The following is a 56,662-nucleotide window of genomic DNA, read 5'->3' on the forward strand; positions in this document are numbered from 1 at the left end:
ACAAACTGGCCGCGTAAGGCGATCAAACCCAAACCAAGGACTCTCCGCAAGGTGGAGGAAACTTGGGGCTCAGGTCAGCACGGCAACACATTGAAAGCTGAAATAGAAAGCGAGTGCGGTAAAACCCGAAAAGGCAAACCCGGAAACATACAAGGTCTAGCCAGGATGCTGCTGGCCGAGCCTAACCACTTAGGCATTTCGAAAGCGATCGCAGCAATTGATCAATTCATCGAAAGCTCCGCCGCGGGTTTCTCTGACGTAAAGGTCGATCTAAAGCGCGAGTTCTGGGAATCGCAAAGGCTTGTACAGCATGAAGACGCCTCCCAAGGCTACGCCGAAATCACTATGCGCCGCAGTGTAATGCGACCCAAACCCCTACCGAAGACGCTTTCTACCGTTCACAAAGCTAAGGGTCTCGAGTGCAGCAATACCATGATCATGCATTGTGACCGTGCCAGCTTTGGGAACACGATTTACGGAAGATGCAAGCTTTATGTGGCACTCAGCCGTGCCAAATCGTCGTTGGCAATAGTTCTTCCAAAAACGAACCCTAGTCCTCTTTTCAAGCTTGGGTAACTGCTAACCTTGAACGCGCCACCGAGTCGATATCAGCTTCTCGGAAACCGTAAGACAATACAGTGCGGCAAACTCTTGGGTTGCAAAACAACCATTCAATGAAACCTGTGTCGACACTTAAAAACACTACATGGTAAGGAAGGATTTGGCGATTAAGCTGAGGTCCTGGCAAGCGACTATTTACGATGGACAAAGCGGGATGTGGCAACGAACCTGGGCTTGGGAAAACTTCATGGATGCTTTGCATTGTCTTATTGTGCGGGAGTTTGTGTGATGATCGATCAAGATCGTCTGGTGACTGAGTTAAACAAAGGATGGGTCTACGCGAGTGATCCATTGGTCTTTTTTCGCGGTTACGACAGTTTTTCCGAGTTTCTCAGAACGGCCGAAAGCTTTGATCCAATCCGACTATTGAAGCACTATGAGCAGACCATCACTCACAAGACCCAGCCAAATGACCAAGTGTTGCGTTTTCAGCTTCTTAGAATGGCCCGCCAGAAGGGAGACGAAGTTGGCACTGAAGACTTCTATCGTTTCGCGGATGATTTGGTGTCGAGACGTTGCGTCACAAATTTCGACGAGAGATCTGTAAACTTTTTGGCCTACCAAGGGACTATTTCACGTGGTGACGACGTGTTTGCGGCATTGCGGAAGGATATTAGTCGGCCTAACCAAGAACTTCGAATCCGTCGAAAGCTTCTTCGGGTGTTCGACAGGTTCGACGATCAGAACAAGAAAACTTTCTTTGGAAGCCTGCTTGGAAATGATGGAAGGGGCACCAAACTCTTCGATGCTATCAGCAGTATACACCATCAAGTCATTGACAACATCGATCATTGGATGGACTACCCACAGAACCCAAACAAGACAGAGCGGAACCAGAAACTATTTGGAGACACTCTCGTATTTCGTGTGTCGAGAATTTCCTACTCAACGCACCTTCAGACAAGCTTTGCTAACCAAAGCCCAGATTTGCGCGGTTACCTTTCCAGTCATGCGGAGCTTACAGGTAGACAGGAAACTCGGTTTTGGAAGTTAGACTACTTCGATAATGGCAGGGGGATTGTTGAAAACCTTAGGCAGTTTGGGCGTTTCCCGAGCACTGAGTTCACACTCAAAGATGCAATAGAACAAAATCTTTCGATCCGCGGGGACGTTGGACCTGAGCGGAGAAAGGGAGAAGGATACTCAATTGTAATTGATGAGGCTAGGAACGTAGCCGGATATGTGTCAATCCATTCGGGTGGAGAACGGGTCTTCATTTCACCTCAAACAAACTCTCAATTGGTCAGCGAACCTACTACGGAGTTCAAGTTTGGCACCCACTTGAGCCTTATTTTTCCAGGATAATTTGAGTGAAGTTTGTTCAGATTCAAGAGGTAGGTATTGGGGAGCTGGTTCCTACTGAACCGGTTCTGAAGCGATCTCTAAAACACGCGATCAATTCTCTCTACGAAAGGCTACGCAACGAAAATGTAGACTTTGCATCCGTAAGCTCCGCATACTTTCGGCTGGATCCGTCGATCAATTGGAGTTCGCACCGCAAAGTACTCATGGAGGTAGCGTATTCACTTCGAAAGTTGGCGAGCAGCCGATTTCCAAAAGCGCAATGCTACTTACTGTTTTGTGCAGACTTTGAGCATCACCTTACAACGATGAACGGCAAAGTGCCACCTAACGAAGCCAGTTTGATCACTGATCTTCGTGAAGAAGAACTGCGAAAACTAGCCAATGAATCGGGCGCATTGTACGAAGGCAACCGGTTCCACTTCTTCAGGTTGCCGTCCGGTCAAACAGCAGACTTCTTCCTACGTACCGGCAACTGCTTGGCCAGGCGGGAATCCTTGCACATTCTGGCCTTTTGGGCGCTACCAAGTTTAGAGACAACCAATCTAATAATTTGTGACACTTGGAGCATATCCACTCTGGGCATGTACCTTGCTAGATTGGCCGAACAATACACAGGAAGACGATATGATTGCCAATACCTGTCCAAGTACCTTAGCGAAGACATTGCCTCGTCCAGCGAAGTACTAGAACTGCTCGAGCAGGCTTCAGACGGCCGCATCGCACCGATTTTCCTCGTCAGCGCTCTTTCAAGCGGCAGAAGCCTTCGCACCTATGTGGAGGCGTTCGGCACGTTGTTTGAAGATGAAAAACCTTCTGTTGTCACAGTCTATTTGCTAGGCCAAAGTTTAGCCCCCGATTTGGAAGCTAGCATTGACGTACTTGTGCTGTGTAGTCTGGCGGATATCCTCGAAGCGCGAGGTCTTCATGGCTTAGTAGATGATGTCAGTCTGGAAGAAGGGCAAAAGATCTTCACGATTGATGCGCAGACCTACTTTCCTCGATATTTTGAGCCAAAGGAACATCGGTTCACTCCGAGCAAATTCACGGCGAAGTCAAAACAGTTTTTTGAAACTTATGCTGGATACCAGATTTTTTCTGTTTGCAAAGATGGCTCTTCGAACACAAAGCTCAATTTGCGGCGACACCATGCGTTCCATGTAGACATCCTTAAGCTGGTGTCGTCTAGTGAGTTTCGGGTGAGAATTGCAAAGCTTGTCAAATCACTCGACCGTCCGACACACATCGTTCATCTGAAGAAACCTGCGGATGCAAGGTTCGCCCAAGTCGTATCTGAGTGCTTTCCTGACGATTCACCGATCGATTTGATTGAATGCTCGGGATATCGGCGTATTCCTAAGAGGCAAGACATCCTACGGGTTCTTGCGGACCCAAACGCCAACGTCTGGTTCCTCGATGCAATGTACATTAGCGGTCAAAGCACTGCTCAAGACTTCGAACAAGGGCTTCGGTCTGGACTAAGTACGCAAGGTTTGAGCGAGTATCCGTCGAGGATCTCTTTTCTGGTGGGACTTTTGCGTCCAGACCTAAGTGCAAAAATCACCAGCGACAACGGGACGATGATAAGACTCAGCTGCCCTACTAGGCACGGGGAAATCGTTGTAAACTCTGTTGAAGAGGTTTTGCTTCCAAATTGGGATCACACACAATGCCCTTGGTGCAAAGAGCGCGAATTACATACCCTCCTTTTGTCAAAGCATGCTCTGGACGGTATGTCAGGAAAGGAGAAGGCATACATTGAAGGTCGTTTGACACTCCTCGCGGAAGGCCGGCGTCAGGGATTAAGGAACAACCTTTTCTTTAAGCGATATCCTGAACACCAGTTCGAATTCAACAAAGGTTCTTTGTGGTTCGACTGGTCAGTTGTGCGAGAAAAGGGGCTATCCGAGTCGGAGGCGGACATAATGCTCGCGGTTGCATCTGCGTTACAGTATTGGCGCGATGATTACGGTTCTAAGACTCCTGCTCAATACCTGCTGGATCAGCAATCGTGTTTTGGCGTCAACGTATACAATGAGTCCTTTCTTCGCGCTGCAATATGGCGATCCTTGAAGCGGCGCGAAGTGGATACATTTCTGAACGATAGTTACCGAAAAGAGTTGTTAGTGCGAGTTTTCGACGCCGGCGGGGCCGCCGATGCGACGGACGAGTTCGTTTTGGGTTGGGAGGCCTCCAAGCTCTTGGGGCGCTATTTGCCAAGGGTCATTGGCAAGGATCGGTTTGATGCAATCGACTGGAACTACCTAAAGTGGACATGCCTAGCAATCTAACATTCCACTTGTAGTGACCAATCATGCATTTTTTTGCTTCCGCAGCGAATGTCTCCTTCGACGGGCCGCAGCGTAGCATGCTGGATGTCTCGTCAGGGTCGGCTTTGGGCCGCAATTCTCGCCCATCTCGGTATCAGAATTTTTGCAATCAGACTTCGTGATCTCAAACCACGTTCCACTCCAACAGGCTGACCGTGAGAACGAACCCATCTCGCTCCCGAAGCGACCGTTTCTGATTTACAATCTTGGGTCGACTGGCTCACTTTCCAACGCAAGCACTGCCAATGCGCACTCGTGCACCTTGGAAAGTGGAAACCCTTCAACAAACCTATGCAGCCCTTCAAAACCGAGTTTAAATTCCCGTTCTGCAAGCGAGAATTTGCGGCCCAGCCCGCGCTGCCGGAGGCGCTCAATATTCTCAGGCAGGTCATAGTCGGGACCATATATTATCCGAAGATAGTCACGTCCGCGCACTTTCATTGCAGGTTGGATCAGACCTTTGTCGCCACGCAGGATAAATGCGTTGGGTTTGAACACCAGCCCTTCCCCTCCCGAGCCAGTGTGTTTCATCCACCAGTCAATGACCGTCTCGCGATCAGCCGCATTATTCAGGTCAATGCGTTTCCAGCCGGTCGTTTGCAGGATCGGATCGGTGGCGGCCAATTTTCCCAGAGTTTCCATATGCCAGGTATGGGGCTGATCCACATAAACCATGCCTTCGCTCGCCAGGATGTGGAACGGCGCTATGCGGTAGTCCTCAATAATGTCCGCTGCCCAGCAGTACCCGTCGATTGTCTGTCCCATGAGTTCCGCGTTGGAAAACTGGGTTTCTGCACGCGCGCTCAACGCATCCAGCCCATCGATTTCCCCAGCTTTGGAAATTGCCTCGAGCAATGCCGAAGCGGATGATTTTGCCGCCGTCACCGTTGGCAGGTATTGCCGTTTGAGCAACTCCTGCGCCTTGGCAGACCAGGACATAAGTTCAGCGTCAAGAAGCACCCAGTCGGTCTGAAGTTCTTCCCACAGATCCGCTGAATGCATTGCATTTCCAATTCGCGCAACAACTGCGGCTTCTTCGGACTCGTCCTTGAAGAAGGGTCGCCCGGTACGCGTATAGTTCACGCCTGCTTTGCCGTCTTCCACGCCAAATCGGGCCTTTGCGGCGTCCGCATCCTTGGCGACCACCAACAAGGCACGCGATCCCATGTGTTTTTCTTCGACAACCAGGTCGGTCACACCCCGGCTAGCGAAATGGTCCATCGCCTGATTGGGATGTTCCAGAAAAGGGCCTTCTGGTGCCGTTGGGCATGCGGCCATCGTGGGCGGCAGATAGATCAGCCATCTGGGATCAACGGCAAAACGGCTCATGACCTCCAGCGCGGCAAGACTGTTTTCTTCGGGAATTTGCAAGGTGGATTTGAACCGTGTTTCGATTCGCATCTTGGTTGCATAATCGTCGAAATAAAGCAGACGGTCATGATCCTGTTGTGCGGACAGGGATTGGTCAGCATCCCAAGGTTTTGCGGGGATCGCATATTGCATTTTCGCAGGAACGGAAACCGTTTCTCGCTCGGGCCACCGCAATGCGGTAAGCTTGCCGCCAAAAACACATCCCGTGTCGATGCACATGGTGTGGTTCAGCCATTCGGCCTCGGCCATTGGCGTGTGGCCAAAAACGACATCCGCCTTGCCACGGTAATCGCGCGCCCATTCCAAACGCACGGGCAGGCCAAACTCATCAACCTCGCCAGTTGTCTCGCCGAACATCGCGAAATTACGTACATGACCGGAGCCGCGCCCGTGCATTTCTTCTTTCAGGCCGGCGTGGGCAATGACCAGCTTGCCATCGGCCAACCAGGCATGAGAGCGCAAATCCCAAATGAAGTCCGAGACCCGTCTGCGGAAGGTCTCCGAGGTTTTTTCAAGCTCAGCGACGGTCAGATCCAGACCATGTGCCTGTGTCACATTCCGGCCCTTCAGCCATTTGTTCAGCTTGAAGTCGTGATTGCCAATCACGCAGCGGCCAGAGCCTTCATCGCACATGCCCATGACAAGGCGCAAAGCATCCAGATTGCGCGGACCCCGGTCCGTGATATCACCGACAAAGAACGCCGTACGGCCTTCCGGATGACGGGCGCGGATCAGGTCCTCGGAACCGGTTTCGAATGGGTCTATCACATATCCGAGATTTCCAAGCAATTCGGTCAATTCATCAAAGCAGCCGTGAATGTCACCGATGATGTCAAAGGGACCATGATCAGTGCGGTTGTCCGTCCATAGGGGTTCACGCACAATCTCCAGCGCATCCACTTCCTCGGGGGATTTCATGATCTGAACTTGACGGAAGCCCTCTTTCTGCAAACCGCGCACGCCTCGTCTGAGTGACTTGGCATGATTGCGTGCCACGTGTTCCCCAAAGTCGCGGTTAGGGCGGTTTTGATTGCGTTCATGGCAAATCTTGGGGTCGATATCGAGCACCAGCGCCACAGGCAACGCATGATATTTGCGTGCCAGCTGCACGAGCTTTGCCCGATCCTCGCGTTTCACTGATGTGGCATCAATAACGGTCATCAACCGGCGCTTCAGCCGAATGGATGCCGTGTAATTGAGCAGATCGAAAGCATCGCCCGTCGCGGCAAGATCGGTTTCATCGTCCGAAACAATCGCCCGGCAGGCATCAGAAGACACAATCTCGGTTTCCAGAAAATGCTTGCGCGCAAAGCCGGACTTGCCCGAGCCGGTGGCGCCGATCAGAACAACAAGAGCAAAATCGGGGATGGAAATCTTGGTCATGCTGCACCCCCCACGAAAGCTCTGCCATTTACGATTTGCCGCAACAATTCGTCGCCTTCTGCCATCAAGTCCGACCGTTCTTCCTCTTTTGCCACGACTTCAGCCCAAGCAATCTGATCGTGAATGAAAGCATCAATCATCGGAATACGCGCGCCACGCCCTATTTCCTTGGCTGCAGATTTAAGGACCAGAAGCCGTTCAATATGTTCGATGAGTTCCCGACCCAGAGACTGTCCCTGGACCAGCGCCTGCAGGTTCATAGGTGGCTGTACCGCTGGGTTTTGCCTGATCCATGAAATCGCCAGAGCGGGCCGCAGGATGTAGAAGTATTTTTTCAAAGACACATCTGGGTTGTTCCCGACATGCTTGTCCCATTGCTTAACCGCTAGGTTGCGATAGTGATGCAGGCAGCTTTCGCCAAATGTGGTTTTGTCCGCAAATTGGATCAGACGGTCACAGACCGCATCATTCCAGCGATACCGGATCGGGCTCGACAGCCATTCCAGCATCACCGGATTGGGTTTGATCAGAAGGCCAAGCGCTTTGCGAATATCCCAGCCGTTGATGTCCCAGTCGCCTTCGATGGGCAGTTCTATGACATCGCGACCGGGCTCAATGCTGAGATACCAGTCAGGTTGGCGGGCATAGATGAACCGCACATCGTAATCGCTGTCGGGCGACGGAAATCCCCAGGCACGGCTGCCGCTTTCGATGGCAAAGAGGATACGCACACCATGATCGGCCTCCAAGGCAGTTAGCTTGGATTGAATGATCGCTTCGATATCCGGCGCTACGGATGGGACAAAAACAGGCAGGCTCATACGGCATCCTCCTGTTTGAACACAGCCATCTGCGATGGGCCGCCATGGGTGTCGTCAACCGGCCCCAACGGCGTGAAACTGACGCTATAACCATGTTCTTCAGCCACCTTATTGGCCCAGCTTTCGAATTCCGCCCGGGTCCATTCGAACCGGTGATCCGGATGGCGCAGTTTGCCGTCCTTCAGACCGTCGAACAGCACATTATATTCGCGGTTGGGTGTCGTCATCACCACCATGCGCGGACGGGCATCGGCAAAGAGCGACAAAACAAGCGCCGACAAGCGGTGTGGTTCGATATGTTCGATCACCTCGACCAGCGTTGCGGCATCAAAGCCCTGCCAACGCCGGTCCCCATAAGTCAGGCTGCCCATTTGTAGTCTGACTCGCTCAGCCATGGCGTCCCCGGCCTGATTGAGCCGCAGCTTGCGATGCGCCGCCTCCAAGGTTCTCACTGACGCATCCACGCCAACAATGCGCGCCAGCCCGCGTTCCTTGATCAGCCGCGACATCAGCTTGCCTTCACCGCATCCCAAATCAAGAACCGAAGTGACATTGTTCTGCCTAAGCACCTCTGCCACCGTATCCAACCGCAACGCATGCAAGCGCAATGGCTTTTCAAGCTGCTCTTCAGGCTTGATCTTCGGAGCTTCCTCCGGTTCTTCTTCCTGCGGCGCCGTCTCTTCGAGGCGGGTAAGGGCCATATTCATCAATGATCTACGATGCTTCAAGGCGCGCCGTGTGATGAGTTGCTTGTCCGGATGCTCGGACAACCATCCGTCACCCTTCGCTAGAAGCTTGTCGATCTCTTCTTCGCTGACATAGTAATGCTTGAAGTTGTCCAGGACGGGCATCAGCACATAAAGATGCTTGAGAATGTCCGCGAGGCGCAGTGTTGCGGCCAGACGCAGATCGACAACCTGCGCTTCGCCGATCTCTGACGGTGAGAGTATGGAATAGCCCAATGGCTCGAACAAACGTTTGACCAGGTTCAGATCACCCGACAAGGCGACAGGCACAACGCGGATTTCGAACCGGAGCGCACGGTCCGCCAGAGCCTGTCGATCCTTCGATTTCCCAGCTATCGTCTGGGCAAAGGCCCGCCCCATCGCGACCGACAGAAATGAACTTGCCGCAAAAGGGCGGTCATTCACATATTGCGCCAGTAGACCATCGCTGTGCCGGTTTTTTCCACGCACCAGGCCGACCGGATCGACATCGAGATGCATCACAGCTGTTGTCCGGTCTTGAGATTTTTCCGGATAGAAAATCGTGACCTCACCGACCGACGTATCTCGTGTATGCATGTGGTCAGGATGCTTGTGCAGCAAGAATCCAAGATCACTCGCGGCGTAATCAGCATCATCGGCTGCGGTAAGAGTAATTTCGATCTGCATAATGTGGTCAATCAAGAACGCTTTGAAGTTTAAGGCTTAAATGTCGATTTGGGCGGATACAAGGCGGCGAATTCGTTCTGTGTTCAAACTGGAGCCTAACGCCCATGAATGGGCTGCAAAGGTCGCCAGTGATTACCGGCGGCCTTTCTTCTTGTTTTTCCAGAACGGCGGCACATCTCCTGCCATGATGCAGCCGTAAGGGTCGATATAGTCTTCGATCTCGGCCAGATCATAAGATTTGATCTGGGCAACCACATTGTCGGCGTTCTTGTAGCTCGACGGCAGCTCCGACGCGTCCACGCCACCGGCGTGAAAGCGCACGTCCAGACCTTCGGTTTCCGCCTTCAGCATCTGCTCAGGCGTGACCGATCCCATCCGGCGTTTATGCTCGGAACGCGAATAGTTGCGCCCTGCACCATGCGGGCTGAAGCCCAGACCATGATCGGCGTCCTTGCCACGCACAACGAGTACGGGTTCGGACATGTTCAGCGGAATGAGCGTGAGCCCTGTCGCATCCGAGGCGTATCCATCCCAGGCAGGGGTCGCGCCCTTGCCATGGTAATAGATATCGCCCCGCTTGAAGACGAAGTTGTGCTCGTTCCAGAACCGCTCGCCCACATCACCCACGCGCGCGGCCTCGACCGTTGCTTGGTGGATGGCGTTGTGGTTGGCCTTGGTCCACTTACGGATCAGCTGCAGTGCCTCCCAATAGTCACGACCTTCCTCAGTATCTGCCGGGATCCAGGCATTCTGCTTGGCAGTCTCGGGCGACAGTTCTTTGCGGAACTTCTCGGCCACATGCATCCCATGCTTATACAAAACCGCCCCCGGTCCGCGCGACCCGTGGTGGGTCACGATCGCGGTCCGTCCGGTTTTGCGCGAGCGTCCGACAAACAGGAAGTGGTTCCCGTCTCCTTGTGTGCCCATGTGCTCCTGCGCCATGCGCAGGGATTTCGGGTTGTCCAGAAACCGATTTTCGCGAAACGCATCCATCAGCTTCATCGAGGTCGTAAACCGCTGGCCCTGAGGCCGACCGCCGGGCCCGAAATGCGTGACCGACTGGGCCGCATCCAACACAGCCTTGGGATCGGCATTGCCCAGATCGGTGATCATGACCGAACAGCAGATGTCAGCCGAGTGCATCCCCGGATGGATCGCATTACGCGCCGCTGCCACACCCCCAACCGGGATGGTGCCAACAGGCCCAGCCGGACAGGCATCGGGCATGATGGCTCCCGCCTCAATTGTCGGCGTGCGCATCAGAGCGGTCATGGTTTCGCGTACCTTGTCGACATTGTCTTCCTCGTCCGGATGATCCATGTCGATGTTTTCATGAAACGGCACTTCACCGGGCGCGCGCAGGTCCAGCGTCACCGGAGCGGGAGGAATCTCGCCCTCCAGTTCCTGCCGGATACGCACCAGTCCGAACCCTTCGGTGCGCATCTCATTCGCACGCGCCAACAGCGCCGGGAATTGCTTGCCGGGGCGATGCCCCCATTCCTTCAGGTGTTCACCGGTAATCGGGTAGTTTGTGTTTTCGCTACTCATCTATCCATCTCACTCTAACATCGGTCACGGCGACAAGGGGTTGGTGAAACATTTTCAACTGCTCTATCCAACTGAGCTACATCGCGGAATGCGATGGCGGGGCTCGAACCCGCGACCAGGTGATTATGTAGTTCCACCGGCATTCGCCGTGATATTTCGGGTCCGGAGGACAAGAGGTTCGTGAGAGGCCTTTCGGCGGTTCGTTTCAAGCGATGTACTCCCACGGGCATTCCCCCGGATGCTTTCCTTTCATTCTTTGGCTCGGCTGGCAGGGATCGAACCTGCGACATCCTGATTAACAGTCAGGCGCTCTACCGCTGAGCTACAGCCGAATATGTTCTCTTGATCGCTATTCCATACGGGAAACCGTTTTCCACTTTCCCCGGAATAGCTCTGTGGCCCCGGCGACAAAGGAGAAGAAACAACCCGGGACCCGCCCCGCATCCGAATGGGTGGATGCGTTTGCCGTCTGGGCGCCTGCAAGGAGGGGAGTTGAACCCGCTCGGTGTACCCCGGAAGGGTGCTGCAATGTAGTTCCTTCGGCATTCGCCGGGGTTTTCTTGATAGTATGGCGACAAGGGGTTGATGAAACAATTTGCCCGGTGCTCTGCATATTTGAGCTATACGCCGCATCGGCGCAACGTGGTCGCTAACCGCGCATCTCCGGGGTGGACTGTAGTTCCATCGGCATTCGCCATTTGTTTCCTTTCATTCATTTCATCTGATGTGCCCGATGGGGATCGAACCCACGACGCACCGCTTAAAAGGCGGTTGCTCTACCACTGAGCTTCGGGCGCGTGCCCCGGCGACAAGGTGTTGGTGAAACGAACCTGCTCTACCTGACTGAGCTACATCGCAACGCGATGGCGGGATTCGAACCCGCGACACGGAGATTATGATCTGTAGTTCCACCGGCATTCGCCGAGATTTTTCGCATTTAAGGCAAGCAGCGCGGTATAAGGTCCCGCCCATGCCAGAGAGCGCCCGCAAGAGTGACGGAGTCGAACCGCCAAGTTCCTCTGGTCGTGCCCCCGCACTGTCTGCGCTAAACGCGATGTTCTTTCCTTTTTTGTTTCGTTTCGGATGGGTCAGGCGGACAAGTCTGATTGTGAGACGGCGACATTACCTAAAAATGTAGTCCCACAGGCATTCCGCCTGACCCTCTTTCATATTTCGATCTTCTCGATCTCACCAACCCAGTGATCTGGGCCGGTCTGACCGTTGGCAAACGCCGCGATCTGGTCAAAGACCGCATCCGAGAACCCGCCGACATTCAACACATCTCCACGTGTCTGCGCCTGCGTGGTCCCGTATGGAGCGATGTCGATGCAGACCAGCTTGGCCTTTGGGTTGCGACGCTTGATCGCTTCCCATTCCTTCAACATCGCCGTGCCCTGTCCGCCGGCGCGGGCATCTACCCACGACTGGTTGTCAGACACGAACACCACCAGATCCGGTGCACGACCACGATCGTTCAGCCACTTCAGCGGCGCGGAACAGTTTGTTCCACCACCAGCCAGAGCGGCCAGACGCTCGGCATTGGTCAGGATCGTGTCGCGCGGCTCCAGACGTACGTCACGCACGTCGAAGTCGAACGGCAGAACCTGACAACCACGGTTCACGCGCTGGAATGACGCGGCCACAAGGGCTGCTACATCCACGTGACGCACGGCCGAGGTGGCGCCTGGGCGATACCCGGTCACAGACCAGGTCATGGACCCGGAGACGTCCGGACACACGATCACCTGACCCGCGATCTTTGGCACGTTCTGCACCGCGATTTCCATCGCATCATGCAGGGCGTCAACGATCTCGCGCGGCATCTCGCTGTTCACGTTCTGCGCCGCCACCATCAACTGGTACGGAAACGCACGTGCCTTGGCGATAGCCTCGGGGTTGCGCAGCAATGCCGCCACGTGACCCATGTTCTTTGCCACGCCGAAAACACCGTGACGCTGAAACGTATTCAGGTTCTGGCGCAACATCTGCCACGAGCCTTTACGTGCGATCCGCGCCCAGTGGGCGGAGGACAATTCCAACTGCGTCAGCATCTGGAACGGCACGTCAGGCACCGGGCCTTTGCCGGTTTCCTTGAATGCCATCCACTCCTGCACAGCCGGTGGCAGCAAAGCCACCTCGCACGGCCGCCCGACGATCCAGGCAAACAGCGCCTCCCGTTCAGCCGATACTGGTTTCGGATGCACCATCTTGATCACGTCAGCCAAAGACGGGTCGTTCCCGATATTGGCGTTCAGCAGCGCCCAGTCAGACGCGGTGTTCAGCCAGTTCTGCACCATAGCTTTAGGCGCAGAACCCAATGACTTACGACCAGTCTGGCCGGAACGGATAACCTGCACAAAGGTACGCAGCATTTTGCCGTTATCGACCACACGGCCAAAAGCCGAACGGAACAAGACCGGATCACGCCGGGCCAGAACAGCCAGCAACACGGCAGGCATATCCTTCATGTATCCCGAACGGCGGGCATAGATTGCAGCCTGCGCCAGATAACGAGGTTCAACAGACTCGGCCACGTCCAGAACATATTCCAGTTCCTCCTGCGGCGACTGATAGAACATGCCCCCGAAAGTGCCGGTTACAGCGACTTGAGCCAGAGCATGGGCATCGGAATAAGCGTAGGCCGGTGCCGCGTGGGCATTCTTTGCAGTTGCTTTCGGCGGCAACCGGCCTTTGATCGATGCAAACACGGATTTGTTCGCCATTTTTTTGTTCCTCATATTTGGTGAGGACGTTTTGGCATGATGTTCGGTTCACCTGAAAGAAAATCGAACACTCAATCAATTCATTGATATTAAAGTAAAAATATGGAGTTTGAGTTTTCGTACGCGCACATATACTATCTAATGGTATCGCTATTTATAAACTTGGATACGCAATGAAGAACGTGGTCATCGGCTTTCTCGGAACCCAGTTGGATATGGGCAAGAAAAGGCGTTGGAAACCGACACCTAGCCTTGTCAGCCATGATCACTTCAAGGTGGATCGGCTCGAGATTCTCTATGACATGCGATTCAATCGTCTAGCCAAGCAGGTTCAGCGTGAGATCGAGGAAACGTCACCTGAGACGGAAGTGTTGCTTCAGCAGCTTGACCTGAACGACCCGTGGGATTTTCAGGAGGTCTATGGCAAGCTGTTCGACTTCGCGCGGTCCTATGGGTTTGACGATGAACGCGAACGGTACCATGTGCATCTGACCACCGGGACACATGTGGCGCAGATCTGCTGGTTCCTGCTGACGGAAAGCCGCCATGTACCAGCGCGACTGATCCAGACCGGCCCACCCGGACCGGATGAGGAGGTGCCAAAGTTCGATGTCATCGACCTGGACCTGAGCCGCTATAACGCACTTCAGCAGCGCTTCGATCAGCTGTCGCGGGAACATAGCGACCAGCTGAAGGGTGGGATCGAAACACGCAATACAGAATACAACGATCTGATTGACAGGGTTGAGTTGGTCGCCAGCAATTCCGACGAACCTATCCTGCTGCTCGGCGAAACCGGCACTGGAAAGACCGAACTGGCCGAGCGAATTCATAGCCTCAAACTCGATCGACGCCGCGTCAAAGGCCGTCTGGTCCACGTGAATTGCGCAACATTGAACGGGCCAGATGCCATGGCGACGCTTTTTGGTCAGCGCCGCTCTTACCTTGGGGCGGCAGGGACTGAACGCAGCGGGTTGTTGCGCGAAGCGGATGGCGGTGTCCTGTTTCTGGATGACGTGGACGAGTTGAACACCAACATGCAGTCGGTTCTGCTGCATGCGATTGAAACCGGGCGGTTTTATCCACTGGGGTCCGACCACGAAATCTCAAGCCGGTTTCACCTGATCGCCGGGGCAAACCGAGATCTGCGTGGTCTGACGGCTTCTGGACAGTTTCGCCCTGATCTGCTGGCCCGGCTGAACACATGGAGCTTCACGTTGCCCGCGCTGCGCAATCGCACCGAGGATATCGAAGCAAATCTACTGCACGAGCTGGATCGCTGCGAAAGAGATTTGGGCACACATGTCGGTTTCAACTCCGATGCCCGCGCCCAATATCTGGCCTTCGCCAAAGACCCGGGCACCCATTGGCCGGGAAACTTCCGTGACTTCTCGGGCTCGATCCGTCGTTTGTGCACGCTTGCACCACGCGGGCGGATCACAAGGGCGATGGTCGCGACCGAAATCGAAACGCTTCAAACTGATTGGAAATCGGCCCAGTCGAATGATGATTTCAAGCTGGTTGCAGATGTGATGGGCGACGCCGTTTCTGATGTGGATCCGTTTGATCTTGTTCAGCTGGCCGAGGTGATCCGGACCTGCCGCAAGTCTTCAAGCCTAAGCGCCGCCGGGCGCGCCTTGTTTGCCGTGTCGCGCAGCAAACGAAAAACCCAGAACGATGCAGATCGGCTGCGGAAATATCTTGGAAAGTTTGGTTTGGAGTGGGGTGCAATCTAGCCAGACGGACGCGAGATATCCGGACGCCCATGCTTACTTATTCGGCGGCTATATCTTGTATGCGGCCTTCTAGCCCCGACGCATGCGCAGCCACCTTTGGGTCGGCGCTATTGGCCAAAAGCCAACCCTGAATCTGTGCAGGGCTGTGTTTTTGACCTCCTAACCGCTGTTCGAAAACCGACGCCAAATCATCTTCACCGGGGAAGAAGCGTTCAAACAGGCGGCGGGCTGTAGCCGCGTTTACCATTCCAAGTTCGGTGTGCACGTCGGCGCGGCCGGGTCGGATCAGGGCCGGGTCCAGCTTTTCCTTGTGGTTCGTTGTCATAACCAGGGCACGCCCTTCCTGAGCTGCGACGCCGTCGATGGCATTGAGCAAGCCCGAGAAGCTGACGCCCGAGCGTTTCTCGCCACCTTCGCGCTGCGTAAACACAGCGTCCACATCCTCGATTGCGATCAGCGACCCCTTGGGGCACACATCATCGCTTCACGCAGATCATCATCCGTCAGCGTGACGCGCCCGATATCCAGCGACGCGATATCCAATGACAGGTCTGACGCCAGCGCGCGAATGAGGCTCGACTTGCCCGTGCCCGGAGGGCAGTAAAACAGATACCCACGCCGCCAGGGAACACCACGTTCCGCGTACCAGTCGCTAGCTCTATAGAACCAACGCATGTCCTCCAGCACTTTCTCGATGCGATCGTCATCCACCAGCACCGTGTTGATGGAACGGCGTGGGACATCGCCGACATGATCCCACCAATCCCCCTTCAGAATATGGAGGCCAGGGCCGATGCGATCCCTGGTCTGGGAAAGTGCGCGTCCCTCGGCGATCCAGCCCAGTATCGTCTCGACCTTTCCGAAAAGAACGGTGACGTTCAGCACTTCCATTGGCCGCTGGTTGTGCGATGCGCCCACTTTTGACTTTTCATTGATGTCGCGCCCCAGACGACAGATTTTCCCTCGCCAGAAGAACCAATGCTGGCCCGGTGCGGGCGCATAGCCCTTTGTTCCCCGTGCCCATTTCCCATCCGTCATACGCACATGGCGCGAATGGGACAGAACGTTGTTCTGCTCCATCCAGATACAGAAATGGCGATAGGCGGCGCTCCGGTTGTCGAGTGTCAGGCTCACCCAGACGCGCCGAACAATCACACGGTACAGGGCCATGAATGCGACGCGTAGAAAGGCTGCCGCGACCCCAAATGCCCCGAGCGCCACGTCGCCCGCGAAAAAATCGCTGGTCAGGGCGCTGGTCAGGAATTGATCGAATGCGTCTATCTTAGCCCCCTTTCACTTCGCGAAAACCGCGACCCTTGAAGCACCGCACCGGATTGCCGCGTTCGTGCGCATAGTGTAGCTCGTTACGGCTCGCCTTTTGGGCGGATTCATCCGCTGCGGCTTGGGCGGCCATCAGATGCTGCAGGCGTTCCAATGCCAGTGATTTGTTGCGATGCTGCGAACGCTCTTCGCGCGCCACCGCCGAAAGCCCCGTTGACCGATGCGTCGCCCGCACCGCGCTGTTGGTTGTGTTCTGGTGCTGCCCACCAGGGCCGCCCGCCCGGAAGGTATCAAAAGTGACGTCGCTCGCTTGAATGCGTTCAGGCGTCCGCACCGATGCAGGCAGGTCGTACACCCCGATGAACCAGTTGGCCCGCTTATGCGTTGGACGCAGATTGCTTTGCGCCCGCCACCGGATCGTACCGCGCCATTTCTTGGCGAAAGCATCTGCATCTGCGCCGCTGATCACAGCCACCGCAGATTTGAAACCATGTATTGTACGCGCCCCATTGGTATCAAAATCGACCGCGAAGAATTTGGCTTCACGGCGCATCACCTCCAGCACGCCCGCAACGGCTTGCTGGCACTCTGCTGGGCCACTGCCACTGGTGACCAGGAGTGAGATATGTCTGGGGGCAGTCATGATCGTCTCCCGTCACGCGTTTTCTTGAAGGTCAGGAGCGGATGGAACTCCGCCACAGAATGCGCAGCACCTGTGCGGTCCAGGTCTTCGGCGACGGACCTGGCCGATTTGTAAGCCAAGGGCGCTTCTTCGATCAGAAGGTTGCGATCTTCGCATAGAATTCGGCCACCGAAGGTGTTGCGCTGCATGGCCTCAAGGTCTGATTTCTTGGCCCGCACGCGACCATGCATCGAGGATCGGTCGTAGCGCCGCCCGGCACCATGAGCGAGGCTGCGAAGCGCATCAACATGGCCAATGGGGAACATCAGGTAGCTGGCACTTGCCCGCGACCCGGCAAGCGGAACAAATCCTTGCTCGGCGACTGCCGCGCCTTTGCGGTGCAACCAGCGATCACCATGTTGCACAAGCAGGTTGTGCGGGGCATCGACCAACAGCATCAGATCTGCTCGCAGCGCCTCCGCTGCCCGTTCTGCAATGACCTGACGATTGAGGCGGGCCCACCGAACCGCTTTGTCATGATCTTTCAGATAGATCTGAGCTGCGTCACTATCCTCTTGCAGTCCGGCGTAGGACCCTTGGGGCACTACCTCTAGAACGGCATTGCCAAAACCACGCGACCCGGAATGCACCAACAGATAAAGGCATGATGTATAGAGGCCAGTGCTGTCATCCGCCTCGGCCAAGGTCTGAACCTCGCAGAAATGATTGCCGCCACCAACCGTGCCGAGCGATGTGGCAAACAGATCGGTCGGCAGACCAATTTCTTCCAGTCTCCAGCGTTGGTCTTCAGATGCAGGTTCGCCAAGAACGCGCATCCGGCGCAGCGCCTTCTCCAGTTTCAGTTTCCGCACAGGCAGATCAAGCTGGAATAGCGACATGCCACAGCCGATGTCATTGCCGATAAGCTGCGGGAAAATGTGGTCCGCCAGAACGGCACAACCAACGGGCCCGAATTTGCCTGGGTGCAAATCTGGAAAAGCCGCGATCTTTTGCACGCCGGTCCAGCCAGCGATCTCTTCGAGTTGTTGTTCGGCCCGTCCTTCGATCCAGGCCGCAGATGTATAGAATTTTGTGATGATGGCGTCGCCGGACACAGCTGACACACGACCATCCAAGACAGAATTGCCCATGTGATAGTACCCAATAAACGTATGTAGATGCGCGAGCAGCAAGCCGGCGAACTGGATCAAACCTGATCTGATTTCAGCTTAGGTGTTGATCGGCCCCGAAAGGGCGAAATAACGAATAAGCATGTATGTCCCTTTCCTTGTTGGGGGTTACGATTTGGGTCCAATGAACCAATTGGAGGTCTTCAATTAAGTGGGATTGCTGATTCCCTCAACAGTCTTGAACTTGCTGATTCCAAGTCGTGTCCAAATAACAACACGACTGTGCCCCTATGGTTACCATCAAGCTTCTCTGCGAAGCGTGTACAATTGATACGTTTGGCGATCGAATGGGTCAAACTGCCATCAAACCTGAAGGATCAAATGCTGTTCTCTCTCCTGGAAAACCTCTTTGGTTGGAGACAAAGCGCATCGATCCATGATCGCCTTCTCCCACCCAGCAACATCTCTCATGGATGTGTCCACATAGCCAGGTGTGGACTTACCGAGGTTGGGATCGGAGTAGTTTCGTCGAAACTGTTTGAGCGCGAAGCCTTCCGGGCAAATGTATTGGTCGTTGGCTTCATCATATTCAAACTCGAACCGCGTCCATGCCCCGTCTTTGCGTTTCGAATGATCAATAACCAGGATGAACGGGATGATCCCGCGCTTCTTGACCAACCAGCCTAAGTTACCGCTTGAACCATATGCCGTGTCCGCTGCTAGCCAGTCTGGTCTGATCCCAAACCGTCGCTCGGTACGATCAAGAATGGTTTGCGAAGCACCCACCTCGGCCTGTCGGATGGCTCGCGTTGCCTCAACGTCCATGATAACAGAACTCTTCGTGTCGATCAGGTAGTTCGTGGCATAAGCGAAATAGGGTCTGCTCTCCTCGGCACGTGTCCATTGGGCGGCCGGATCCGACTTGGCGAAGAACTTAGGTTGCACCGGCTAGGCTGCACCGAAGGCCGCATCGTCAAGCGTTTCAAGACACTCTCTAGCCGCACGTTTACTTGCGTTTCGAGCGACATCTTCGTTCCAATCCTTGATGGCAATGGAACGGGCTTTGTTGGCATCACCAGCGATCAGGCTGGCGTCGACAGCAAAGCCTTCGTCGGGCACGAGGTCGTCGGTAAGGCAGCGCTCAACTATCGCTTCAAAGATGTGACGCAGCATGTCACTTTCCCGGAACTTGCCGTGTCGGTACCGCGAGAAGGACGAGTGATCTGGCACCTTGTCATCCAGTCCGAGCCGACAAAACCAGCGATACGCCAAACTGAGATGTACTTCTTGGCAAAGCCGACGCTCTGGACGAATACCCATGACATAGCCAATGACCAGCATCCGGACGATAAGCTCAGGATCAATCGAAGGGCGGCCCTTGTAGCTATAGAAGGGCTTTAACCTCTCCCGCATGTCGCCCACGTCGAGGAAACGGTCGATCTCTGTCAGGACGTGATTGGGCGGGACATGTGCGTCCAAATCGAACCCAGAAAACAGCTGCGCTTCAACCTTTTGAATCCCCATCATCGCTCGATCTTCCCCATCTCGATATATCGAGTGAATCAAACGGCTTGCCGCACTACAACAAACAGTTTTTCAACAGCCTGGACGGAACATGCTGACACTGGCGCTCTACACGCAAACGTTTGATATGTCCGCGATCTGTATGTTCGTGTCCGTTTGGGTTTCGCAGTCGCGGCGAATGACCGCTAAGCGGGTTGCGACCGCAGCATTACGAAAGCCACTTGAGTGACCGCAATGGGCTCAAAGCAAACTTTGGCAACAAAACCAACCAGAGAGGTTTTTATTGCCACGCCCTTGGCCCCGAATGAAAAACCCGTGATATACTGCCCAGACAACACCGACGGATCGCCGAATGGACCACAAAGCCTTCATCGAGACCCTGCCGCCCAATACCATTGCTGCCCTGAACGAAAAGGCGGATGCGCCGGGGCTGCGGCATCTTGCGGGTCACGCGGCACTGATCGTGGGCTTCGGGTTCTGGATCGCGCTGGGTCTACCATTCTGGCAATTGGTGCTCGTTGCGCAAGGGATCGCCATTTGCTTCCTATTCACCCTTGAACATGAGGCCACCCACAAGACCCCGTTTCAGAACGAAGAGATCAACGAATGGGTCGGGCGGGTCTGCGGCGTGCTGATCGCGCTGCCCTTTGAATGGTTCCGGTACTTTCACCTCGCCCATCACCGGCACACCAACATCCCCGGCAAAGACCCCGAATTGCTCGCCGGGGCGAAACCCGAAACCATCGGTGCCTATCTGGTCCATGTCACTGGCATCCCGTTCTGGGTCGACATGCTGGACCGGATCATCGGCAGCGCCTTTGGTCGCGATCCGGGCGATTTCGTCCCGAAACGCGCCCATGCCCGTGTGATTGCCGAGGCGCGCTGGATGCTCCTGATCTATGGGCTGGTCATTGCCAGCCTCTTTGTCACGCCCTTCCTCTTCTGGGTCTGGCTGCTGCCCTGCCTTCTGGGGCAGCCCTTCCTGCGCCTCTACCTTCTGGCTGAACATGGCCGCTGCGCCTTTGTCGCCGACATGCTGGAAAACACCCGCACGACCTATACCAACCGGATCGTGCGCTTCCTCGCGTGGAACATGCCTTATCATGTCGAACACCACACCCTGCCGCAGGTGCCGTTTCACAAACTGCCCGTCCTGCATGCCTATATGCAGGGTCGTCACAAGGTCACATCGGATGGGTATGTCGAGTTCACCCGCGAGTATATGCGCAGTCTCGACTGAGACAACAGAGCGACGCGTTTTGAGATCGTCGCTTGCCCGGTTAGACTGAACCCGTGAGAAGGGTACCGGGGGGAGACATGTCAGACCCATACGCAGATCTCGGGAATGCCGAGGAGACCGTACAAACCGCCATTGCCGATGCCATGGATGCGCGCAGTGTCGATCCTGCGCAGGTTGCCATGCGCCATGCCTACATGTCGGAAATCACACTGCCTTCCGGTGCCTTTGCCGTCGAAATGGGCAGCGGGACAGGCCATGTCACCCGTGATCTGGTCACGTTGGTCGGGGCGGAACACGCGCTTGGTATCGAGCCGTCGCAGATCATGACGGACCGCGCACGGCAGCACCACTCGGATCTGGCCGCGCTGGAGTTTCAGGTGGGCGATGCCAAGGTAACCGGGCTGGGCGATGACAGTGTCGATCTTGTGCTGATGCACACGCTGCTATGCCATGTGCCGGGCGCCGAGGACGTGGTGACCGAGGCGTTTCGCATCCTCAAACCCGGCGGGATACTGGCCGTCTTCGATGGCGATTATGACACCACAACCGTGGCCATCGGGGATTTCGATCCGCTGGAGCCGGTTGTGAAATACATGATTGACGTGAATGTCCATAACCTCTGGCTGCCGCGCAAACTGGTGCCGCTGGTATCAGCGGCCGGGTTCATCCCGGGACAATTGCGCGCCCATAGTTACCTGGCCCATGGTGATGCCGCCTATTTCATGACCGTGATCGACCGGGCCCTGATCCGGATGCAATCCGAGGGGCTGCTGACGCCCAAGGGCGCGCAAGGATTGCTGTCCGAGGCGCAAACACGGATCGCCGAGAACCGGTTTTACGGCTTCATGTCCTATCTCAGCCTGATTGCGACAAAGCCGGGTTAGAGAGCGCGCAGTCTTGCAAGCGCGCGCCATGCGGGGTAACCCGCCTTCGGACTTATTTGCAGGACATGAGTGATGGACGATCTACGCGACAAATACCTGACAGCGATTGCCAATGCTGCCGATGAGGCCGCGCTCGAGGATCTGCGCGTGCAGGCCGTGGGCAAGAAGGGCGAGGTCAGCCTGCAGATGCGCGAGCTGGGCAAGATGACGCCCGAGGAGCGTCAGGTCGCCGGGCCCAAGCTCAACGCGCTCAAGGACGAGCTCAACTCCGCGCTGGCCGCCAAGAAACAGGCCCTGGGTGATGCGGCGCTCGACGAGCGGCTCAAGACTGAATGGCTGGACGTGACCCTGCCTGGCCATCGCCGCCGCCCCGGCACGATCCACCCGATCAGCCAGGTCACCGAAGAGGTGACCGCGATCTTTGCCGATATGGGCTTCTCGGTGGCCGAGGGGCCGCAGGTTGAGAGCGACTGGTACAATTTCGACGCGCTGAACATCCCCGGCCACCACCCCGCGCGGGCAGAGATGGACACGTTCTATATGCACCGCGAGGAAGGTGATAATCGCCCGCCGCACGTGCTGCGCACCCATACCTCGCCGGTGCAAATCCGCTCGATGCAGGAACACGGCGCGCCCATCCGGGTGATCGCCCCGGGCCGCGTTTATCGTGCCGATTACGATATGACCCACACACCAATGTTCCACCAGGTCGAAGGGCTGGCGATTGACCGGGATATCTCCATGGCGAACCTGAAATGGTGCCTTGAGGAATTCGTGAAGGCGTTTTTCGAGGTCGACGATGTGGAACTGCGCTTCCGCGCGTCGCATTTCCCCTTTACCGAGCCGTCGGCCGAGGTCGATATCCGCTGCTCGTGGGAAGGGGGTACGCTCAAGATCGGCGAAGGCGATGACTGGTTGGAGATTCTGGGGTCTGGCATGGTCCACCCCCACGTGCTGCGCTCGGGCAATATCGACCCGGACGAGTGGCAAGGCTTCGCCTTCGGCGTTGGCATCGACCGCATCGCCATGTTGAAATACGGCATCCCCGACCTCCGCGCGTTCTTCGACTCAGACCTGCGGTGGCTGAGGCATTACGGGTTTGCGAGCCTCGACGTGCCGACGCTGCATGGCGGGTTGTCGCGCTAAATGTATTATCTGGGCGTATTGATCGCTCGGTATATCGATTGGTGCGAAGCCGTTCAGCCGCGTCTGAAGCGATGGATTGGTTATGCAGTATTTTTTGGTGTTGCCACCACGGTTTGCGTCATAATTCTGGTTTTGCCGACGCCGTTTAACTTGATCTTCTTGTTGACAGGAGGGTTTGTTATTCCGCCTGCTTTGCTGGAGTTCTTTTCTGCACATTCGAAGTATTGGCAGCGGCAGGATGAGATAAAGCGTGAGATGAGGCAACGCAGCCTCAAGGTTCAAGAACTGCTGAAAAAGACCAAGTGGAAGTAAGAAAGGTTTGCTTCGAAATCGACGAAACGCGATGGCCAGACCGCGGGATGGCGATGCAACGATTGTGGAGCGCACTTTTCCCTACCAAGTCAGCAAACCCTCGTGACACGGCGCATACACCTGCAAATCGCCAGCCCTTGCGGGCGGTCTGGCGATCGTGCGGCGGCTTTGCCTTGGTTCCGCGCAGGGTGCCTTACTTCCGCGTCCTCTAACAGTCTTGTGACGTGACAACTCGGGCGCACTGGATACATTCCCGTTAAGCAAGACGGGAATGTATGATGCGAAAGCTGGTTTTGGTGCTCTTGGTTCTCTTCGCCCTTCCGGCGTTCGCGACTGACAGGGCGAACCCGGCCTGCCATGAAGAAATCCCCTGCCAACTGGGTGATCGCTCTTACCACGTCAAGGAACCGGACGGTTGGGATGGCACCTCGCCCCTGCCCGTTCTGCTGCATTTCCACGGCTGGATGCGGCAAGGCAGCCTGATCGTCAAACACCAGCGTATCTCGGGCGCGACGCGGCGGCGCGGGGTTCTGCTCCTGGCGCCCAACGGCCATCGCAAGACCTGGGATTTCTGGGACGATGACACCGATGATGTGGCCTTCGCCGCCGCGGTGATCGAGGACGCCGCCAAACGCTATCCCATCGACCGGTCGCGGATCTATGTCTCGGGCTATTCCTACGGTTCGGCCATGGCGTGGCGCTATGCCTGTGAAAACGGCGCGGGTGTTGCGGCCTTGCTGGCCATTTCCGGCACCTTGCGGCAGGACGAGACCTGCCCCGAAGCGCCGCGGGAAGTACGCCATGTCCATGGCACCGCCGATACGGTGATGGATTTCCCCATGGGGCCGGGCGGGGACCGAACCTTTCCCGTCGCACTCTGGCGGGAGAAATTCGGCTGCGGCGCGGCGCGCAAAGACGGCCCATGGCAAGCGGTCGAGTGGTTGACGCTTGAGCGGATCACCTGGCGCGAGTGCGCCACAGGTACGGTCACGCTCGACCTGCACGATGGTGGCCATTTCATCCCGCATGGCTGGATCGGGTGGCAGTTGGATCAACTCCTTGGCCGCACACCCGCCTACCCGTGACCCCGCTTTTTGCCGGCAACACCCGCTCCGGGCTTCCCACCTTTGCGCATATCCGTTAAAGCGCACGGGACGTTTGATAGACCCGCGGAAGACCGACCATGAAATTCACGCTGTCCTGGCTGCATGACCACCTTGAGACCACCGCATCGGTGACCGAGATTTCCGAGGCGCTGACCGATCTTGGCCTTGAGGTCGAGGGGGTTGAAAACCCGGCCGAGCGGCTGGCGGATTTTACCATCGGCAAGGTCATCCATGCCGAGCAGCACCCCGATGCGGACCGCCTGCGCGTCTGCAAGGTTCTGACCGACGAGGGTGAATTGCAGATCATCTGCGGTGCGCCCAATGCGCGGACCGGGATCACCGCCGTGATCGCCAAACCGGGGACCTATGTGCCCGGGATCGACACCACGATCGGCGTCGGCAAGATCCGCGGGATCGAAAGCCACGGCATGATGTGTTCCGAACGCGAAATGGAACTGAGCGACGAACATGACGGCATCATCGAGCTGCCCTCGGGCGAGGTGGGCGAGCGGTTCGTGGATTGGTTGGCGGCGAATGATCCGTCCAAGGTCGATCCGGTGATCGAAATCGCGATCACGCCGAACCGGCCGGATGCGCTTGGCGTGCGTGGTATTGCGCTGGACCTGGCTGCGCGGGGCCTTGGCACCATGAAACCGGCCAAGACTGCCCATATCGAAGGCCAGTTCGCCAGCCCGATTGCGATCACGATTGACGAGGACACGCGAACAGGCGGCTGCGAGGTGTTTGGTGGGCGCCTGATCCGGGGCGTTACCAATGGGCCAAGCCCCGAATGGCTGCAGAAGCGGCTGCGCGCCATCGGGTTGCGGCCGATTTCGGCACTGGTCGATATCACCAATTTCTTCACCTATGACCGCAACCGTCCGCTGCACGTTTTTGACGCCGACAAGGTGAAGGGCAACCTGCGGGTGCACCGCGCCGAAGGCGGCGAAACCCTCGTGGGCCTTGATGAGAAGGAATACACGTTTGGCCCCGGTCAGGTGGTGATTTCCGACGATGAGGGCATCGAGAGCATCGGCGGCATCATGGGCGGCCTCGCCACGGGATGTACCGAGGCGACGACCAACGTGTTCCTTGAGGCCGCGGTGTGGGACCATATCCAGATCGCGACCACGGGCCGTGCGCTCAAGATCAATTCCGACGCGCGTTACCGCAATGAGCGCGGCATCGACCCCGCGTTCAACATGGAGGCGCTGGATCTTGCGACGCAGATGATCATCGACCTCTGCGGTGGGGAGCCATCGAACCTCGTCGTTGCGGGCGAAGTGCCGGATGTGAGCCGGGCCTATACGCTCGACCCCGCGCGGGTGCAGTCACTGGTAGGGATGGACATTCCCGAATCCGAGCAACGTCAGACCCTGACCGCCCTTGGCTTCCGCATGGAGGGCAACCAGGCGCAGGTGCCAAGCTGGCGCCCTGATGTGATGGGCGAGGCCGATCTGGTGGAAGAGGTGGCGCGGGTTGCGTCGCTCACGAAACTCGTCGGGAAACCGATGCCCCGTACACAAACCGGTGTGCCCAAGCCGATCCTGTCACTGACGCAGAAACGTGAGCAGATCGCCCGGCGCACGACGGCGGCGCTTGGGTACAACGAATGCGTCACCTACAGCTTCATCGACCAGGCCAGTGCCGCGCTCTTCGGTGGTGGCGACGATGCCACGATGCTGGCCAATCCGATCAGTTCCGAGATGAGCCATATGCGCCCGGCGCTCCTACCCGGTCTGCTGCAGGCCGCCGCCCGTAATCAGGCGCGGGGGCAGATGAACGTCGCCCTTTTCGAGGTCGGACAGGCCTTCCATGGCGGCGAACCGGGTGAGCAGCATTTGCTGGTCAGCGGCCTTCTGGTCGGCCAGACGGGCCCCAAGGATGTGCATGGCGCGGCGCGGGCGGTCGATATCTATGACGTCAAGGCCGACGCCGAGGCGGTGCTGTCGGCGCTTGGCGCCCCGGCCAAGGTTCAGATCCTGCGCGGCGGGCGCGAATGGTGGCATCCGGGCCGCCACGGCATGATCTGCCTTGGGCCCAAGAAGGTGTTGGGCATTTTTGGCGAGATCCATCCGCGGATCCTCAAGGCGATGGATGTCAAAGGGCCTGCCATGGGCTTCACGATCTGGCCTGCGGAAATCCCGCAGCCGCGCAACCAGACCGCCAACCGTGGCGCGCTCGAGCTGCGTGATCTGCAAGCGGTCGAACGCGATTTCGCCTTCGTGGTCGATGCGGATGTCGAGGCGCTGACCCTGGTCAATGCGGCGGCGGGTGCCGACAAGGCCCTGATCGAAGACGTGCGCATCTTTGACGAATTCATCGGCGGCAGCCTGGGCGAGGGCAAGAAATCCCTTGCCATGACCGTGCGCCTGCAACCGACCGAGACGACGCTGAAAGATGCGGATATCGAGGCCGTCAGCGCCAAGATCGTCGAAAAGGTGACCAAAGCGACGGGCGGCACCCTCCGGGGGTAGTGCGGATGGGGTATGTCATTCGCCGCGCCATGCCGTCGGATGCCGCAACCCTGACCGATTGTATCACGGCCGCCTATGCGGATTACGTCCGGCAAGGCATCGACCTGCCCCCGGTATCCGAGGGCGTGTTGATGGACATCCGCGACAATGTTGTCCGGGTCGCCGCGGATGGCACCCACATCCTGGGCGGTGTGATCCTGTCGGTCCGGGGTGAGACCGCCGATCTCATGAACATCGCCGTTCATCCCGGCGCCGCGGGGCGGGGTGTCGGCCGGGCGCTGATGGCGGCGGCGCTTGAGGCGGCGCGGGCAGCCGGACACACGACCATGGAGCTTGCTACCCATCGCGACCTGCCCCACAACGTGGCGCTCTACGAGCATCTGGGGTGGAAAGTCACCCGGCGGGACGGGGTGAAGGTCCATATGGCCTTCGATTTATAGCGTCTAACGAAACACCTCGGACATCAACAATCAGCCACCGTCGAGCGGCAGCGCCGGATAGGCGTCGCAGATTTCATCCCAATGCGCCTGATAGCTTTCGGTCAACAACGCGGCTTCCTCCGGGGTCCAAATGGAATAGGTCGGATTGGCGTCGGAGATCGGAAACTTGCGCTTGATCCTGCGCACAATCTGGCGCGGCTTCAGGTCCGGGCCGCCCGCCTGCAACCTGGCCTGGACTTTCGCGACCGCACGTCCCGACAAGGTTTGATTGGCGCGTCTCTGCGGCGCCGCGCGGAACGGTCCGACCATCTCTTTGAAAACCTGTTGCTCGACTTGTGCAAAATTCTCGTAGCGCCAGAGTTTGAGTTGTGCCGCCGGAAAGGCGCTGCGCAGGTCGGCAATAACGTCAATCCAACTCCGGTCCATCAGGAGAAACGCCAGTTGAAGGTCTTCGGTATCGAACATCCTCCCAAACCGCAGTGCCGTGGTGACATTCGACGAGACAAAAGGGCCGTAATCCCGCAACGAAAAGAGAATCGTCACGTTGGGATGGTTCAATGCCGCCGGCAGCTTCGACAGGCGGCGTCGAATGCCGGGATAAAGTGATTTCTGCGCGAGATTGTGGCCGGTGGAGCCGATGAAATTCTCCTCGGACAACACGATCCGTTGCGTGGTGGTATCGGCTGCCAAGGCCGAAAGCTGCACCGTCACGCCTGGCATTTTTTCGGCACCATCCGCACGGGCGGCCTTTTCACCGCGCCGCAGGTCGCGGGGCAGGATCAGGGCCGTGCCTGCCCGCCTCAGATCTTCCCGCTTGGTGTTGAGGGCGTTTTGCAGATAGGTCGTCGCCGTCTTGTGCGCGCCCAGATGCACAACGAGCTTACGGGTCTTCACGAACTGCCACAGTGGATCGCTCAATGCCCCTTACCCCGCTGCAGAAAATCCGCCAGCGCATCGAAGACAAGCCGGATCCGGCGGCTGGTGTGCAGCTCACGATGGGTGGTAAGCCAGACCGGAAACCGGACCGGTTCCATCCCGGGCAGGACGCGCTCGATGCCCGGCGTGGCTTCCGCCACCTCGTCCGACATGGCGGTGATGCCGAACCCCTGCCGTGTGTATTCCCATGCGACGACGCCGCTCTGACTGCCGAGCCGGAAGTTGTCGTGGCTGACCGGCAGGCCCATCGGCAGGTAATGCCCCAACATCTCGTCTACATCGCCGAAGCTGATAAAGTCATGCCCAGCCAGGTCGGTCAGTTTTGCGGGCCGCCCGCGACGGTCGAGATATTCGGTGGCGGCGTAAAGATGCGCCGTCGCCTCTGTCACCAGCCGCGCAATCAGGTCGGGCTGGTCCGGTCGGACATGGCGGATGGCAATATCCGCCTCGCGCCGCATCAGGTCGCGGATATCATTGGCAGCGACCACGTCGATCACCAGTTTCGGCGCCTGCTGCCGCAATTTCCGCAGAACCGGCGGCAACAGGTGGGCCGAGAAGATATCGCTTGCGGTGATCCTGATCCGGCCTTCGATGGATTGCGCCTGTCCGCTCGCCGCCAACGCCACGCGCCTGGCGGCATCTCCCATGGCGCGGGTATGTTCGAGGAGTTCCATACCAGCGGTGGTCAGGTTGAGCGATCGCCCGATACGCTCGAAGAGCATGATTTCCAACGCCTCTTCCAGCGCGGCGACCTGACGGCTCAGCGTGGGTTGCGTCAGGCCAAGCGCGCGTGCGGCTGCTGAAAGTGAGCCCTCTTCGGCCGTCGCAAGGAACGCTCGCAGATGGTTCCAATCAAAATTGTCAGGCACTAAATTCATGCAAATATGTATATGCTAACTGCAGATTTGCGCAATTTATAAATGGTATTTGTATGAGTATATGCGCTCTCAAAGGAGAGACACCATGCAGACCGATGCAACATTCTGGGACGGTATCGCGCCCAAATACGCCAAATCACCGATCAAGGACGTGCCAGCTTACGAATATACGCTGAGTCGAACGCGGTCCTACCTCAAGCCGACCGATACGGCGCTTGAACTCGGGTGCGGCACCGGTGGCACTGCCCTGAAACTTGCGGATCACGTGGCCCATCTGACCGCCACTGACCTTTCTGATGCCATGCTGGATTTCGGCCGCGCCAGGGCAGGTGATGCGTCCAACATCACCTTTGAGCGCAGCGATATCGACAACGCCCCCGAAGGGTCATTTGATGTTGTCATGGCGTTCAGCCTGCTTCACCTGGTCCGCGATACGGATGCGGCCCTTGCGCAGATCAACCGACGGCTTCGCCCCGGTGGGCTTTTCATTTCGAAGACGCCGTGTAATCCCGAAAGCGGTGCGCCGCTGGGTTATCGGCTGATACGCCTGGTGCTGCCACTGATCCAGCTTGTTGGCAAAGCGCCATATGTGAACTTCATGAATGTGCGCGCGTGGGATGCCAAGGTGACCGCCGCCGGTTTCGACATCATCGAATCCGGCAACCATCCTGCCAATCCGCCTGCGCGTTACCTGGTGGCCCGCAAGCGATAGGATTTGCCCCTGTCGCGCCCGGGCGCTACATGCGAAGGCATCACAACGCAACGAGGCCCGACATGACCCTGAACATCTATCTTTCCGGCGAAATCCACACCGATTGGCGTGAACAGATCATCGAAGGGGCGAAGGGACTGGATGTGAGCTTCTCCAGCCCGGTGACAGATCACGGGGCCTCGGATGATTGCGGTGTGGCGATCCTGGGCGCGGAAGACGACAAGTATTGGCACGATCACAAGGGTGCCATGATCAACGCGATCCGGACCCGCAAGGGCATCCATGATGCCGATGTGGTCGTGGTGCGGTTTGGCGAGCAGTACAAGCAGTGGAACGCGGCCTTCGACGCGGGCTATGCGGCCGCGCTCGGGAAATCGCTGATCATCCTGCAGCGGCCCGAACATGATCACCCGCTCAAGGAGGTGGACGCGACGGCCCTCGCCGTGGCACGCGAACCGTCCCAGGTGGTCGAAATCCTGCGTTACGTCCTCGACGGTAGCCTGCCAAAATAGTCTCTAACACGGCCAAAAACGACCGAATTCGGCAGTAACTCGCTTTGCGGGAAAACGAGACGTTTTTTCCCATTAAAAGAGTCTGCGTGTTTTTTGCATTCCGTGTTAGGAACTTCCTGCGGGCGCGAACGGGCCGCGGGAACAAACATGGTGAGGGACACATGATTCAGGAATTCAAAGACTTCATTGCTAAGGGCAATGTCATGGACATGGCGGTAGGTATTATCATCGGCGCCGCATTCACAGCGATCGTTACATCCATGGTGGATGATCTGATCACACCGATCATCAGCCTGTTTACCGGCGGCATTGATTTCTCGAGCATGGGTGTGCGCCTGTCGGAAGGTGAAGACGGCGCGGTTTTTGCCTATGGCAATTTCATCATGGCGCTTATCAACTTCCTGATCATTGCCTGGGTGGTCTTCCTGCTGGTCAAGATGGTCAACCGGGTCAAGGAAGCCGCCGAAAAGCCTGAAGAGGCGGCGCCCGAGGTCGAAACCGGCCCGAGCGAGCTTGATGTTCTGCTCGAAATCCGCGACTCGCTGGCGAAAAAATAGCCTAGGGAAATCCGTACCGAAGAAGGGCCCGCCATGGTGCGGGCCCTTTTAGTCTGTCGCTCTGCGTGGCAATGAAGCGGCGCGAATACTGTTTGGGGAAAGAGGTGGATGGAACAAGTCATTGAACAGGCTCTGAGCTATGGGCCGCTCGTGATCGACGCGGCCAAGGCATTGATTGTGCTTATCATCGGCTGGCTGGTGGCGGGGATTGTCGCCCGGCTGGTCAGTCGCAAGGTCAATGCCAACGAGAATATCGACAACACGATCGGCAATTTTGCCGCCAACCTGGTGAAATGGGTCATCCGCCTGATGGTGGTGATGGCGGTCCTCGGGATTTTCGGGATCGAGGCCACCAGTCTTGTCGCCGTCATGGGCGCGGCGACGCTGGCCATCGGCATGGCCCTGCAAGGCACGCTCAGCGATCTGGCCGCCGGGCTGATGCTGGTCATTTTCCGTCCTTACCGGCAGGGTCAGTATGTCGATATCGGCGGTACCTCCGGCACGGTCGAGCAGATCGCGCTTTTCTTCACCGAGCTGACCACGCCTGACAATGTTCAGATCATCGTGCCGAACGGCAAGGCCTGGGGTGAGATCATCCGGAATTATTCCTATCACAAGACCCGCCGTCTGGATCTGGTCTTCGGGATTGACTACGAGGATGACGCCGAGGCCGCGAAGGCGCTCATTTCGGGGATCGCCGACGCCGAACCGCGTATTCACAAAGATCCCGAACCCTGGGTCCGTGTGACCAATTTGGGCGAGAGTAGTGTCGATTTGACCGCGCGGCTTTGGTGCGACAATGCCGAATACTGGGATCTGAAGTTCACCCTGACACAGCAGATCAAGGAAGCGATGGACGACAAGGGGATCTCGATCCCTTATCCGCACCGAACGATGGTGCAGCGATAGCCCCGAAAAACGGGCGCCCAGAATTGTGGGCGCCCGCCATGGTCTGTCTGCGCAAGCTCAGGGAGCTCAGCCAACGACGGAGGATGAACTGGACGAGGTGGCGGATGTGGTGTCGTAGACATAAGGCCCAGGCCCCTGTTGCCCGTTTCCAGCCGTTGTTTTTCCGGAAACCGAAGCAGACGTGACAAACACGAACGCATCCTTGTTTTCATCGTCCCATGCGATGCTGCCGCTCGGTGCCTTGTCGGTGTGCAGCGACAGGTTTCCGGTTACATCTTCAACGCTGTCCTCTGCGTCGCTTGGGTCGGCTTCGTCGAAATCGGTCACATCGGCGACCGCAGTGTCAAGAACCTGAAAGTCATAATCAAAATCAAAAAATGGCATAATATCCTCCTATGAATGATGCCGGTTAAGTGACAACAACCACGGGAAGATGACGGGATTAGTTTCGCGGCTTAGGTTCTGCGCGATCACATATCTGTGAACCGCTTAGCGGCACTTCTTGGCGATCTCGCGGTTCAGCAACCCGGTTTCCACCAGCAGGCAGCGGTCGCGCGCCTCGTAGTAGTACCCACGCGCATACCACATCACCGCCCGGTCCATATTGCCGTCCGAGACCATCCAGGCCCCGCGCAGGTATTTCACGGCCCACTTCAGGTTGGTTTCCGCATCGAGCAGATCGCTCGGTTTGCCGCGAAAGCCCATTTGCCCTGCGGTTTCGGGCAGGATCTGCATCAGGCCGTAATAGGGACCGTTGCGCGCCCGGGGACGATAATCGCTTTCGCGCTGAATGACCTTGTGCACCAGCGGGCGGGGCACCTCGTAATGATCCGCATAGATATTGATGAGGTTGCGCAGGGCCGGTGTTTCATTTGGATAAAGCTCCGGTTCCGCCGGAGTACGGTCATTGGACGACCCACAAGCCGCCAGCAACAAAACCAAGGCCATCACACCAAACCGCCGCATACTGATATGCCTCCTCAACGCGTCTCTTGGGCACAAAAACCCGGAATGGCATCCCGGCACAAGTGAAACCGGAGGCGAAAGCAGGAATTTGCCATGGGCATCACCGGCTTGCCAAGCGGCCCGCGGCGAGGCCCGCGTTTGTCAAAACACCAAAGCAGGCAGCCAGGTGGCCAGGCCGGGCATGAGCCAGATCACCCCGATTCCGACGATCTGCAACACGATGAAGGGCGCGACACCGGCATAGATCTGACCGGTGGTAATCTCGGGCGGCGCGGCCCCGCGCAGGTAGAAGAGCGAAAAGCCGAAGGGCGGGGTGAGGAACGAGGTCTGCAGGTTGATCGCGATCAGGATCGCCAGCCAGATCGGGTCATGCCCCATGAGGATCAGCGCCGGCGCCACAAGGGGCAGGACGATCACGGTGATCTCGACGAAATCGAGGAAGAAACCGAGCACGAAGATGATCGCCATGGCAAAGATCAATGCCCCGGTCGGCCCACCCGGCAAGCCCGTCAGGATGTCATGAACCCGCACGTCGCCACCGAGACCGACGAAGACGAGCGAAAAGACGCTCGCCATCACGATGGTCGCGAAAATCATCGCGGTCACGGTCATGGTTGTCGTGACCGCCCCGGCCAGCATATCGCGCAGGTGCAGCCGCCGGAGTGACGCGAGAATCGCCGCCATGCCCACCAGCAGCAGCAGGCCGTAGACCACCGCCAGAGCGTAGCTTGCAGCGCCCGCGTCGCTTCGCTGCAACCGCACCGGCGCGAGGCCCGCGGCAACTGCGAGCACCAGGAGCGCCACGACCCCGGCGAGGATGAGTTTGCGGTTCACGCCCTGCCGCGCCCCGGCCATCAGGATCGCGCCGATGGCACCCACGGCAGCGGCCTCGGTTGGGGTGGCGATCCCACCAAGTATCGCGCCAAGAACCGCGATGATGAGCATGACCGGCGGCGCCACCGCGCCCGCCACCTCCGCGAAAGCGGGCCGCCCTTCGGGGGTCGGGGCCGGCGGCATGTCATCGGGTCGGAACCAGCCGCGGACCAGGACGTAAAGAATGTAGATCGCTACCAGCGTCAGGCCGGGGATCAACGCGCCGGCGAAAATCTGACCCACGGAAATGGTTTCGACCGAGAACTTGCCCTGCTCGTATTGCGCCTGTTGATAGGCGCTCGACATTACATCGCTCAGGATGATGAGGAGGGTCGAGGGCGGGATGATCTGCCCCAATGTCCCGGCGGTGCAGACCAACCCGGAAGCGAGGCGCGGGTCGTAGCCGGTGCGCAACATCGTCGGCAGCGCGATCAGGCCCATGGCGATCACCGTCGCCCCCACGATACCGGTCGAGGCCGCCAGCAAGGCGCCGACAAGGATGACCGAGATCCCGAGACCCCCCCGAAGCTGCCCGAAGAGCCGGCCCATCGTGTCGAGCAGATCTTCGGCAATCTTGGAGCGTTCCAGCACAACACCCATCATGACGAAAAGCGGGATGGCGATCAGGACATCATTGGTGATGACCCCGAACACCCGCTGTCCCAAGGCGCCGAGGAGGCCGATATTCATCACGCCGAGCGCATAGCCAAGATAGGCAAATCCGATGGCGACACCGGCGATGGCGAAACTCACCGGGAAGCCCAGCAGGATCGCAGCCATGAGCGCGGCGAACATGATGAGGTCGAGATATTCGAGGATCATGTGCGGGCAGTCCCGACCAATGTCGCGAGTTTGGACAGCAGACACGCCAGCGACTGGATCAGGAGCAGAATGCAGAAGGCCGGGATCAATGTCTTGAGCAGGAAGACTGCCGGAATGCCGCCCACGGAAAGCGGCCCCTCAAAGATCGCCCAGGCGTTCCGGACCGATGGCCAGGACCAGTAGAGCAGTGCCAGCATCGATGGGATCAGCAGGACCACATGGCCAAAAATGTCGATCCGCGCCTGACCCGCATCCGAGGCTTTGGCCTGGAAGATATCGACCCGAACATGGTCATCGACCAGAAGCGTATACCCGGCCCCGAGCATGAAAAGCGTGGCATGCATGTAGAGGACGCTTTCGTTGAGCGCGATGGAGCTGAACCCATAGACATAGCGCAGGACAACGACGAGGAACTGCACCAGCACCATCAGAAGCGCCAGCCAACGAACAATGCGGCCCACCGCGCGGTTGATGGCATCAAGATGCTCGGCAAGGCGGTTCATGCTGCGCCCGCAAAAGTATTTGATGGATTGCCCGGCATTGCCGGGCCGCGCCCGACCCTACCCCCGGGAGGGCGCATGGGCAAGGTTGCGCACCACACCATTGATCCGCAGGCTCCCGGGGTTCCGAGCCAAACTGACGTCGCCTGCGCCCACCCAGGCTCGGGCGCGGCCCTATGGAGTTTCATGGTTAGCTCGATCACGGTTCTATTGCCCCTTTTCGGCCCGGCGCGGCAAACCCACGCCGGGCCGAGTCCGACTTAATACCCCAGCACCATCGCCCGGGCGTTCATCTGACCGTTATCGGCATGCACCATATAGGCGCCGACCGAATCGCGATAGGCGACGAAGCTCTCGGCGATCCGTGCGACCAGCTCATCTTCGTCCGTGCGTAGCCCGTCGATCACGGTTTTGGCCGCGGCACCCATGGCCATCACGACTTCATCCGGCAGTTTGCGGGGTATCACGCCCTCGTCGGCCACCAGTTTCTGCAACGCGAGCGCGTGTTTGGTCTCGTACTCGGTCCAGACGTCGTTGTAGAGGCTCGAACACGCGGTGCTGACCACGAGTTTCAGGTCATCGGGTAGTTCTTCATAGGCTGCGAGGTTCACGCCGCATTCCTCGGCCGAACTCGGCTCGCCGATCCCCGGCCAATAGTAGTTCTTGGCGATCTGGTGATAGCCCAACGCGCTGTCGGTCCATGGCCCGATGAATTCGCCCGCATCCAGCGCGCCCGATTGCAACGCCTGGAACATCGCGGGGCCGGACATGGCTTGTACCGCCATGCCGATCTCGGCGCACATTTCCGAGGCCAGACCCGTGGTGCGGTATTTCACGCCCTTGAGGTCATCGACCGAATTGATCTCGTCCCGGAACCAGCCGAACCATTGCGGCCCGGAATTGCCGCATAGGAACGGCTTGATGCCGAACCGGCCATACATCTCATCATAAAGCGCCTGACCACCGCCATGGACCATCCAGCCCACCTGCTCATCCGCGCGCAGGCCGAAAGGTTGTGAACCAAAGAGCAGGATACCCTTGGATTTCGACCCCCAATAGGCCGGCACCGCGTGGTAAAGATGTGCGGTCCCTTCCGAGACCGCATCGAATACGCCGCGACCCGGCACGATCTCTCCGGCGGCATGCAGCGTCACCTCGATCCGCCCGCCTGACAACGTGGTGATCCGGTCGGCCAGCGTCTGCGCCGCGACGCCCGGACCAGGCAGGTTCTTGGGCCATGCGGTGACCATCGACCATTGCCGCACATCCTGCGCTATCGCCGGGCTGGCCAGCGCCGCCGCTGCGGACCCAACGGCCCCGGCCCGGATAAATTCACGTCTTTTCATATTAACTTCCTCCTTGCTTCAATTCTATTATGCCTTGCCTTCGAGCCCATCCGCCGCCGCGCCGGACGCCCCCGGGATGCGCATTTCAAATGTTTCGGTCACGCAGGTGTAGTCATAATACCCCATCCGCGCGATCGGCTTGATCTTCGGGATGTCGAGCTTACCATCGGGGGTGAGCACCGCATCGTCCACATGGATACGTTCGACCACGCCATAGACCACGTCGATGCTGCCCACCGGGGAATTGCCGGGCAGGCGATGCGTGCTCAGGTAGCGGCATTCGAAATGGCAGGGGCTGGCGGCGATCCGCGCACCGGGGGCATCGGTGCAATCGGCCTTGGTCATGCCCGCCGCCGCGAATTCGTCTTCGTCCGGTCCGACCGCCATGGCCGATATGTTAACCGCCTCGCGCAATTCCCATGTGGCCATGTTCCAGACGAACCACCCGGTTTCTTCGGCGTTGACCACCGTGTCCTTGCGCCGTCCATCCGGGTATTGGTTAGCGGCGAACATCACCATCGGCGGATCGAAGGTCAGGTTCTGCCACTGGCTGTAGGGCGCAAGGTTATGAACGCCATCGGGGCTAAGCGTCGAGAGCCACCCGATCGGGCGCGGCACAGTGCAGGATTTGAACGGCGAATAGGGTAACGGGCAGGCCTCTCGCCCTGGCGCATATTCCATGCTCAACCCTCCCCAATCATCTCAAGCGTGGTGTCACAGGCATGACCATCGAAGAACGCCGCCAGCACGTTGTCAAACACCGATCCATCACCCGTGGCCCGAAACAGCGTCATGCAGGAGCGCAGTTTGAGCGTATCCACGGGCCCGAAGATGGCGCGCGCGGGTGTGCCACGGTGCGGCATTAGGGCGCCGCTGATCTCTTTCAATCGCGCGCCGAGCAGCTCATGCGTCAGGTAATCACGTGCCTCAGCTATGTCCGCGATGCCATAGTGCTCAGCCGTAGGCGACCGCCCCAATCCACGCAATTGGGGAAAGACGAACCACATCCAATGGGTCCTTTTCCGACCCGCCCTGATCTCTTCCAGCGGGGTCGGCCAGATGCGAGCTTGGGCGTCTATGAACCGCTCGAGGCTCACCCCAGGATACCGGGCAGGTTCAGCCCGTGTTCGCGGGCACAATCGAGCGCGATGTCGTATCCCGCATCCGCGTGGCGCATCACCCCGGTCGCCGGATCGTTCCAGAGCACGTTGGCGATACGGCGGTCGGCATCCTCAGACCCGTCGCAGCAGATCACCATGCCGGAATGCTGGCTGAACCCCATTCCGACACCGCCGCCGTGATGCAGTGAGACCCATGTTGCCCCGCTGGCGGTATTCAGAAGCGCGTTCAGAAGCGGCCAGTCACTCACCGCGTCGCTGCCATCCTTCATCGCCTCGGTTTCGCGGTTTGGGCTTGCAACAGAGCCCGAATCGAGGTGATCCCGCCCGATCACGACGGGTGCCGAAAGCTCTCCGCTGCGGACCATCTCGTTGAACGCAAGGCCCAGCTTGTGGCGCACGCCCAGACCAACCCAGCAGATCCGCGCAGGAAGGCCCTGAAAACTGATCCGCTCCTTCGCCATGTCGAGCCAGTTGTGCAGATGCGGATCATCAACCAACTCCTTCACCTTGGCGTCGGTCTTGTAGATGTCTTCCGGATCTCCGCTGAGTGCGCACCACCGGAACGGCCCGATGCCCCGGCAGAAGAGCGGGCGGATATAAGCCGGCACAAATCCGGGGAAGGCAAAGGCGTTTTCCAGACCCTCTTCAAGCGCAACTTGTCGGATATTGTTGCCATAATCCAATGTCGGCACGCCCGCGTTCCAGAAATCGACCATGGCGGCCACATGGGTCTTCATGCTGGCGCGCGCGGCCTTTTCCACGGCTTTCGGGTCGCTTTCCTGCTTGGCGCGCCATTCGCCCACGGACCAGCCCTGCGGTAGGTAGCCATGCACCGGGTCATGGGCACTGGTCTGATCGGTGACGATATCCGGTTTGATGCCGCCGTTCTTCATGATTTCAACCAGCCGCGGAAAGATATCCGCGGCATTACCAATCAGAGCCACGGATTTCGCCTCGCCCGCCTTGGTCCAGCGGTCGATCATCTCCAATGCGTCTTCAAGCGAATGGGTTTTTTCGTCCACATATCGTGTGCGCAGGCGAAAATCGGCGCGGGTTTCGTCACATTCCACCGCGAGGCAGCAGGCCCCGGCCATCACGGCCGCCAGCGGCTGCGCACCACCCATACCCCCAAGACCCCCGGTCAGGATCCACTTACCAGTCAGGTTGCCGTCAAAATGTTGCCGCCCGGCCTCGACAAAGGTCTCGTACGTCCCCTGCACGATCCCCTGAGAACCGATGTAGATCCAAGACCCGGCAGTCATTTGGCCATACATCGCCAGGCCCTTCTTATCGAGTTCGCTGAAATGATCCCAATTGGCCCAATGCGGCACCAGGTTGCTGTTCGCAATGAGCACACGCGGCGCGTCCTTGTGGGTTCGGAACACGCCCACCGGCTTGCCGGACTGCACCAACAGTGTCTGATCGTCTTCCAGATCCTTGAGTTGGGCGACAATAGTGTCGAAATCAGCCCAGGTCCGCGCCGCGCGTCCGATCCCGCCATAGACCACCAATTCATGCGGGTTTTCGGCCACATCGGGGTGCAGGTTGTTCATCAGCATCCGCATCGGCGCCTCGGTCAGCCAGCTCTTGGTGCTGATTTCGGGGCCGGTATCGGGATAGATGTCGCGGGTATTGTGACGGGGGTTGGTCATCAAAAGCTCTCTCTCGGTCGTCTACGGCAGCCGTAGGTCAGGTGTGGCGCGGTGCGGGTTTGGTGCGGCAGGCAAGCGGGTTACGTCTCACCTCCGAATATGCGGCGCGCTAGGGGGTTGAAGCCAATGCGGTAGGCAAGTTCAGCAGGGTTAGAGACGTTCCAGACGGCCAGATCCGCACGTTTCCCGGGCGCGATCACCCCGCAATCGTCCAACCCCAACGCCTGGGCCGCGTGTTTTGTCACCCCTGCCAACGCCTCTTCCGGTGTCATCCGAAAGAGCGTGCAGCCCATGTTCATGGTCAGCAGGAGCGAGGTCAGCGGTGACGACCCGGGATTGCAATCCGTGGCCAGCGCCATCGGCACGCCGTGATCGCGAAACGCGCCAACCGGCGGGATTTGCGTTTCGTGCAATGTGTAAAACGCGCCGGGCAAAAGAACGGCAACGCTTCCCGAAGCGGCAAGCGCCTTGGCGTCTGCGTCGGTGGCATATTCCACGTGATCCGCGGAGAGCGCGCCATAGTCGGCGGCGAGTTTCGTCCCGCCGATATTGCTCAACTGCTCCGCATGGAGCTTGACCGGCAGGCCCAAGGCCCGCGCCTTGTCAAAGACGCGCGCGATCTGCGCCGTGTCAAAGGCGATGCCCTCACAGAACCCGTCGACCGCATCGACGAGCCCCTCCGCATGGGCAGCTTCCAGTGTCGGCAGGCAGACCCGGTCGATATATTCATCCGCGCGGCCGGCAAATTCCGCGGGTACCGCATGGGCGCCGAGATACGTGATGCGGACGCGCACCGGTCGCGCATCACCAATCGCGCGCGCCACGCGTAGCATCTTCAACTCGCTGTCCTGATCGAGGCCATAGCCGGACTTGATTTCAATGACACTGACGCCTTCGGCCAGAAGGGCATCCACGCGGGTCAGCGCATCGGCCAGAAGATCCGCCTCCGAGGTTTCGCGGGTTGCGGTCACCGTCGAGACGATGCCACCGCCTGCGCGCGCGACCTCTTCGTAACTCGCCCCATTCAGCCGCATCTCGAACTCAGCGGCGCGATTGCCGCCAAACACCACATGGGTATGGCAATCAATCAGCGCTGGCGTAATCAGGCAACCACCCATGTCCTGACCGGGTTCATCCATCTCCGGCGGTAGATCAGCCTCGGCGCCTACCCAGGAAATAAGACCCTGTTTCACCTCAATTGCTGCATTTTCGATCAACCCATAGGGCTGATCCCCAGTCATCCTGGCCACGGTCGCATTCCGCAAAAGCATGCAAACAACTTTCTTGCTAAGGGGTCATTTGGCGTTATTATGTATATACATAAAAATCCTGTCAAGCAGGAGGAGGCACACTTTGGTATCAAGCCGCCTGCGCAACGGCTGTGTCGAAACCGTCACGACCGCCACCGACCTTGCTTGCGATGAAGACCGCCCGGTGTATACCAAGAAAACGCCGCCGCCCGGGGACCCGAGATGAGCCACCAACCTTTCCGAAACTGGCAAGCCATTCAGGCGGAGGTCCTGCGCCGTATCCATGCCCGCGAATGGCCGCCCGGTCACACGATCCCGAACGAGGCTGACTTGGCCCGTGAATTTGGCTGTGCCCGCGCGACGGTCAACCGTGCGCTGCAATCGCTGGCCGACGCGGGCCTGCTGGAGCGGCGCCGCAAGGTTGGGACGCGCGTGGCGCTCCACCCGGTCGGCAAGGCGACGGTCGACATCCCGATCCTCCGGCAGGAGATCGAGGATCGCGGCCTTCGATATCGATATCAACTGATTTCCCGCAATGTGGAGGCCGCGCCGCCGCATCTCCGGACCGAGGCGGCTGCTTTGCACATCACCGCGCTGCATTGGGCCGATGAGATGCCTTATGTGTTCGAGGACCGCTGGATCGACACCGAGACGGCTCCTGATGCTTTGGAGCAATCGTTTGACGAGATCAGCGCGAATGAATGGCTGGTAACCACGGCGCCCTATACCCATGGCGATATCAGTTTCACCGCGCAGCCCGCCACAGGGGCGTTGACCACGTGGCTCAACATCCCGGACAACACGCCGGTTTTTGTCATCGAGCGGACCACCTGGGACCGCGATGCGCCAATCACGGCGGTCAAGCTGACCTATGCCCCCGGCTATCGGATCCACACGGTGATCGGCACTGGACCAATGGCATTTTAGCTTGATTAGAGACTGTTTCAGCCGGAGAGCACGACAATGATCACCTATGATTTTTCGCGGAAAGTGGCGGTGGTGACCGGTGCGGGGGGCGGCATGGGGCTTGCCATTTCCAACCTCATTCTGAACGCGGGCGGGCGCGTGGTCATGATCGACCTCAAACCGGAACCCGAGGAGATTGCCGGGTCTCCGGACCGCCGGGTTTACGCCAGGGGAGATCTGACCGAACCGGGATTTGTCTCCGAGACGATCGACCAGGGCGCGGCCCGGTTCGGGCGCATCGACTATCTGGCGAACGTGGCGGGTGTTCTGCGGTTTGGCGACGATGCCTCGCTTCTGGATATGGACATGGCGATCTGGGATCAGGTGTTCGATACCAATCTCAAGTCTATGGTGCACACGGCGCGCGCGGCGGTGCCGCATATGCGGGCGGCCGGGGGCGGGGCGATGGTGCATTTCTCTTCGACGCAATGTTTGCGCGGCGATCCCCTGCCGCAGGATGCTTATTCCACCGCCAAAGCGGGGGTTGGCGCGCTGTCGCGGTCGCTGGCGATGCAATTGGCGGGCGACGGCATCCGATCCAACGCGATCTACCCGGGCCTCACCGAAACGCCGCTTCAGGCGCGGTGGGACACACCCGACAAGATCGCCGAGGCCGGAAGCTGGGTCCCGATGGGGCGGATCGGCACACCGGAGGAACTGGCCCACGCGGCAGTTTATCTTTTGTCGGACGGCGCCTCTTACATCACCGGCATTGACCTTGTGGTCGATGGTGGGCTGTTGCTGAAGTAGGCGGGGGTCAGCCTTCTTCGGCCAGAAGCGCGGCCAACCCGTCGCGATAGGTGGGATAGCGGAGCTTCACGCCCAGCTCGCTCTTGATCCGGCGGTTCGAGATGCGTTTCGATTCGGAATAGAAGCTGCGCGCCATCGGGCTCATCTCGGCCTCTTCAAAAGGGATCGCGGGCGGCAGGGGCATGCCCAGAAGTTCTGCCGCGTGACCGATCACATCCTGCGGTGGCGCGGGTTCGTCATCACAGACGTTATAGGCCCGGCCCGGATTGGGCTGCGCGATGGACGCGGCCAGGACCTGCGCGATGTCGTCCACATGGATGCGGCTGAAAATCTGGTTCTTCTTGATGATGCGCCGCGCGGTACCCTGCCGGACCTTGGCAAACGGGCCACGCCCGGGGCCGTAGATCCCGGCCAGCCGAAAGATATGAACTGGCAGATCGGGAATGGCCTGCCAGCGTTCTTCGGCCTCTTTGCGCATGATCCCGCGTTCGGTGGAGGGCCGCAATTCGGCCTCCTCTTCGGTCCATTCGCCGTTGTGGTTGCCATAGACACCGGTGGTCGAAAGATAGCCGAACCACGTCAACCGCGGCGCGGCTTCTTTGATCTTGTCGGCATACCGGTTGTAGACGGGATCGCCCTCCTCGCGCGGGCCGGCAGAGACTAGCATATGGGTCGCCTCGGCAAAACCGGCCTCGAGATCGCCATCGGGCCACAGGACCGGGATGATGCCGGTTTCCTCAAGCGCTTCGGCCTTATCGGGGTTGCGCGTGGTGCCATAGATTGTCCAGCCCTGCGGGATCAGCACCCGTGCCAGCGCCTGCGCCGAATATCCATGACCGAAGGAGAGCAGCGTTTTTGTCATGTCCCCTTAATGAGAGGCCCCGCGGACAGAGGCAAGGGCAACCGCAATTCAGGCGTGCATCTTTTTCTTTCGTGCGCGGGTGGTGGCGGTCGCGTCGTCGCTGCCGTCGTGGAAAGTGCCGAACCAGCGGTCCCAGGGCATTTCCTGGTTGCCATAATTGCATTCGTAGTAGCGGTGGTGCAGCTGGTGATAGAATGTCCCCAAAGCCAGCCTGCGTTTGTCCTTGATGAGCAGGTCCTCATACCCGGTATGGGTCATTGCGGCCCCCGGGCCGAGGTAGATCACATGGAAAATCAAAAGGATCGGGTCCGTCGGGACAATCCAGTGGATGCAGAGCGACGAGACATAGAGGAGATGTTCAACCGGGTGCATCGAAAACCCGGACCACGGCCCGATACTGACGTTGCGGTGATGCAGGGAATGCACGTACTTGTAGAGAAAGGGCACATGCAGCAGCCGGTGCACCCAGTAAAAGTGAAACGCTGACCAGATCGGCAACAGGACGAGCGTCATCACGAACCAGACCGGGTTGCTGGCGGGCGTGATCGTAGGCGCGATGCCGTTTGCCATCAGCCACATGGTCACCACCTGAAACGCGGTGAGAAAGAACACCCCGCTGGTCAGCGACCAGAACATGTTGTCATGCACCTGGTTCGAGAAACTCCAGAGCCGGTTGCCCTTGGCCTGTCCCCGGCGGTCGAATTTCAGGATCATCCCCTGGCCCTTGCGCATGTAGAAATACCAGTGAAGGCCGCCAGCGACCGCGATCACGAGACCCATGTTCAGCGCCCAGGTCTGCAGGATCCAACCGGCGGCAAAGCTCTGCGCCGTCTCGAGCGAGGGGTAGAGCGTAAGCCATGTGACAACCGCCAGGATCACCATCATCACCCGCTCGCTCAGGGTCAGCCAGTTGCGGGCAAACCAGCGCAGGAGGAACCCGGGGCGCGGTGGCCACCGAAAGACCGACGGATCCTGCAGCGGCAGATCGGGGTGGTAGTTCCATTCGCGGGATTGTTTGCCTGTGGTGTCAGACATTGGTGCAACCTCTTGGATCGGGGGCGTGGGGTCAGGAGGCGTAGGCCGACCCTTCTTCGTCCAGAATGGCTTTGAGCTCCGACAGATGCTGCTCGGCCTGGCCGGGGTAGTTCTCCAGTTCCTGCGCGGTCTTCTCCGCGATCTCGTCGGACAGGAGGCGCAGCGGCTGCCCGGTCCAGAGCGCCTTGATATAGGTCTCGCAGGCGCGCTCGAAATAGTAGAGCCGGTTGAAGGTCTCTGCCACGGTCTGACCGATGACCATGATGCCGTGATTGCCCATGACCAGCACGGTTTTGGACGGGTCCGTCAGGTTGGCGCAGCACCGCTCGGCCTCTTCCTCGAACGCGAGCCCGCCGAAATGATCGTCGACCGCGACGCGGTTGTAGAAGGTCGCGGTGTTCTGGTCGATGGGCGGCAGGGTGCTGTCGGCAAGAGAGGCCAGAACCGTGGCATAGATCGAATGCACATGCAGGGCGCATCGGGCATGCGGGCACATCCGATGCAGCGCACCATGCAGGCCCCATGCGGTCGGGTCGGGCGCGTTCGGTGTCTCCAGCGTCCTGGGATCATTGGCATCCAGCAGCAGAAGATCAGACGCCTTGATGCGGCTGAAATGAACCTGGTTCGGGTTCATCAGGAATTGCGTGCCATCCTCGTTCACCGCCAGCGAAAAGTGGTTCGCAACGGCCTCGTGCATGTTCAACCGTTCGGTCCAGCGGAATGCGGCGGCAAGATCAACGCGCTCCTGCCAATGGTCCATATTGGGGCGAAGTTCGGTGACGGACATGCGGAAAAGCTCCCTTCTTTGCTTGTCCCTGATGCTGCATGGCGTGGCGATTCTTTACCAACGAAAAAATTATCGTCATAGTATTAGTATGACTAATGGATAAATTATGGCACTGCGCAAACCGCTCCCTCCGCTGAACTGGCTTCGCGCGTTCGAGGCTGCCGCGCGGCATCTTTCCTTCACCGCCGCTGCGGCTGAGTTGAACATGACGCAAAGCGCGGTCAGTCAGCAGATCAAATCGCTTGAGGGTCATATGGGCCGGGCGCTTTTTCACCGCCATCCGCGGGCTCTGGAGTTGACGGTGACCGGTGCGAGCTACCTGCCGATCGTGCGCGATGCCTTCCGCACGCTCTCCCGGGGTACGATGGCGGTGACCGGCGGAACCGAGAACGTGGTGCAGGTCCATGCCAACATGAGCTTTGGCACCTTCTGGCTCGCGCCGCGGCTGGGCCGGTTCTATGCCCGTCACCCCGATCTGCGCCTCAACATCACCGCGGAATTGTGGGAGCAGGTGTCCGGCATCGCCCCCGGGGCGGATATCGAAATCCGCTACTCCGTCCGGCCTTCCGAAGGGATCGTCACGCAAAAGCTGGTGCAGGACTACGCCTATCCGGTGGCGCCGCCCGGATGGACCGGCACGCTCGATGACATCCCGAATGAGACCCTGTTCGACTGCGCCAACCTGATGGCCACCTGGGCGGCCTGGGGCGAAGATCTTGGCCTTGACTGGTCAGGGTTGAACGTGACCTACGCCACGACCTATGCGGTGGCCCTGTCGGCGGCGGTCGCCGGGTCGGGCCTCTGCATGGCGCATGACACGATCGCGGGCAGGTTGATCGCAGAGGGACGTTTGCAGCGCCTATTCGATCACCGCGCCGAGATGCAGGAAGCCTATTACCTCGTCACCGCACCGCACATAGAGGAGGTCCCCGGCGCGCTGGCCTTTGTCGATTGGCTGCTCGAAGAGATGGACCTGGATCAGAGGGGTCGAGACGCGACCCAGGCATAGCCGTTTTCGCACAAGATATAGGTCTCGCGCAGGCCATGTGGTTTGTCCGCCGGAGCTTGGAGTACATGTGCGCCAAAGGTTTCCGCTTTTGCCGCTGCCTCGTCGGGATCGCTATGATAGAGCCTGATTTCCAGCCCAGCACCGCGCGCACCGGCCTCGGGCAGAAGCCCCAGCAGCGGGTTGGAATGATAGGTGCCGTCACTGTGCAACTGCATGACCTGACCGTGGTATCGCAGGATCGCGAAATCCTTGGTCGGCTGGTGCGCCGTCATGCCGAAAACCTCTGACAGAAAAGCGACCTCCGCTGGCACATCACGCACCAGGAGGTTCAGACCGATACCAGTCAGGGAGGCGCCGAAATCCTCGGCGCTGATCGTATCGTAGTCCATGGCCGTCCTCCTCATGAGGCGGCAGCTTGATACTCGCCAAGAGCCGTGTCAACGTGCGCCCAACGCCCGGGCCGCAAACGCAGGTTGGCAAGGTTCGGGCGAGGCCATGCAGGACGTCATCATGAACACGCACGACCAGAGCACGGATCTGCTGACGCTCCCGCGTCATCCGGCACAGGAGTTCACCGATGCCAAGGCGGCGGTGGACCGGTTGGTGGAGCTCTATGAGACCGCTGTCGCGTTTCTCTGCACCGAGTTTCACAAGGCGATGGGTGGGGATGTCCCCGCAAGGCGGGTGCGGGCCTACTATCCGGAAGTGCGCATTACGACGACGTCTTTCAGCACGGTCGACAGCCGGTTGAGCTTTGGTCATGTCTCGGCGCCCGGTACCCACGCGGCCACGATCACGCGGCCAACGCTTTTTCGCAAATATCTCGAACAACAGATCGGCCTCCTTCTGGAGAACCACCATGTGCCGGTCTGCATTGCCGCGTCGGAAACCCCGATCCCAGTACATTTCGCGGTGGCGAATGACCCGGGCATCACCGTGCCGCAGGAAGGGGCCGCCGATTTTACCCTGCGCGACAAGTTCGACGTACCGGACCTGAGCACGACCAATGATGATATCGTCAACGGCACCTATACGCCCGGCCCCGATGGCGTCGGGCCGCTGGCCCCGTTTTCGGCGCAACGGGTGGATTATTCGCTGGCGCGGCTGGCGCATTATACGGCGACCGATCCGGCGCATTTCCAGAACCATGTTCTATTCACCAACTACCAGTTCTACGTCTCGGAATTCGAAGCCTATGCGCGGCAGGCCCTCGCTGATCCCGAGAGCGGCTACACCGCGTTTGTGAGCACCGGCAACACGCAGATCACCGCACCTGATGGTGTTCTTGCGACCCCGGCGCAGATGCCGCAAATGCCGTCCTACCACCTCAAGCGCGCCGACGGCAAAGGCATCACGCTCGTCAATATTGGCGTGGGTCCTTCCAACGCCAAAACCGCCACTGACCATATCGCGGTATTGCGGCCCCATGCCTGGTTGATGGTCGGCCATTGCGCGGGCTTGCGCAATTCGCAGAACCTCGGCGATTTCGTGTTGGCCCACGCCTATCTGCGCGAGGATGGGGTACTTGATGCCGACATCCCCGCCTGGGTGCCGATCCCGGCGCTGGCGGAAATCCAGATCGCGCTGGAGCAGGCCGTCGCCTCGGAGACGCGGCTTGAAGGCTATGATCTCAAGCGGGTGATGCGGACCGGTACGGTTGCGAGCCTCGACAACCGGAACTGGGAGCTCCGGGACCAAAGCGGCCCGGTGCAACGCCTCAGCCAGTCCCGGGCGATTGCCCTCGACATGGAAAGTGCGACCATTGCCGCCAATGGCTTCCGGTTTCGCGTCCCTTATGGCACCTTGCTTTGCGTTAGCGACAAGCCGCTGCATGGCGAATTGAAATTGCCCGGTATGGCCAGTGATTTCTATAAAACACAGGTCGCGCGCCACCTGATGATCGGGATTCGGGCGATGGAGACATTGGCCGAAATGCCGCTTGAACGCCTGCATAGTCGCAAATTACGGTCATTTGACGAGACCGCCTTCCTCTGACCCGGCGTAAATCAGCAAAAAACACACTAAAATCTCTTGCTTTACGCCACTATTCGTTGTGTTTGGACACAAGATAGCGTTAGATTACGCCAATGAGGCCCAATAGCCGGGCAGATGAAGGAGACCATAAAATGGCAAAACCAATGACCAAAACCCAGCTTGTTTCTGCTCTGGCCGACGAGATGGGCAGCGACAAGAAAACCGCAAGTGGCGCGCTGGACGCCGTGATCTCGATCATCACGCGCGAAGTTTCCGGCGGTGGCGCCGTGACCCTGCCCGGCGTCGGCAAGATCTACTGCCGTGAACGCCCCGAGCGCATGGTCCGCAACCCGGCCACCGGTGAGCAGATCAAGAAAGACGCCGACAAGGTGGTCAAGATGACCATTGCCAAGGCTCTGAAAGACAGCGTCAACGGCTGATCTTGTAATCCAGACCAGTTTCGGAAAGGGTCGCCCGTGGGGCGGCCCTTTTCAGTTTCGGAGCAGGTTGATGGACATTCGGGCAATCGTGGCGGGGCTCTGCTTTGCCTTCATGTGGTCGAGCGCCTTTACCTCGGCACGGATCATCGTCGCCGCGGCCCCGCCGCTGACCGCCCTGTCTCTGCGGTTTCTCATCTCGGGCCTTCTGGGCGTGCTGATCGCCTGGATGTTGGGGCAGAGTTGGCGGCTTACCAGGGCGCAATGGCGGGCGACGATCATCTTCGGCATCTGTCAGAACGCGCTTTACCTCGGCCTCAATTTCGTCGCCATGCAAACCATCGAAGCCTCCCTCGCCGCGATTGTCGCTTCGACCATGCCGCTCCTCGTGGCGCTGGCAGGTTGGGCCTTTTTCGGGGAGCGCGTCGGCACTCTGGGCATGATCGGCCTCATCGCGGGGCTGATCGGCGTCATCATCATCATGGGTGCGCGCCTGCAAGGGGGCATCGACATGATGGGGCTTGGCCTTTGCGTGCTTGGCGTGATCGCCCTGACCTTTGCCACGATGATGGTGCGCGGGGCCACGTCCGGGGGCAATTTCCTGATGGTGGTGGGGTTGCAGATGCTGGTCGGCAGCGCCGTCCTCAGTGTTGCCGCCGCCGCGACCGAGACCATCGAGATCACCTGGAGCTGGCAGTTGATCGCCGCCTTCGCCTATACCACGCTGATCCCTGGGTTGGCGGCAACGCTTGTCTGGTTCTGGCTGGTCAACCGCATCGGCGCGGTCAAGGCCGCCACCTTCCACTTCCTCAATCCTTTCCTCGGCGTGGTCATCGCCGCGCTGATCCTCGGTGAGGCCTTGGGCCTGCGCGAAATGCTGGGGGTCGCGGTGATCGCCGCCGGTATTCTGGCCGTCCAGCTTTCAAAGCAAGCGCGACGCTGAAATATCCAGATTCCAGGCGCGCTGGATCAGCCGATTACCCCGCGTGGGCCATCTCCCACCTGACCCCGGTGCAACAGAAGGTGATCGAGGATCACGCACGCCATCATCGCTTCACCCACCGGGACTGCGCGGATGCCGACGCAGGGGTCATGGCGGCCTTTGGTCACCACCTCGGTGGGCGTGCCGTCCATGCGGATGGATTTGCGCGGGCTGAGGATCGAGGAGGTCGGTTTGACCGCAAAGCGCACCACGATGTCCTGTCCGGTCGATATCCCACCAAGGATGCCGCCTGCGTGGTTGGATGAATAGACCGGTTGGCCGTCATTCCCCATGAAGATCTCGTCAGCGTTTTCGGTTCCCTTGAGCATCGCGGCGGCCATACCCTCGCCGATCTCGACGCCCTTTACCGCGTTGATCGACATCATCGCCGCGGCCAGGTCGGTGTCGAGCTTGCCATAGACCGGCGCGCCAAGGCCGGCGGGTGCGCCTTGTGCGACCACTTCGACAATCGCGCCGACGGAGTTGTGATCCTTGCGCAGTTTTTGCAGGTAAGCCTCCCACGTGGGCGCGGCTTCGGCATCTGGGATCCAGAAATCATTGCCGTCGATCGCGTCCCAGTCGAACCGGGTGCGGTCAATCTCCATCTCGCCCATGCGGGTCATGTAGCCCTTGATGCGGATTCCCGGCACCAGCGCATCCAGCGCCGCCCGGGCAATCCCGCCCGCCGCCACGCGCGCGGCCGTTTCGCGGGCCGAACTGCGCCCGCCGCCACGGTAATCGCGAATCCCGTATTTCTGATGATAGGTGATATCGGCATGACCGGGCCTGAACGTCTGGGCGATATCGCCGTAATCTTTCGACCGCTGATCGGTGTTCTCGATCATCAACTGGATCGGTGTGCCGGTTGTCTGCCCCTCGAACACTCCGGACAGGATCCGCACCGCATCGGGTTCGTTGCGCTGCGTCATGTTCTTGTTCTGACCCGGGCGGCGCTTGTCGAGCCACTGCTGCAACATCGCCTCATCCACCGCGATGCCTGGCGGGCAGCCATCGACCGTCGCCCCCAGGGCGGGTCCGTGGCTCTCGCCCCAGGTGGTGACACGAAACAGATGTCCGAATGAATTAAGGCTCATCGCAAGGCTCCTTCGGCGCCGGTCTAACGGCGCAGCGTCTCTGGCTCAAGCCTAAAGGCCGCCGTGCGAAGAGAGGTTGGCAATGCGAAGCGTTCGAGACGCAGGTCAGTGCGGGAATTCAACCACCTTCGAGAAGCAGTCGATCATGTCCAAAGCCCTGACGAAACTGTCGCCCAGATTGTCTTTGACGATGTAGCCCGCGATGTTGTTGTCATAGGCATTGGCCACGTCGGCGGGCGCATCGGAGGACGAAAGCACGAAAATGACCAGCCGATGCAGGGCCGGATCCTTGCGGACCTCTTCGAGAAATTCAAAGCCGGTCATGCGTGGCATGTTGAGGTCAAGCGTCACAAGGTAAGGCGGCAGGGCCTGCGCCTCGTCCAGTTCAGCCCTGAGCAGATCAAGCGCCTCGCGCCCGTCCCGCGCCACCTGCACCGGATTGATGATCCTGAGCTTCTTCAGGGCGCGTTTGATTGCCAGGACACTGACCTGATCGTCATCAACGATCAGGAACTTGACCGGTTGCGTCGGTATCGTGACGACCGGATGCGGCTCGATTGCGGTCATGTTTTCCCCCTCACGGCAGCCTCAAGCCGCCCGCTTCCTCTTTTGGACCGGCGTCATCCGGGCCGGCAATTCGACTTCACCCTTCTGGTCGCGAAAGCCGCCTGGATTTCAGGGAAAGCAACCATCGCCTGCCCTCAACGTCTCCGTGGTCAATTTCGTGCCTGCGTGTTGGCACGATCGCGGCCACGGTGGAGAAAGCAGCTTGGTAGGCACCCAGAGCCGGGCGGTGGTGGTCAAAGCCAATGGAATGCTGTTCACCCGCGATAGCTCATGCCCCAACGCTTTCGGCAACCAAGGCTGCAACTTAAGGGAGAACTCGTTAATCTTCGGTTAACGAAGTTGAACGCGCGGTTATTCCGTCGTTGATATGGCCCGTTTAAATCGCGTGGCCACGTTTTCGTCGCTTTGAGGCTATGAGGCCAATCATAACCGCAGTCCAGGCGAGGGGGTCTTCGAGACGCATGGACCATGCCTGCGGCGCTGCCGCGCAAGGCACAGCCGAAAGACAAAATTTGTGGGGTAATTCCCACGCTGCGATTTGGCGATTAACCAACAATTATCACTTCTCAAATAGACCCTTGGGCCTAGCTGGAATTGAGGTGTCACATGGGAATTCGTCAAGTCAATACGTCCGGTTCAGACGGCGACGGGTCATCGGCCAGGCAGGCAAGTTCCAGCGAGTTCGAGGATTTCATCTATCTCCTCAGCCATGACATCCGAAATTCCGTTCGTGCGCTGCTCGAAGTGCCGCAATGGATTCAGGATGATCTTGTCGAAGCGGGTTATCGCATCAATCAACCGCTTCAGGAAAATCTCGCCCTGATGAACATCCACACGCGGCGTCTTGACCGGATGCTCATCGATCTTCTGGTCTATTCGCGGGCTGGACGGATGCAGGTTGTCAAATCGGTGGATATCTCCGAAGCCATCGCAATCGTGTTGGATCAACTGACAATTCCGTCCGGATTCAAAATCGACCTGAACCTGAAATGTGCTGAAATCCGGATGGGCGACCGCGATATCCTGACGCTGTTCTCGGCGCTGATTTCGAACGCTGTCAAACATCACGACCTGAAAGAGGGGCATTTGACGATCTCGTCCGTTCGTCGGGCGGGGAACTGCATCATCACCGTCACCGACGATGGGCCGGGCATTCCCGAAGAATACCGCGAGCGTGTCTTCGAAGTGATGACGACGCTGAAGCCCCGCGATGAGATCGAAGGAAGTGGCATGGGTCTGGCGCTTGTCCGAAAGATTGTCGAGATTTATGGCGGCGAGATTTCCTGGTTGTCGAAAGAGGGTGAACGCGGCACGTCGATCGAGCTCACTTTCCCAAACTGAGGGCCACCCGCGGTTCCAGAAACTGAGCAGTCGCAGCAAGGCTCCGGATATCCGGAGCCTTTTTGGTATCCCGGGTGCATCGGCTATTCAACTGATGTCCCGCACCTCCTCCAACCGGCGGTTGCGGCTTTCGACCTCGGCAATGCGGTTTGTGGCATCGGGTCCGACACGGCCCGCCAGCATGCCGATGAGCGTCTCGACCAGGAAAACCGTGGCGACATAGGACGAATAGAAATGCGGGCTTTCCGATGCCACGAGCAAGCCCACATCCGCATGACGCAGGGCGGGACAGGTGTGGCTGTCGGTAATGACCAGCACGAAAACGCCGCTTTGTTTCGCGATCTCGGCGGCAAGCAGGGCTTTGCGCGCGAAGGGCGGTTTGGTCACGATAACGAGGGCATCACCCTTTCGCAGCCCGGCAAGCCCGCTGCCGAGTGAGGCCCCCATCCGGTCGGCCATATGCCAGTCGTCACTCAGGAAACTGGCCATGTAGAGCATGTATTCCGCGATGCCTGCTGACCCCAATTCCCCCAACACCAGCACCCGCCGGGCCGCATAAAGATGGTCGACCGCCATGTCGAGCTGCCGGATATCAATCGTATCCTCAAGCCTTTCGAGATTGCGCAGGCAGGCGCGGCGATGCTCTTGAAAGAAATCGAGCGTGCCGGCCTCGTGATCGTGCCACAACCGGTCCGCCCGGTCCGCAAAACTGTTGACGCGCCGGTCGATCTTGCCGCGCATTACATCGCGGATTTGCTCGAAACTCTCGTATTCCAGCACCCGTGCGAGCCGTGAAAACGTCGCGGGCGCCAGCCCGGCATCTTGCGCCACCGACCGCAGGCTTCGGGTGGCAACTGCAACCGGGTTCGCGGCGATGAAGTCCCCCGCCTCACGCAATCGCGTGCTGAGGCCTTGATACTTCCGCGCCAGTCTCTGTTCGAACGATACTTCCAAGATGCCGTGCCTTCCCCGTCGTAACTATTCGTGAATGTTTCAGGTGTTTCACATATTGTCAATTGATGATCCATCTGTTTCAAAAGACGTAGATCAGGAGCTTGTCATGAATCACGTCTTTCCAAGACACACCAAATCCCTGCCGCCCCGCGCCGTGCGTGGCGAAGGCGCTTATCTTTTCGATGCCAGCGGCAAACAGTATCTGGACGGGTCCGGCGGCGCCGCGGTGTCCTGCCTCGGTCATTCAGACCCGGATGTGATCGCCGCGATCAAGGCGCAGATCGACGAGATGGCTTTTGCCCATACTGGCTTCTTTACGTCGAATGCGGCCGAATCCCTCGCTGACCGGCTGATTGAACATGCGCCGGGCGACCTTGACCGTGTGTATTTCGTCTCGGGTGGTTCTGAAGCTGTTGAGGCTGCTTTGAAACTCGCGCGGCAGTATTTCCTGGAGATCGGACAGACGCAGCGGTCGCGTTTCATCGCCCGTCGGCAAAGCTATCACGGTAACACTCTTGCGGCGCTGGCGACGGGCGGAAATGCCTGGCGCAAGGAGCCTTTTGCGCCGCTGATGATCGACACATCGCATATCGCGCCCTGCTATGAGTATCGTGACCGGGCAGACGGTGAAACCGCCGAAGACTACGGCCTGCGCGCTGCCAATGAACTGGAAGAAGAGCTGCAGCGGGTCGGTCCCGAAAACGTCATCGCCTTCATCGCCGAACCTGTCGTGGGGGCTACCGCCGGGGCGGTGCCGCCGGCGTCCGGATATTTCAAACGCATCCGCGAGATTTGCGACCGACACGGGATCCTGTTGATCCTTGATGAGGTGATGTGCGGGATGGGGCGGACCGGGAGTTTCTTTGCCTGCGAACAGGACGGGATCAGCCCCGACATCGTGACCATCGCCAAGGGTCTTGGGGCCGGTTATCAGCCCATCGGGGCGACCCTTTGCACGCGCGCGATCTATGACGCGATCGAAAACGGGTCTGGCTTTTTTCAACATGGGCATACCTATGTTGGCCATCCGACCGCATGCGCCGCCGCCGATGTCGTCGTCTCCAAACTGACCGAAGGCGGGCTGACGGAACGGGCGAAAACCATGGGCGAAAAACTCGACGCGGCCCTCAAGAACGCCTTCGCACAGCACCCGCATATCGGCGATATCCGCGGGCGCGGCATGTTTCGCGGGATTGAGTTTGTCGAAGATCGCGCAAGCAAGGCGCCGTTCGATCCGTCGCTTGGGATCAATAAGAAACTCAAGAAAGCCTGTTTTGAGGCTGGGCTGATCTGCTATCCGATGGGCGGGACGATTGACGGCAAACAAGGCGATCATATTCTGCTTGCGCCGCCGTTCATCGTGACCGATGCGCAGATTGACGAACTGGTGTCGAAGCTCGATATCGCCATCGGAAACGTCCTTTCATGATGCCGTTGCCCGCATTGATGGTCGCGCCGAACGGGGCGCGGCTTGGCAAGGCGGATCATCCCGCCATCCCGCTGACACTGGATGAGATTGTCGCAACCGCCCGCGACTGTCACGTCGTCGGGGCCGACGGCCTCCACCTGCATCTGCGCGATGAGGGTGGCGCACATATTCTCGATAGCGGCCGTTACCGTGAGGCGGTGCAGGAATTATCCCGCGCCGTCCCCGGCATGGCGGTTCAGATCACCACCGAAGCGGTCGGCAAATACACCTCGGCCCAACAACGCGCCGTTGCCCTCACATCGGGGGCGTCGCTGGTGTCGACATCTATCCGCGAAATCATGGCGGATACCGATGAAGAAACAGCCCGGCAGTTCTTCGAAGAAGCCCGCGGCGCGTCAATATCGTTGCAGGTCATCCTCTATGATCTGGCTGATCTCGAATTGCTGCGCACGGTCCTGAGCCAACAGATGTTTTTTGATCCCGGGTTTCAGGTCCTTTTCGTCCTGGGCCGATATTCGGCGGGTCAGGAAAGCCACCCAGATGATCTGCACCCGTTCACGGCCTGGATGGACACGAATGGATGGCGCCCGGATTGGGCCGTTTGCGCCTTTGGCCGGGGCGAAACCGCGTGTCTTGACCATGCCCATAGGCTGGGTGGCAAATTGCGGGTCGGGTTCGAAAACTCGCTTTGGGGGCGCGACGGACGCCTTGCACGCGACAACGCGCAACGGGTGCGGGAAATCGCGGAATGTCGCGTAGGTGACAGCGCGGCATAACAGATTGACCCCGGCAATGCCTTGCTAAATTTTCCCGAAACACTTGCCAACTACGATCGAGGCTTTACAGGGTAGGAGCAGCACGCGCCGCCCGGCAATGAAAGGATCGCGAATGGCAAATCACCTGTACAAGAACGACCTTCCCGACGGGCTTGATTTGGGGCCGGTGGTCGCCATCGACTGCGAGACGATGGGGCTGAACCCGCATCGCGACCGGCTTTGTGTGGTGCAGATGTCCGGCGGGGATGGCGATGCGCATCTGGTGCAGGTCACACGGGGCCAGACCGAGGCGCCAAATCTCGCCGCCCTGCTGGAAAACCCGGACGTGCTCAAACTTTTCCACTTTGGCCGGTTTGATATTGCGGCGATGTACCATGCGTTCGGCGCACTTGCCGCGCCGGTCTATTGCACCAAGATCGCAAGCAAGTTGATCCGGACATATACCGACCGCCACGGCCTCAAGAACTTGCTGCAGGAATTGCTCAATGTCGACGTCTCGAAGCAGCAACAATCGTCCGATTGGGGTGCCGAGGACCTGACCGAGGCGCAGCTTGACTATGCCGCATCCGACGTCCTGCACCTGCATCAGCTGCGTGATGCACTCAACATCCGGCTTGAGCGCGAGGGCCGCATGGAACTCGCTCAGGCCTGCTTCGATTTCCTGCCGACCCGCGCAAAGCTCGACCTTGAAGGCTGGCCGGAAATCGACATCTTTGCGCATTGATGGCACTTTCGGACAATCTCTACTCGCGCGTCGTCGCCTGGATGAAAATCATCCTGCCGCTGGCGGCGCTTGGGATCTTGTCCACCTTGTTCCTGATCTCGCGGACCATTGACCCGACCGAGTCGATCCCGGTTGCCCAGATCGACCTTGAACAGCGCGCGCAGGAACTCGGCGCGACGAACCCGTCTTTTGCCGGGGTCACGGATAACGGCGACGAAGTGGCCTTCCAATCGGTGCGCGCCCGTCCCGACCCGGAAGACCCCGAACACCTGCTGGCAACGGATGTGACCGCGCAGCTCAACCTGACATCGGGCGCTGTCATTGACATCACATCCGACAATGCCGACATGCATCAAAGTGAGCTGACCGCGACGCTTGACGGAAATGTGCATATCAGCACGACAACCGGCTATGTCATGACGACAGACGAGCTGTGGACGCGCCTCGATCAGCTTTATGCCGAGACGCCTGGACAGGTTGACGGCACCGGTCCTCCGGGGGACCTGACGGCGGGCAAGATGCTCCTCAAGACGAACCCCGAGACGGGTCA

At 58.8% G+C, this 56,662-nt stretch carries 55 protein-coding genes and 2 tRNA genes (1 of these 57 cut by a window edge); 26 read left to right on the forward strand and 31 right to left on the reverse strand.

All coding sequences use genetic code 11. The features are described 5' to 3' along the window. The 3 genes from RBB29_RS10015 to RBB29_RS10025 form a co-directional block, all read left to right on the forward strand. A partial coding sequence (locus tag RBB29_RS10015) for an ATP-binding domain-containing protein (RefSeq protein WP_306117001.1) occupies positions 1–576 on the forward strand: 576 nt, incomplete at its 5' end. A gap of 273 nt (positions 577–849) precedes the next feature. Beyond that, complete coding sequence (locus RBB29_RS10020) at positions 850–1,926, forward strand: hypothetical protein (protein ID WP_306117000.1); 1,077 nt, start codon at positions 850–852, stop codon at positions 1,924–1,926. A 5-nt stretch (positions 1,927–1,931) separates the two neighbouring features. Beyond that, positions 1,932–4,214: a hypothetical protein gene (locus RBB29_RS10025; protein ID WP_306116999.1), complete on the forward strand. Its 2,283-nt coding sequence runs from the start codon at positions 1,932–1,934 to the stop codon at positions 4,212–4,214. A gap of 237 nt (positions 4,215–4,451) precedes the next feature. Here the strand turns inward: RBB29_RS10025 and RBB29_RS10030 are convergent, their stop codons facing one another. The 7 genes from RBB29_RS10030 to RBB29_RS10060 form a co-directional block, all read right to left on the reverse strand. Next, the gene (locus RBB29_RS10030; RefSeq protein ID WP_306116998.1) at positions 4,452–7,007 is read right to left on the reverse strand and encodes a polynucleotide kinase-phosphatase; all 2,556 of its coding nucleotides are present in this window, start codon (positions 7,005–7,007) and stop codon (positions 4,452–4,454) included. Further along, complete coding sequence (locus RBB29_RS10035; RefSeq protein WP_306116997.1) at positions 7,004–7,828, reverse strand: nucleotidyltransferase domain-containing protein; 825 nt, start codon at positions 7,826–7,828, stop codon at positions 7,004–7,006. Before RBB29_RS10035 ends, RBB29_RS10030 begins: the two co-directional genes overlap by 4 nt. Next, positions 7,825–9,222 (reverse strand): 3' terminal RNA ribose 2'-O-methyltransferase Hen1, encoded by a 1,398-nt coding sequence (locus RBB29_RS10040; RefSeq protein ID WP_306116996.1) that lies wholly within the window; start codon positions 9,220–9,222, stop codon positions 7,825–7,827. Before RBB29_RS10040 ends, RBB29_RS10035 begins: the two co-directional genes overlap by 4 nt. A gap of 132 nt (positions 9,223–9,354) precedes the next feature. Next, positions 9,355–10,770, reverse strand: a complete 1,416-nt coding sequence (locus RBB29_RS10045) for an RtcB family protein (protein WP_306116995.1) — start codon at positions 10,768–10,770, stop codon at positions 9,355–9,357. A 257-nt stretch (positions 10,771–11,027) separates the two neighbouring features. Further along, a tRNA-Asn gene (locus tag RBB29_RS10050) sits at positions 11,028–11,102 on the reverse strand. Between the two features lie 393 nt (positions 11,103–11,495). Then, a tRNA-Lys gene (locus tag RBB29_RS10055) sits at positions 11,496–11,567 on the reverse strand. A 369-nt stretch (positions 11,568–11,936) separates the two neighbouring features. After that, complete coding sequence (locus RBB29_RS10060) at positions 11,937–13,493, reverse strand: RNA-binding protein (RefSeq protein WP_306116994.1); 1,557 nt, start codon at positions 13,491–13,493, stop codon at positions 11,937–11,939. A gap of 173 nt (positions 13,494–13,666) precedes the next feature. On the opposite strand from RBB29_RS10060, the gene rtcR reads away from it, so the two are divergent. Then, positions 13,667–15,229 carry an RNA repair transcriptional activator RtcR gene (rtcR, locus tag RBB29_RS10065; protein WP_306116993.1) on the forward strand — a complete coding sequence of 521 codons (1,563 nt, stop codon included), beginning with the start codon at positions 13,667–13,669 and terminating at the stop codon, positions 15,227–15,229. Positions 15,230–15,266: 37 nt separating this feature from the next. On the opposite strand, the gene RBB29_RS10070 is transcribed toward rtcR, so the two are convergent. The 6 genes from RBB29_RS10070 to RBB29_RS22290 all read right to left on the reverse strand — a co-directional run bounded on the left by RBB29_RS10070 (position 15,267) and on the right by RBB29_RS22290 (position 19,789). Next, positions 15,267–15,659: an AAA family ATPase gene (locus RBB29_RS10070; RefSeq protein WP_306116992.1), complete on the reverse strand. Its 393-nt coding sequence runs from the start codon at positions 15,657–15,659 to the stop codon at positions 15,267–15,269. Between the two features lie 23 nt (positions 15,660–15,682). Next, positions 15,683–16,450 carry an AAA family ATPase gene (locus tag RBB29_RS10075; protein WP_306116991.1) on the reverse strand — a complete coding sequence of 256 codons (768 nt, stop codon included), beginning with the start codon at positions 16,448–16,450 and terminating at the stop codon, positions 15,683–15,685. Between the two features lie 61 nt (positions 16,451–16,511). Beyond that, on the reverse strand, positions 16,512–17,153 hold the full coding sequence (gene prfH / locus RBB29_RS10080) for a peptide chain release factor H (protein ID WP_306116990.1): 642 nt from the start codon (positions 17,151–17,153) through the stop codon (positions 16,512–16,514). Beyond that, positions 17,150–18,256, reverse strand: coding sequence for an RNA ligase RtcB family protein (locus tag RBB29_RS10085; protein WP_306116989.1), 1,107 nt, complete (start codon positions 18,254–18,256; stop codon positions 17,150–17,152). The genes prfH and RBB29_RS10085 overlap by 4 nt, the downstream gene beginning before the upstream one ends. Before the next feature lie 369 nt (positions 18,257–18,625). Then, on the reverse strand, positions 18,626–19,207 hold the full coding sequence (locus tag RBB29_RS22285; protein ID WP_371931469.1) for a hypothetical protein: 582 nt from the start codon (positions 19,205–19,207) through the stop codon (positions 18,626–18,628). Between the two features lie 3 nt (positions 19,208–19,210). Continuing rightward, complete coding sequence (locus tag RBB29_RS22290; protein ID WP_371931470.1) at positions 19,211–19,789, reverse strand: transposase; 579 nt, start codon at positions 19,787–19,789, stop codon at positions 19,211–19,213. Between the two features lie 349 nt (positions 19,790–20,138). Here RBB29_RS22290 and RBB29_RS10095 point away from each other — a divergent pair, with 349 nt between their 5' ends. The 7 genes from RBB29_RS10095 (at position 20,139) to RBB29_RS10125 (ending at position 27,391) form a co-directional block, all read left to right on the forward strand. Then, positions 20,139–21,026, forward strand: a complete 888-nt coding sequence (locus tag RBB29_RS10095) for a fatty acid desaturase (protein ID WP_306116988.1) — start codon at positions 20,139–20,141, stop codon at positions 21,024–21,026. 77 nt (positions 21,027–21,103) lie between these two features. Then, positions 21,104–21,910 carry a methyltransferase domain-containing protein gene (locus tag RBB29_RS10100; protein ID WP_306116987.1) on the forward strand — a complete coding sequence of 269 codons (807 nt, stop codon included), beginning with the start codon at positions 21,104–21,106 and terminating at the stop codon, positions 21,908–21,910. Between the two features lie 72 nt (positions 21,911–21,982). Next, a complete protein-coding gene (gene pheS, locus RBB29_RS10105; protein WP_306116986.1) occupies positions 21,983–23,056 on the forward strand; it encodes a phenylalanine--tRNA ligase subunit alpha in 1,074 nt (357 codons plus the stop codon). Next, positions 23,057–23,368: a hypothetical protein gene (locus RBB29_RS10110; RefSeq protein ID WP_306116985.1), complete on the forward strand. Its 312-nt coding sequence runs from the start codon at positions 23,057–23,059 to the stop codon at positions 23,366–23,368. It begins immediately after the preceding gene. Between the two features lie 275 nt (positions 23,369–23,643). Continuing rightward, entirely contained in the window at positions 23,644–24,453 is an 810-nt protein-coding gene (locus RBB29_RS10115) for a PHB depolymerase family esterase (protein ID WP_306116984.1), read from the forward strand. Positions 24,454–24,551: 98 nt separating this feature from the next. Then, positions 24,552–26,951, forward strand: a complete 2,400-nt coding sequence (gene pheT, locus RBB29_RS10120) for a phenylalanine--tRNA ligase subunit beta (protein ID WP_306116983.1) — start codon at positions 24,552–24,554, stop codon at positions 26,949–26,951. 5 nt (positions 26,952–26,956) lie between these two features. After that, positions 26,957–27,391, forward strand: coding sequence for a GNAT family N-acetyltransferase (locus RBB29_RS10125; RefSeq protein WP_306116982.1), 435 nt, complete (start codon positions 26,957–26,959; stop codon positions 27,389–27,391). A gap of 30 nt (positions 27,392–27,421) precedes the next feature. Here RBB29_RS10125 and RBB29_RS10130 read toward each other — a convergent pair whose 3' ends face one another. Both RBB29_RS10130 and RBB29_RS10135 read right to left on the reverse strand, forming a co-directional pair. After that, positions 27,422–28,309 (reverse strand): hypothetical protein, encoded by an 888-nt coding sequence (locus tag RBB29_RS10130; protein ID WP_306116981.1) that lies wholly within the window; start codon positions 28,307–28,309, stop codon positions 27,422–27,424. Next, positions 28,306–29,205 carry a LysR family transcriptional regulator gene (locus RBB29_RS10135; RefSeq protein WP_306116980.1) on the reverse strand — a complete coding sequence of 300 codons (900 nt, stop codon included), beginning with the start codon at positions 29,203–29,205 and terminating at the stop codon, positions 28,306–28,308. The genes RBB29_RS10130 and RBB29_RS10135 overlap by 4 nt, the downstream gene beginning before the upstream one ends. Before the next feature lie 85 nt (positions 29,206–29,290). Here RBB29_RS10135 and RBB29_RS10140 point away from each other — a divergent pair, with 85 nt between their 5' ends. The 4 genes from RBB29_RS10140 to RBB29_RS10155 all read left to right on the forward strand — a co-directional run bounded on the left by RBB29_RS10140 (position 29,291) and on the right by RBB29_RS10155 (position 31,895). Then, positions 29,291–29,917 carry a class I SAM-dependent methyltransferase gene (locus RBB29_RS10140; protein WP_306116979.1) on the forward strand — a complete coding sequence of 209 codons (627 nt, stop codon included), beginning with the start codon at positions 29,291–29,293 and terminating at the stop codon, positions 29,915–29,917. Between the two features lie 62 nt (positions 29,918–29,979). After that, positions 29,980–30,429: a YtoQ family protein gene (locus tag RBB29_RS10145; RefSeq protein ID WP_306116978.1), complete on the forward strand. Its 450-nt coding sequence runs from the start codon at positions 29,980–29,982 to the stop codon at positions 30,427–30,429. Between the two features lie 161 nt (positions 30,430–30,590). Beyond that, on the forward strand, positions 30,591–30,986 hold the full coding sequence (mscL, locus tag RBB29_RS10150) for a large-conductance mechanosensitive channel protein MscL (protein WP_306117003.1): 396 nt from the start codon (positions 30,591–30,593) through the stop codon (positions 30,984–30,986). A gap of 108 nt (positions 30,987–31,094) precedes the next feature. After that, on the forward strand, positions 31,095–31,895 hold the full coding sequence (locus RBB29_RS10155; RefSeq protein ID WP_306116977.1) for a mechanosensitive ion channel family protein: 801 nt from the start codon (positions 31,095–31,097) through the stop codon (positions 31,893–31,895). Between the two features lie 66 nt (positions 31,896–31,961). Here RBB29_RS10155 and RBB29_RS10160 read toward each other — a convergent pair whose 3' ends face one another. The 9 genes from RBB29_RS10160 to hutI all read right to left on the reverse strand — a co-directional run bounded on the left by RBB29_RS10160 (position 31,962) and on the right by hutI (position 40,446). Beyond that, positions 31,962–32,279, reverse strand: coding sequence for a hypothetical protein (locus RBB29_RS10160; protein ID WP_306116976.1), 318 nt, complete (start codon positions 32,277–32,279; stop codon positions 31,962–31,964). A 105-nt stretch (positions 32,280–32,384) separates the two neighbouring features. Beyond that, entirely contained in the window at positions 32,385–32,861 is a 477-nt protein-coding gene (locus RBB29_RS10165; protein ID WP_306116975.1) for a lytic transglycosylase domain-containing protein, read from the reverse strand. Positions 32,862–33,002: 141 nt separating this feature from the next. Then, positions 33,003–34,553, reverse strand: a complete 1,551-nt coding sequence (locus RBB29_RS10170; RefSeq protein WP_306117002.1) for a TRAP transporter large permease subunit — start codon at positions 34,551–34,553, stop codon at positions 33,003–33,005. Then, positions 34,553–35,059, reverse strand: coding sequence for a TRAP transporter small permease subunit (locus RBB29_RS10175; protein WP_306116974.1), 507 nt, complete (start codon positions 35,057–35,059; stop codon positions 34,553–34,555). The genes RBB29_RS10170 and RBB29_RS10175 overlap by 1 nt, the downstream gene beginning before the upstream one ends. 257 nt (positions 35,060–35,316) lie before the next feature. Next, complete coding sequence (locus tag RBB29_RS10180) at positions 35,317–36,402, reverse strand: TRAP transporter substrate-binding protein (RefSeq protein WP_306114364.1); 1,086 nt, start codon at positions 36,400–36,402, stop codon at positions 35,317–35,319. A 27-nt stretch (positions 36,403–36,429) separates the two neighbouring features. Beyond that, a complete protein-coding gene (locus tag RBB29_RS10185; protein WP_306114363.1) occupies positions 36,430–37,083 on the reverse strand; it encodes a flavin reductase family protein in 654 nt (217 codons plus the stop codon). A 2-nt stretch (positions 37,084–37,085) separates the two neighbouring features. After that, entirely contained in the window at positions 37,086–37,499 is a 414-nt protein-coding gene (locus RBB29_RS10190) for a DUF1810 domain-containing protein (RefSeq protein WP_306114362.1), read from the reverse strand. After that, entirely contained in the window at positions 37,496–39,175 is a 1,680-nt protein-coding gene (gene hutU / locus RBB29_RS10195) for a urocanate hydratase (protein ID WP_306114361.1), read from the reverse strand. Before hutU ends, RBB29_RS10190 begins: the two co-directional genes overlap by 4 nt. A gap of 80 nt (positions 39,176–39,255) precedes the next feature. Continuing rightward, positions 39,256–40,446, reverse strand: coding sequence for an imidazolonepropionase (gene hutI / locus RBB29_RS10200; RefSeq protein ID WP_306114360.1), 1,191 nt, complete (start codon positions 40,444–40,446; stop codon positions 39,256–39,258). A gap of 201 nt (positions 40,447–40,647) precedes the next feature. Here hutI and RBB29_RS10205 point away from each other — a divergent pair, with 201 nt between their 5' ends. Both RBB29_RS10205 and RBB29_RS10210 read left to right on the forward strand, forming a co-directional pair. Beyond that, complete coding sequence (locus RBB29_RS10205) at positions 40,648–41,352, forward strand: UTRA domain-containing protein (protein ID WP_306114359.1); 705 nt, start codon at positions 40,648–40,650, stop codon at positions 41,350–41,352. 36 nt (positions 41,353–41,388) lie between these two features. Further along, a complete protein-coding gene (locus tag RBB29_RS10210; RefSeq protein WP_306114358.1) occupies positions 41,389–42,141 on the forward strand; it encodes an SDR family NAD(P)-dependent oxidoreductase in 753 nt (250 codons plus the stop codon). Between the two features lie 7 nt (positions 42,142–42,148). Here the strand turns inward: RBB29_RS10210 and RBB29_RS10215 are convergent, their stop codons facing one another. The 3 genes from RBB29_RS10215 to RBB29_RS10225 are packed head-to-tail and all read right to left on the reverse strand — an operon-like array spanning position 42,149 to position 44,825. Beyond that, the gene (locus tag RBB29_RS10215) at positions 42,149–43,003 is read right to left on the reverse strand and encodes an SDR family oxidoreductase (RefSeq protein ID WP_306114357.1); all 855 of its coding nucleotides are present in this window, start codon (positions 43,001–43,003) and stop codon (positions 42,149–42,151) included. Between the two features lie 48 nt (positions 43,004–43,051). Further along, on the reverse strand, positions 43,052–44,038 hold the full coding sequence (locus tag RBB29_RS10220) for a sterol desaturase family protein (protein ID WP_306114356.1): 987 nt from the start codon (positions 44,036–44,038) through the stop codon (positions 43,052–43,054). A gap of 31 nt (positions 44,039–44,069) precedes the next feature. Next, positions 44,070–44,825, reverse strand: a complete 756-nt coding sequence (locus RBB29_RS10225; RefSeq protein WP_306114355.1) for a class II aldolase and adducin N-terminal domain-containing protein — start codon at positions 44,823–44,825, stop codon at positions 44,070–44,072. A 106-nt stretch (positions 44,826–44,931) separates the two neighbouring features. On the opposite strand from RBB29_RS10225, the gene RBB29_RS10230 reads away from it, so the two are divergent. Continuing rightward, positions 44,932–45,834, forward strand: coding sequence for a LysR substrate-binding domain-containing protein (locus tag RBB29_RS10230; RefSeq protein WP_371931471.1), 903 nt, complete (start codon positions 44,932–44,934; stop codon positions 45,832–45,834). Here the strand turns inward: RBB29_RS10230 and RBB29_RS10235 are convergent. Beyond that, the gene (locus RBB29_RS10235) at positions 45,804–46,223 is read right to left on the reverse strand and encodes a VOC family protein (protein WP_306114354.1); all 420 of its coding nucleotides are present in this window, start codon (positions 46,221–46,223) and stop codon (positions 45,804–45,806) included. The genes RBB29_RS10230 and RBB29_RS10235 overlap by 31 nt on opposite strands. A gap of 121 nt (positions 46,224–46,344) precedes the next feature. Here RBB29_RS10235 and RBB29_RS10240 point away from each other — a divergent pair, with 121 nt between their 5' ends. The 3 genes from RBB29_RS10240 (at position 46,345) to RBB29_RS10250 (ending at position 49,188) form a co-directional block, all read left to right on the forward strand. Continuing rightward, positions 46,345–47,829: an AMP nucleosidase gene (locus tag RBB29_RS10240; protein ID WP_306114353.1), complete on the forward strand. Its 1,485-nt coding sequence runs from the start codon at positions 46,345–46,347 to the stop codon at positions 47,827–47,829. A 131-nt stretch (positions 47,830–47,960) separates the two neighbouring features. Continuing rightward, positions 47,961–48,248, forward strand: coding sequence for an HU family DNA-binding protein (locus RBB29_RS10245; RefSeq protein WP_306114352.1), 288 nt, complete (start codon positions 47,961–47,963; stop codon positions 48,246–48,248). A gap of 70 nt (positions 48,249–48,318) precedes the next feature. Further along, positions 48,319–49,188, forward strand: a complete 870-nt coding sequence (locus RBB29_RS10250) for a DMT family transporter (protein WP_306114351.1) — start codon at positions 48,319–48,321, stop codon at positions 49,186–49,188. 26 nt (positions 49,189–49,214) lie between these two features. On the opposite strand, the gene aroC is transcribed toward RBB29_RS10250, so the two are convergent. Both aroC and RBB29_RS10260 read right to left on the reverse strand, forming a co-directional pair. Further along, positions 49,215–50,321 carry a chorismate synthase gene (aroC, locus tag RBB29_RS10255; RefSeq protein WP_306114350.1) on the reverse strand — a complete coding sequence of 369 codons (1,107 nt, stop codon included), beginning with the start codon at positions 50,319–50,321 and terminating at the stop codon, positions 49,215–49,217. Between the two features lie 105 nt (positions 50,322–50,426). Beyond that, positions 50,427–50,888, reverse strand: coding sequence for a response regulator (locus tag RBB29_RS10260; RefSeq protein WP_306114349.1), 462 nt, complete (start codon positions 50,886–50,888; stop codon positions 50,427–50,429). 606 nt (positions 50,889–51,494) lie between these two features. Here RBB29_RS10260 and RBB29_RS10265 point away from each other — a divergent pair. Further along, the gene (locus RBB29_RS10265) at positions 51,495–52,229 is read left to right on the forward strand and encodes an ATP-binding protein (protein ID WP_306114348.1); all 735 of its coding nucleotides are present in this window, start codon (positions 51,495–51,497) and stop codon (positions 52,227–52,229) included. Positions 52,230–52,316: 87 nt separating this feature from the next. Here RBB29_RS10265 and RBB29_RS10270 read toward each other — a convergent pair whose 3' ends face one another. Beyond that, the gene (locus RBB29_RS10270; protein WP_306114347.1) at positions 52,317–53,183 is read right to left on the reverse strand and encodes a MurR/RpiR family transcriptional regulator; all 867 of its coding nucleotides are present in this window, start codon (positions 53,181–53,183) and stop codon (positions 52,317–52,319) included. Positions 53,184–53,289: 106 nt separating this feature from the next. Here RBB29_RS10270 and RBB29_RS10275 point away from each other — a divergent pair, with 106 nt between their 5' ends. The 4 genes from RBB29_RS10275 to lptC form a co-directional block, all read left to right on the forward strand. Next, positions 53,290–54,612: an aspartate aminotransferase family protein gene (locus RBB29_RS10275; RefSeq protein WP_306114346.1), complete on the forward strand. Its 1,323-nt coding sequence runs from the start codon at positions 53,290–53,292 to the stop codon at positions 54,610–54,612. Next, positions 54,609–55,388, forward strand: coding sequence for a 3-keto-5-aminohexanoate cleavage protein (locus RBB29_RS10280; protein ID WP_306114345.1), 780 nt, complete (start codon positions 54,609–54,611; stop codon positions 55,386–55,388). The genes RBB29_RS10275 and RBB29_RS10280 overlap by 4 nt, the downstream gene beginning before the upstream one ends. A gap of 112 nt (positions 55,389–55,500) precedes the next feature. Continuing rightward, positions 55,501–56,112: a ribonuclease D gene (locus RBB29_RS10285; RefSeq protein ID WP_306114344.1), complete on the forward strand. Its 612-nt coding sequence runs from the start codon at positions 55,501–55,503 to the stop codon at positions 56,110–56,112. After that, on the forward strand, positions 56,112–56,662 hold the 5' portion of the coding sequence (gene lptC, locus RBB29_RS10290) for an LPS export ABC transporter periplasmic protein LptC (RefSeq protein ID WP_306114343.1). The gene runs 64 nt beyond the window's last position; the window shows 551 of its 615 coding nt (coding positions 1–551); the start codon lies at positions 56,112–56,114; the stop codon falls past the right edge of the window. The genes RBB29_RS10285 and lptC overlap by 1 nt, the downstream gene beginning before the upstream one ends.

Source organism: Roseovarius sp. MMSF_3359, from assembly GCF_030733385.1.
Classification (GTDB): domain Bacteria; phylum Pseudomonadota; class Alphaproteobacteria; order Rhodobacterales; family Rhodobacteraceae; genus Roseovarius.

What these genes read in the sequence shown, in the direction of transcription:
- RBB29_RS10020 (WP_306117000.1), top strand. Translation starts at nt 850, where the DNA reads ATGATCGATCAAGATCGTCTGGTGACTGAGTTAAACAAAGGATGGGTC.
- RBB29_RS10030 (WP_306116998.1), bottom strand. Translation starts at nt 7,007, where the DNA reads ATGACCAAGATTTCCATCCCCGATTTTGCTCTTGTTGTTCTGATCGGC.
- RBB29_RS10035 (WP_306116997.1), bottom strand. Translation starts at nt 7,828, where the DNA reads ATGAGCCTGCCTGTTTTTGTCCCATCCGTAGCGCCGGATATCGAAGCG.
- RBB29_RS10040 (WP_306116996.1), bottom strand. Translation starts at nt 9,222, where the DNA reads ATGCAGATCGAAATTACTCTTACCGCAGCCGATGATGCTGATTACGCC.
- RBB29_RS10045 (WP_306116995.1), bottom strand. Translation starts at nt 10,770, where the DNA reads ATGAGTAGCGAAAACACAAACTACCCGATTACCGGTGAACACCTGAAG.
- RBB29_RS10060 (WP_306116994.1), bottom strand. Translation starts at nt 13,493, where the DNA reads ATGGCGAACAAATCCGTGTTTGCATCGATCAAAGGCCGGTTGCCGCCG.
- rtcR (WP_306116993.1), top strand. Translation starts at nt 13,667, where the DNA reads ATGAAGAACGTGGTCATCGGCTTTCTCGGAACCCAGTTGGATATGGGC.
- prfH (WP_306116990.1), bottom strand. Translation starts at nt 17,153, where the DNA reads ATGACTGCCCCCAGACATATCTCACTCCTGGTCACCAGTGGCAGTGGC.
- RBB29_RS22290 (WP_371931470.1), bottom strand. Translation starts at nt 19,789, where the DNA reads ATGATGGGGATTCAAAAGGTTGAAGCGCAGCTGTTTTCTGGGTTCGAT.
- RBB29_RS10095 (WP_306116988.1), top strand. Translation starts at nt 20,139, where the DNA reads ATGGACCACAAAGCCTTCATCGAGACCCTGCCGCCCAATACCATTGCT.
- RBB29_RS10100 (WP_306116987.1), top strand. Translation starts at nt 21,104, where the DNA reads ATGTCAGACCCATACGCAGATCTCGGGAATGCCGAGGAGACCGTACAA.
- pheS (WP_306116986.1), top strand. Translation starts at nt 21,983, where the DNA reads ATGGACGATCTACGCGACAAATACCTGACAGCGATTGCCAATGCTGCC.
- RBB29_RS10110 (WP_306116985.1), top strand. Translation starts at nt 23,057, where the DNA reads ATGTATTATCTGGGCGTATTGATCGCTCGGTATATCGATTGGTGCGAA.
- RBB29_RS10115 (WP_306116984.1), top strand. Translation starts at nt 23,644, where the DNA reads ATGATGCGAAAGCTGGTTTTGGTGCTCTTGGTTCTCTTCGCCCTTCCG.
- pheT (WP_306116983.1), top strand. Translation starts at nt 24,552, where the DNA reads ATGAAATTCACGCTGTCCTGGCTGCATGACCACCTTGAGACCACCGCA.
- RBB29_RS10125 (WP_306116982.1), top strand. Translation starts at nt 26,957, where the DNA reads ATGGGGTATGTCATTCGCCGCGCCATGCCGTCGGATGCCGCAACCCTG.
- RBB29_RS10135 (WP_306116980.1), bottom strand. Translation starts at nt 29,205, where the DNA reads ATGAATTTAGTGCCTGACAATTTTGATTGGAACCATCTGCGAGCGTTC.
- RBB29_RS10140 (WP_306116979.1), top strand. Translation starts at nt 29,291, where the DNA reads ATGCAGACCGATGCAACATTCTGGGACGGTATCGCGCCCAAATACGCC.
- RBB29_RS10145 (WP_306116978.1), top strand. Translation starts at nt 29,980, where the DNA reads ATGACCCTGAACATCTATCTTTCCGGCGAAATCCACACCGATTGGCGT.
- mscL (WP_306117003.1), top strand. Translation starts at nt 30,591, where the DNA reads ATGATTCAGGAATTCAAAGACTTCATTGCTAAGGGCAATGTCATGGAC.
- RBB29_RS10155 (WP_306116977.1), top strand. Translation starts at nt 31,095, where the DNA reads ATGGAACAAGTCATTGAACAGGCTCTGAGCTATGGGCCGCTCGTGATC.
- RBB29_RS10160 (WP_306116976.1), bottom strand. Translation starts at nt 32,279, where the DNA reads ATGCCATTTTTTGATTTTGATTATGACTTTCAGGTTCTTGACACTGCG.
- RBB29_RS10165 (WP_306116975.1), bottom strand. Translation starts at nt 32,861, where the DNA reads ATGCGGCGGTTTGGTGTGATGGCCTTGGTTTTGTTGCTGGCGGCTTGT.
- RBB29_RS10175 (WP_306116974.1), bottom strand. Translation starts at nt 35,059, where the DNA reads ATGAACCGCCTTGCCGAGCATCTTGATGCCATCAACCGCGCGGTGGGC.
- RBB29_RS10180 (WP_306114364.1), bottom strand. Translation starts at nt 36,402, where the DNA reads ATGAAAAGACGTGAATTTATCCGGGCCGGGGCCGTTGGGTCCGCAGCG.
- RBB29_RS10185 (WP_306114363.1), bottom strand. Translation starts at nt 37,083, where the DNA reads ATGGAATATGCGCCAGGGCGAGAGGCCTGCCCGTTACCCTATTCGCCG.
- hutU (WP_306114361.1), bottom strand. Translation starts at nt 39,175, where the DNA reads ATGACCAACCCCCGTCACAATACCCGCGACATCTATCCCGATACCGGC.
- hutI (WP_306114360.1), bottom strand. Translation starts at nt 40,446, where the DNA reads ATGCTTTTGCGGAATGCGACCGTGGCCAGGATGACTGGGGATCAGCCC.
- RBB29_RS10205 (WP_306114359.1), top strand. Translation starts at nt 40,648, where the DNA reads ATGAGCCACCAACCTTTCCGAAACTGGCAAGCCATTCAGGCGGAGGTC.
- RBB29_RS10210 (WP_306114358.1), top strand. Translation starts at nt 41,389, where the DNA reads ATGATCACCTATGATTTTTCGCGGAAAGTGGCGGTGGTGACCGGTGCG.
- RBB29_RS10215 (WP_306114357.1), bottom strand. Translation starts at nt 43,003, where the DNA reads ATGACAAAAACGCTGCTCTCCTTCGGTCATGGATATTCGGCGCAGGCG.
- RBB29_RS10220 (WP_306114356.1), bottom strand. Translation starts at nt 44,038, where the DNA reads ATGTCTGACACCACAGGCAAACAATCCCGCGAATGGAACTACCACCCC.
- RBB29_RS10225 (WP_306114355.1), bottom strand. Translation starts at nt 44,825, where the DNA reads ATGTCCGTCACCGAACTTCGCCCCAATATGGACCATTGGCAGGAGCGC.
- RBB29_RS10230 (WP_371931471.1), top strand. Translation starts at nt 44,932, where the DNA reads ATGGCACTGCGCAAACCGCTCCCTCCGCTGAACTGGCTTCGCGCGTTC.
- RBB29_RS10235 (WP_306114354.1), bottom strand. Translation starts at nt 46,223, where the DNA reads ATGGACTACGATACGATCAGCGCCGAGGATTTCGGCGCCTCCCTGACT.
- RBB29_RS10240 (WP_306114353.1), top strand. Translation starts at nt 46,345, where the DNA reads ATGAACACGCACGACCAGAGCACGGATCTGCTGACGCTCCCGCGTCAT.
- RBB29_RS10245 (WP_306114352.1), top strand. Translation starts at nt 47,961, where the DNA reads ATGGCAAAACCAATGACCAAAACCCAGCTTGTTTCTGCTCTGGCCGAC.
- RBB29_RS10250 (WP_306114351.1), top strand. Translation starts at nt 48,319, where the DNA reads ATGGACATTCGGGCAATCGTGGCGGGGCTCTGCTTTGCCTTCATGTGG.
- aroC (WP_306114350.1), bottom strand. Translation starts at nt 50,321, where the DNA reads ATGAGCCTTAATTCATTCGGACATCTGTTTCGTGTCACCACCTGGGGC.
- RBB29_RS10260 (WP_306114349.1), bottom strand. Translation starts at nt 50,888, where the DNA reads ATGACCGCAATCGAGCCGCATCCGGTCGTCACGATACCGACGCAACCG.
- RBB29_RS10265 (WP_306114348.1), top strand. Translation starts at nt 51,495, where the DNA reads ATGGGAATTCGTCAAGTCAATACGTCCGGTTCAGACGGCGACGGGTCA.
- RBB29_RS10275 (WP_306114346.1), top strand. Translation starts at nt 53,290, where the DNA reads ATGAATCACGTCTTTCCAAGACACACCAAATCCCTGCCGCCCCGCGCC.
- RBB29_RS10280 (WP_306114345.1), top strand. Translation starts at nt 54,609, where the DNA reads ATGATGCCGTTGCCCGCATTGATGGTCGCGCCGAACGGGGCGCGGCTT.
- RBB29_RS10285 (WP_306114344.1), top strand. Translation starts at nt 55,501, where the DNA reads ATGGCAAATCACCTGTACAAGAACGACCTTCCCGACGGGCTTGATTTG.